The 54,954-nt window shown below is 63.9% G+C and carries 56 protein-coding genes, 1 pseudogene and 1 riboswitch (2 of these 58 running past the window's edge); of the genes and pseudogenes, 27 read left to right on the plus strand and 30 right to left on the minus strand.

Features of this window, described 5'->3' with window-relative positions:
* The 3 genes from ACZ89F_RS36180 to ACZ89F_RS36190 form a co-directional block, all read left to right on the plus strand.
* On the plus strand, nt 1–768 hold the 3' portion of the coding sequence (locus ACZ89F_RS36180; RefSeq protein WP_476097051.1) for a class I SAM-dependent methyltransferase. 21 nt of this gene lie to the left of the window's left edge; 768 of the gene's 789 nt are visible here — the last part of the coding sequence; its start codon lies off the left edge, out of view; its stop codon occupies nt 766–768.
* Between the two features lie 139 nt (nt 769–907).
* Entirely contained in the window at nt 908–2,734 is a 1,827-nt protein-coding gene (locus ACZ89F_RS36185; protein ID WP_476097053.1) for an ABC transporter ATP-binding protein/permease, read from the plus strand.
* Between the two features lie 85 nt (nt 2,735–2,819).
* Nucleotides 2,820–3,617: a DUF1194 domain-containing protein gene (locus ACZ89F_RS36190; RefSeq protein ID WP_476097055.1), complete on the plus strand. Its 798-nt coding sequence runs from the start codon at nt 2,820–2,822 to the stop codon at nt 3,615–3,617.
* Between the two features lie 57 nt (nt 3,618–3,674).
* Here the strand turns inward: ACZ89F_RS36190 and ACZ89F_RS36195 are convergent, their stop codons facing one another.
* A complete protein-coding gene (locus ACZ89F_RS36195; RefSeq protein ID WP_476097056.1) occupies nt 3,675–4,610 on the minus strand; it encodes a glycosyltransferase family 2 protein in 936 nt (311 codons plus the stop codon).
* A gap of 363 nt (nt 4,611–4,973) precedes the next feature.
* Between ACZ89F_RS36195 and ACZ89F_RS36200 the strand changes: the two genes are divergently transcribed.
* Nucleotides 4,974–5,294, plus strand: a complete 321-nt coding sequence (locus ACZ89F_RS36200; protein ID WP_476097058.1) for a DUF1330 domain-containing protein — start codon at nt 4,974–4,976, stop codon at nt 5,292–5,294.
* 10 nt (nt 5,295–5,304) lie between these two features.
* On the opposite strand, the gene metW is transcribed toward ACZ89F_RS36200, so the two are convergent.
* Entirely contained in the window at nt 5,305–5,919 is a 615-nt protein-coding gene (metW, locus tag ACZ89F_RS36205; RefSeq protein ID WP_476097060.1) for a methionine biosynthesis protein MetW, read from the minus strand.
* A gap of 58 nt (nt 5,920–5,977) precedes the next feature.
* Nucleotides 5,978–7,147: a homoserine O-acetyltransferase MetX gene (gene metX, locus ACZ89F_RS36210; RefSeq protein ID WP_476097062.1), complete on the minus strand. Its 1,170-nt coding sequence runs from the start codon at nt 7,145–7,147 to the stop codon at nt 5,978–5,980.
* 115 nt (nt 7,148–7,262) lie between these two features.
* A riboswitch (SAM riboswitch) is annotated at nt 7,263–7,340 on the minus strand.
* A gap of 138 nt (nt 7,341–7,478) precedes the next feature.
* Between metX and hisC the strand changes: the two genes are divergently transcribed.
* The gene (gene hisC / locus ACZ89F_RS36215; RefSeq protein WP_476097063.1) at nt 7,479–8,588 is read left to right on the plus strand and encodes a histidinol-phosphate transaminase; all 1,110 of its coding nucleotides are present in this window, start codon (nt 7,479–7,481) and stop codon (nt 8,586–8,588) included.
* 6 nt (nt 8,589–8,594) lie between these two features.
* On the plus strand, nt 8,595–9,530 hold the full coding sequence (locus ACZ89F_RS36220; RefSeq protein WP_476097065.1) for a prephenate/arogenate dehydrogenase family protein: 936 nt from the start codon (nt 8,595–8,597) through the stop codon (nt 9,528–9,530).
* Nucleotides 9,531–9,536: 6 nt separating this feature from the next.
* Here the strand turns inward: ACZ89F_RS36220 and ACZ89F_RS36225 are convergent, their stop codons facing one another.
* Nucleotides 9,537–10,460 carry a sugar kinase gene (locus tag ACZ89F_RS36225; RefSeq protein ID WP_476097066.1) on the minus strand — a complete coding sequence of 308 codons (924 nt, stop codon included), beginning with the start codon at nt 10,458–10,460 and terminating at the stop codon, nt 9,537–9,539.
* A gap of 7 nt (nt 10,461–10,467) precedes the next feature.
* Nucleotides 10,468–11,469: a DUF2125 domain-containing protein gene (locus ACZ89F_RS36230; RefSeq protein ID WP_476097068.1), complete on the minus strand. Its 1,002-nt coding sequence runs from the start codon at nt 11,467–11,469 to the stop codon at nt 10,468–10,470.
* A gap of 151 nt (nt 11,470–11,620) precedes the next feature.
* Here ACZ89F_RS36230 and ACZ89F_RS36235 point away from each other — a divergent pair, with 151 nt between their 5' ends.
* The 3 genes from ACZ89F_RS36235 to ACZ89F_RS36245 all read left to right on the plus strand — a co-directional run bounded on the left by ACZ89F_RS36235 (nt 11,621) and on the right by ACZ89F_RS36245 (nt 13,930).
* Entirely contained in the window at nt 11,621–12,142 is a 522-nt protein-coding gene (locus ACZ89F_RS36235) for a gamma-glutamylcyclotransferase (RefSeq protein WP_476097070.1), read from the plus strand.
* A 121-nt stretch (nt 12,143–12,263) separates the two neighbouring features.
* Nucleotides 12,264–13,211, plus strand: a complete 948-nt coding sequence (locus ACZ89F_RS36240) for an aldo/keto reductase (protein ID WP_476097071.1) — start codon at nt 12,264–12,266, stop codon at nt 13,209–13,211.
* 92 nt (nt 13,212–13,303) lie between these two features.
* Entirely contained in the window at nt 13,304–13,930 is a 627-nt protein-coding gene (locus ACZ89F_RS36245; RefSeq protein ID WP_476097073.1) for a LysE family translocator, read from the plus strand.
* A gap of 25 nt (nt 13,931–13,955) precedes the next feature.
* Here ACZ89F_RS36245 and ACZ89F_RS36250 read toward each other — a convergent pair whose 3' ends face one another.
* Nucleotides 13,956–14,756, minus strand: a complete 801-nt coding sequence (locus tag ACZ89F_RS36250; protein ID WP_476097075.1) for a lysophospholipid acyltransferase family protein — start codon at nt 14,754–14,756, stop codon at nt 13,956–13,958.
* 124 nt (nt 14,757–14,880) lie between these two features.
* Complete coding sequence (locus ACZ89F_RS36255) at nt 14,881–15,783, minus strand: LysR family transcriptional regulator (RefSeq protein ID WP_476097077.1); 903 nt, start codon at nt 15,781–15,783, stop codon at nt 14,881–14,883.
* Between the two features lie 118 nt (nt 15,784–15,901).
* Here ACZ89F_RS36255 and ACZ89F_RS36260 point away from each other — a divergent pair, with 118 nt between their 5' ends.
* Nucleotides 15,902–16,372, plus strand: a complete 471-nt coding sequence (locus tag ACZ89F_RS36260; RefSeq protein WP_476097079.1) for a nuclear transport factor 2 family protein — start codon at nt 15,902–15,904, stop codon at nt 16,370–16,372.
* Between the two features lie 24 nt (nt 16,373–16,396).
* Nucleotides 16,397–17,047: a pyridoxamine 5'-phosphate oxidase family protein gene (locus tag ACZ89F_RS36265; protein ID WP_476097081.1), complete on the plus strand. Its 651-nt coding sequence runs from the start codon at nt 16,397–16,399 to the stop codon at nt 17,045–17,047.
* A gap of 4 nt (nt 17,048–17,051) precedes the next feature.
* On the opposite strand, the gene ACZ89F_RS36270 is transcribed toward ACZ89F_RS36265, so the two are convergent.
* The 3 genes from ACZ89F_RS36270 to ftsE form a co-directional block, all read right to left on the minus strand.
* Nucleotides 17,052–17,777, minus strand: a complete 726-nt coding sequence (locus tag ACZ89F_RS36270) for a YdcF family protein (protein ID WP_476097083.1) — start codon at nt 17,775–17,777, stop codon at nt 17,052–17,054.
* Between the two features lie 73 nt (nt 17,778–17,850).
* The gene (locus ACZ89F_RS36275; RefSeq protein WP_476097085.1) at nt 17,851–18,846 is read right to left on the minus strand and encodes a cell division protein FtsX; all 996 of its coding nucleotides are present in this window, start codon (nt 18,844–18,846) and stop codon (nt 17,851–17,853) included.
* Nucleotides 18,839–19,498 (minus strand): cell division ATP-binding protein FtsE, encoded by a 660-nt coding sequence (gene ftsE / locus ACZ89F_RS36280; RefSeq protein WP_010911739.1) that lies wholly within the window; start codon nt 19,496–19,498, stop codon nt 18,839–18,841. The genes ACZ89F_RS36275 and ftsE overlap by 8 nt, the downstream gene beginning before the upstream one ends.
* A gap of 192 nt (nt 19,499–19,690) precedes the next feature.
* Here ftsE and ACZ89F_RS36285 point away from each other — a divergent pair, with 192 nt between their 5' ends.
* From ACZ89F_RS36285 to ACZ89F_RS36295, 3 genes are all read left to right on the plus strand, one after another.
* The gene (locus tag ACZ89F_RS36285) at nt 19,691–20,335 is read left to right on the plus strand and encodes a hypothetical protein (protein WP_476097086.1); all 645 of its coding nucleotides are present in this window, start codon (nt 19,691–19,693) and stop codon (nt 20,333–20,335) included.
* A 173-nt stretch (nt 20,336–20,508) separates the two neighbouring features.
* Complete coding sequence (hpt, locus tag ACZ89F_RS36290) at nt 20,509–21,051, plus strand: hypoxanthine phosphoribosyltransferase (protein ID WP_056583612.1); 543 nt, start codon at nt 20,509–20,511, stop codon at nt 21,049–21,051.
* A gap of 74 nt (nt 21,052–21,125) precedes the next feature.
* The gene (locus ACZ89F_RS36295) at nt 21,126–21,497 is read left to right on the plus strand and encodes a response regulator (protein ID WP_168991995.1); all 372 of its coding nucleotides are present in this window, start codon (nt 21,126–21,128) and stop codon (nt 21,495–21,497) included.
* Here the strand turns inward: ACZ89F_RS36295 and ACZ89F_RS36300 are convergent, their stop codons facing one another.
* Nucleotides 21,498–22,445: a DMT family transporter gene (locus ACZ89F_RS36300; protein ID WP_476097087.1), complete on the minus strand. Its 948-nt coding sequence runs from the start codon at nt 22,443–22,445 to the stop codon at nt 21,498–21,500.
* A gap of 224 nt (nt 22,446–22,669) precedes the next feature.
* On the opposite strand from ACZ89F_RS36300, the gene ACZ89F_RS36305 reads away from it, so the two are divergent.
* Complete coding sequence (locus ACZ89F_RS36305) at nt 22,670–23,551, plus strand: LysR family transcriptional regulator (protein WP_476097089.1); 882 nt, start codon at nt 22,670–22,672, stop codon at nt 23,549–23,551.
* Here ACZ89F_RS36305 and ACZ89F_RS36310 read toward each other — a convergent pair.
* The 6 genes from ACZ89F_RS36310 to argH all read right to left on the minus strand — a co-directional run bounded on the left by ACZ89F_RS36310 (nt 23,530) and on the right by argH (nt 30,869).
* Entirely contained in the window at nt 23,530–23,901 is a 372-nt protein-coding gene (locus tag ACZ89F_RS36310; RefSeq protein ID WP_476097091.1) for a glyoxalase superfamily protein, read from the minus strand. The two genes, ACZ89F_RS36305 and ACZ89F_RS36310, sit on opposite strands and share 22 nt — an antisense overlap.
* Nucleotides 23,902–24,014: 113 nt before the next feature.
* A complete protein-coding gene (locus ACZ89F_RS36315) occupies nt 24,015–26,612 on the minus strand; it encodes a TIGR02302 family protein (RefSeq protein WP_476097092.1) in 2,598 nt (865 codons plus the stop codon).
* 213 nt (nt 26,613–26,825) lie between these two features.
* Nucleotides 26,826–27,767, minus strand: a complete 942-nt coding sequence (locus tag ACZ89F_RS36320) for a threonine/serine dehydratase (protein ID WP_476097094.1) — start codon at nt 27,765–27,767, stop codon at nt 26,826–26,828.
* Nucleotides 27,768–27,807: 40 nt separating this feature from the next.
* Complete coding sequence (lysA, locus tag ACZ89F_RS36325; protein ID WP_476097095.1) at nt 27,808–29,076, minus strand: diaminopimelate decarboxylase; 1,269 nt, start codon at nt 29,074–29,076, stop codon at nt 27,808–27,810.
* Between the two features lie 66 nt (nt 29,077–29,142).
* The gene (locus ACZ89F_RS36330; RefSeq protein WP_476097096.1) at nt 29,143–29,349 is read right to left on the minus strand and encodes a hypothetical protein; all 207 of its coding nucleotides are present in this window, start codon (nt 29,347–29,349) and stop codon (nt 29,143–29,145) included.
* A gap of 119 nt (nt 29,350–29,468) precedes the next feature.
* On the minus strand, nt 29,469–30,869 hold the full coding sequence (argH, locus tag ACZ89F_RS36335; protein WP_476097097.1) for an argininosuccinate lyase: 1,401 nt from the start codon (nt 30,867–30,869) through the stop codon (nt 29,469–29,471).
* Between the two features lie 35 nt (nt 30,870–30,904).
* Between argH and tlpA the strand changes: the two genes are divergently transcribed.
* The 6 genes from tlpA to ACZ89F_RS36365 all read left to right on the plus strand — a co-directional run bounded on the left by tlpA (nt 30,905) and on the right by ACZ89F_RS36365 (nt 37,240).
* Nucleotides 30,905–31,594, plus strand: coding sequence for a thiol:disulfide interchange protein TlpA (gene tlpA, locus ACZ89F_RS36340; protein WP_476097098.1), 690 nt, complete (start codon nt 30,905–30,907; stop codon nt 31,592–31,594).
* A 388-nt stretch (nt 31,595–31,982) separates the two neighbouring features.
* Nucleotides 31,983–33,335 carry an extracellular solute-binding protein gene (locus ACZ89F_RS36345; protein WP_476097100.1) on the plus strand — a complete coding sequence of 451 codons (1,353 nt, stop codon included), beginning with the start codon at nt 31,983–31,985 and terminating at the stop codon, nt 33,333–33,335.
* Between the two features lie 106 nt (nt 33,336–33,441).
* Nucleotides 33,442–34,326 (plus strand): carbohydrate ABC transporter permease, encoded by an 885-nt coding sequence (locus ACZ89F_RS36350; protein WP_476097101.1) that lies wholly within the window; start codon nt 33,442–33,444, stop codon nt 34,324–34,326.
* A gap of 7 nt (nt 34,327–34,333) precedes the next feature.
* A complete protein-coding gene (locus tag ACZ89F_RS36355; protein ID WP_136619745.1) occupies nt 34,334–35,248 on the plus strand; it encodes an ABC transporter permease subunit in 915 nt (304 codons plus the stop codon).
* An 18-nt stretch (nt 35,249–35,266) separates the two neighbouring features.
* The gene (locus ACZ89F_RS36360) at nt 35,267–36,367 is read left to right on the plus strand and encodes a sn-glycerol-3-phosphate import ATP-binding protein UgpC (RefSeq protein WP_476097103.1); all 1,101 of its coding nucleotides are present in this window, start codon (nt 35,267–35,269) and stop codon (nt 36,365–36,367) included.
* Between the two features lie 63 nt (nt 36,368–36,430).
* Nucleotides 36,431–37,240 (plus strand): phosphodiesterase, encoded by an 810-nt coding sequence (locus ACZ89F_RS36365; RefSeq protein ID WP_476097105.1) that lies wholly within the window; start codon nt 36,431–36,433, stop codon nt 37,238–37,240.
* Nucleotides 37,241–37,286: 46 nt separating this feature from the next.
* On the opposite strand, the gene ACZ89F_RS36370 is transcribed toward ACZ89F_RS36365, so the two are convergent.
* The 3 genes from ACZ89F_RS36370 to ACZ89F_RS36380 form a co-directional block, all read right to left on the minus strand.
* Nucleotides 37,287–38,369, minus strand: a complete 1,083-nt coding sequence (locus ACZ89F_RS36370; RefSeq protein WP_476097107.1) for an ABC transporter ATP-binding protein — start codon at nt 38,367–38,369, stop codon at nt 37,287–37,289.
* A complete protein-coding gene (locus tag ACZ89F_RS36375; RefSeq protein WP_476097466.1) occupies nt 38,366–39,946 on the minus strand; it encodes an ABC transporter permease in 1,581 nt (526 codons plus the stop codon). Before ACZ89F_RS36375 ends, ACZ89F_RS36370 begins: the two co-directional genes overlap by 4 nt.
* 174 nt (nt 39,947–40,120) lie before the next feature.
* Nucleotides 40,121–41,128 carry an iron ABC transporter substrate-binding protein gene (locus ACZ89F_RS36380; protein WP_476097109.1) on the minus strand — a complete coding sequence of 336 codons (1,008 nt, stop codon included), beginning with the start codon at nt 41,126–41,128 and terminating at the stop codon, nt 40,121–40,123.
* 260 nt (nt 41,129–41,388) lie between these two features.
* On the opposite strand from ACZ89F_RS36380, the gene ACZ89F_RS36385 reads away from it, so the two are divergent.
* From ACZ89F_RS36385 to ACZ89F_RS36395, 3 genes and pseudogenes are all read left to right on the plus strand, one after another.
* Nucleotides 41,389–41,940 (plus strand): sigma-70 family RNA polymerase sigma factor, encoded by a 552-nt coding sequence (locus ACZ89F_RS36385; RefSeq protein WP_109671652.1) that lies wholly within the window; start codon nt 41,389–41,391, stop codon nt 41,938–41,940.
* A gap of 1 nt (nt 41,941) precedes the next feature.
* Nucleotides 41,942–42,581 (plus strand): annotated as a pseudogene (locus ACZ89F_RS36390) (NrsF family protein).
* Between the two features lie 212 nt (nt 42,582–42,793).
* The gene (locus ACZ89F_RS36395) at nt 42,794–44,728 is read left to right on the plus strand and encodes a PAS domain S-box protein (RefSeq protein WP_476097110.1); all 1,935 of its coding nucleotides are present in this window, start codon (nt 42,794–42,796) and stop codon (nt 44,726–44,728) included.
* Nucleotides 44,729–44,762: 34 nt separating this feature from the next.
* Here ACZ89F_RS36395 and ACZ89F_RS36400 read toward each other — a convergent pair whose 3' ends face one another.
* The 7 genes from ACZ89F_RS36400 to ACZ89F_RS36430 form a co-directional block, all read right to left on the minus strand.
* Nucleotides 44,763–45,641 (minus strand): 3-hydroxybutyryl-CoA dehydrogenase, encoded by an 879-nt coding sequence (locus ACZ89F_RS36400; protein WP_013529423.1) that lies wholly within the window; start codon nt 45,639–45,641, stop codon nt 44,763–44,765.
* A 117-nt stretch (nt 45,642–45,758) separates the two neighbouring features.
* On the minus strand, nt 45,759–46,688 hold the full coding sequence (locus tag ACZ89F_RS36405; RefSeq protein ID WP_476097112.1) for an electron transfer flavoprotein subunit alpha/FixB family protein: 930 nt from the start codon (nt 46,686–46,688) through the stop codon (nt 45,759–45,761).
* A 24-nt stretch (nt 46,689–46,712) separates the two neighbouring features.
* Nucleotides 46,713–47,462, minus strand: a complete 750-nt coding sequence (locus ACZ89F_RS36410) for an electron transfer flavoprotein subunit beta/FixA family protein (protein WP_476097114.1) — start codon at nt 47,460–47,462, stop codon at nt 46,713–46,715.
* 198 nt (nt 47,463–47,660) lie between these two features.
* Nucleotides 47,661–48,461 carry a rhomboid family intramembrane serine protease gene (locus ACZ89F_RS36415; RefSeq protein ID WP_476097116.1) on the minus strand — a complete coding sequence of 267 codons (801 nt, stop codon included), beginning with the start codon at nt 48,459–48,461 and terminating at the stop codon, nt 47,661–47,663.
* Between the two features lie 28 nt (nt 48,462–48,489).
* Nucleotides 48,490–49,071, minus strand: coding sequence for a cob(I)yrinic acid a,c-diamide adenosyltransferase (locus ACZ89F_RS36420; protein WP_476097117.1), 582 nt, complete (start codon nt 49,069–49,071; stop codon nt 48,490–48,492).
* A 25-nt stretch (nt 49,072–49,096) separates the two neighbouring features.
* Nucleotides 49,097–49,288, minus strand: coding sequence for a twin transmembrane helix small protein (locus ACZ89F_RS36425; protein ID WP_027038149.1), 192 nt, complete (start codon nt 49,286–49,288; stop codon nt 49,097–49,099).
* A gap of 23 nt (nt 49,289–49,311) precedes the next feature.
* On the minus strand, nt 49,312–50,178 hold the full coding sequence (locus ACZ89F_RS36430; protein ID WP_476097119.1) for an SDR family oxidoreductase: 867 nt from the start codon (nt 50,176–50,178) through the stop codon (nt 49,312–49,314).
* A 58-nt stretch (nt 50,179–50,236) separates the two neighbouring features.
* On the opposite strand from ACZ89F_RS36430, the gene ACZ89F_RS36435 reads away from it, so the two are divergent.
* A complete protein-coding gene (locus ACZ89F_RS36435; protein ID WP_215732028.1) occupies nt 50,237–51,085 on the plus strand; it encodes a YihY/virulence factor BrkB family protein in 849 nt (282 codons plus the stop codon).
* 71 nt (nt 51,086–51,156) lie between these two features.
* Here the strand turns inward: ACZ89F_RS36435 and ACZ89F_RS36440 are convergent, their stop codons facing one another.
* Together ACZ89F_RS36440 and gluQRS are read right to left on the minus strand one after the other, a co-directional pair.
* Nucleotides 51,157–52,050, minus strand: coding sequence for a DMT family transporter (locus tag ACZ89F_RS36440; RefSeq protein ID WP_476097121.1), 894 nt, complete (start codon nt 52,048–52,050; stop codon nt 51,157–51,159).
* Nucleotides 52,051–52,198: 148 nt separating this feature from the next.
* Nucleotides 52,199–53,074, minus strand: a complete 876-nt coding sequence (gene gluQRS / locus ACZ89F_RS36445; protein ID WP_476097467.1) for a tRNA glutamyl-Q(34) synthetase GluQRS — start codon at nt 53,072–53,074, stop codon at nt 52,199–52,201.
* A 73-nt stretch (nt 53,075–53,147) separates the two neighbouring features.
* On the opposite strand from gluQRS, the gene ACZ89F_RS36450 reads away from it, so the two are divergent.
* A complete protein-coding gene (locus ACZ89F_RS36450) occupies nt 53,148–53,789 on the plus strand; it encodes a DNA-3-methyladenine glycosylase family protein (protein ID WP_476097122.1) in 642 nt (213 codons plus the stop codon).
* Between the two features lie 128 nt (nt 53,790–53,917).
* Nucleotides 53,918–54,475: an HNH endonuclease gene (locus ACZ89F_RS36455; protein WP_006328497.1), complete on the plus strand. Its 558-nt coding sequence runs from the start codon at nt 53,918–53,920 to the stop codon at nt 54,473–54,475.
* 146 nt (nt 54,476–54,621) lie between these two features.
* Here the strand turns inward: ACZ89F_RS36455 and ACZ89F_RS36460 are convergent, their stop codons facing one another.
* Nucleotides 54,622–54,954, minus strand: the 3' portion of a protein-coding gene (locus tag ACZ89F_RS36460; protein WP_476097124.1) for a disulfide bond formation protein B. It continues 192 nt past the right edge of the window; only the last 333 of its 525 coding nucleotides appear in the window; the start codon falls outside the window, past its right edge; it ends in the stop codon at nt 54,622–54,624.

The following is a 54,954-nucleotide window of genomic DNA, read 5'->3' on the forward strand; positions in this document are numbered from 1 at the left end:
CTTCGCTCCTTCTATTCGACAACGCTCGGCCGGTTCGCCGAGCGTTCGATCACCATGGCGTTGTCGTCGATATGGGCGGTTGTACCCAACGAGCGGCTGGTTGGTCTGGGTTACACCTTGCCCTGGCTGGAGCGCTTCGGCACCGATGCCGAGCGGGTCTTCGCCTTCATGCCGGCAACGCAAGGCGCCGTGGTGTGGCCGGCGACAGGGCCGACGGCGACGGCACTGGTCTTCGACGAGGAACTGCCGCTGGTCGATTCCTGCATCGACCGCATGCTGCTCGTCCATTCGCTCGAACATGTCGAAAACCCGCGGGAGACGCTGAACGAGATCTGGCGCGTGCTGTCGCCGGCGGGCCGGGTGGTCATCGTCGTGCCCAATCGGCGCGGTGTCTGGGCGCGCTTCGAGCACACGCCGTTCGGCAATGGCCGGCCTTTTTCGCGCGGCCAGCTTACGGAACTGCTGCGCGAGGCGAATTTCACGCCCGCCGCCTGGTCCGATGCACTGTTCTTTCCGCCATCGCGGCGCCGTTTCATGATGCGGTTCCACAATGTGCTGGAACGCGCCGGCCGGCGGCTGTGGCCGATCTTTTCCGGGGTCATCGTCGTCGAGGCACAGAAGCGGCTCTATCAAGGCGTGCCGGTCGCCCAGCGCGCCTCGCGCCGTGTCTTCGTGCCGGTGCTGTCGCCGCATGGCGCCACGCGGCTTGGCCGTCGCAATGAGGCCGGGGACACCAAGCCATCGGTTGCGCGGGTGACTGCTTCGTGATCGCGGCAACAGTGCCAGGCGTCGTTTCCCTGCCTATCTGTCGCAAGTGGACTGACAGCCCATTTGGCTGCCCATTTGAACGACGGATGCCTTCAAGCCTCTCCAACCGGTTTCAGCACTGAACGCAAGGACCTCGGCCATGGCTGATCAACCGGACAATGCCGCCGCCGCTCAACCGGTTGCCGTGGCGGTCGAAGCCAGCAGCCTGAGCGATCAGGTGGCGACGATCAGGCGGGCGCTGGCGGGATCGCCGGTTCGCAAGTGGTTGCTCTGGACATCGGTCGGTATCATGGCCGTGATCATCGCAACGTCGATCGGCCAGGTTCTGCTCAACCGCTGGAACCAGCCTTTCTACGATGCGCTCGCGCGCCGCGACATGACGGCCTTCCTGCACCAGCTTCTCGTCTTTGCGGCCATAGCCGGTGGGCTTCTGCTGCTCAACATCGGCCAGACCTGGCTCAACCAGATGATCAGGCTCAAGCTGCGCGAGGCGCTGACGCTGGACCTGATCGACCAGTGGATGCGGCCGGCGCGCGCCTTCCGGCTGGCCAATGCCGGCGCCATCGGCGTCAATCCCGACCAGCGCATGCAGCAGGACGCCGCGCATCTGTCCGACCTGTCGACCGATCTCGGCGTCGGCCTGCTGCAGTCGTGCATCCTGCTCGCGTCCTTCGTGGGCGTGCTGTGGGAGCTGTCCTCGGGCTTCGTGTTCCACATCGGCGGGACGTCGCTGGCCATACCGGGCTACATGGTCTGGGCCGCCATCCTCTATGCCGGCATCGCCTCCTGGCTGAGCTGGCTGGTCGGACGCCCGCTCATCCGCCTGAACAGCGACCGCTACACACGCGAAGCCGAGCTGCGCTCCTCGATGGTGCGCGTCAACGAGAATGTCGATGCCATTGCGCTGTATCATGGCGAGGCCGATGCCAGGCGGCGGCTTGAACTCGACCTCGGCACGGTGCTGGGCGCCATGCGGCGCATCTACACCGCGCAGATCAACCTGTCCTGGGTGACCGATACCTATGGCTGGATCACCGTCGTGGCACCCATCCTGGTCGCTTCGCCGGTTTATTTCTCCGGCGATATCAGCTTTGGCGGACTGATGATGGCGGTCGGTGCCTTCAACCAGGTCCACTCGTCCCTGCGCTGGTTCATCAACAATATCGGCAGCATCGCCGATTGGCGCGCCACGCTGATGCGTGTCGCCGACTTCCGCATCGCGCTCGATGAAACCGATGTGCTGCACGACACTGAAAAGCGCATCGCGTTCGGCGAAAACGCCAATGGCAGCCTGACTTTCGAGACGCTCGAAGTGGCTTCGCCGGAGGGCTGCACCAAGCTAGCCGACCAGCATGTCGAAATCCGTCCCGGCGAGCGCGTCATGATCACCGGCGACCGGGGCGCCGGCAAGACCTTGTTCTTCCGCGCCATTGCCGGCCTGTGGCCATGGGGAAGCGGGCGGATCGGCCTGCCGGCGGGCGAAACCCCCATCTTCGTTCCGCGCGTCCCCTATTTTCCGGTCGGCACGTTGCGCGAGGTCCTCGACCACCCGAACGGAGTTGCGCCGGCGAGCGATGCCGACATTTCGGCGGTGCTTGCCGAGGTCGGTCTTGAGCGACTGTCGTCGTCGCTCGACCGCGCCGGGCGCTGGGACCACGAGCTGGGCGATGACGAACAGCGCTCGCTGGCCTTCGCCAGGCTCGCCTTGCGGCAGCCGAAATGGGTGATCATCGACGAAGCGCTGGATGCGTTCGACGGCCCGTCGCTAAGGCGCGTGCTGTCGATGCTCGAGAAGCGTTTGCCGGGGACCGCGATCCTCAACATCGGGCGCGGCCTGCACAACAATCAGTTCTTTCCGCGCGCGTTGACGATCGTCAAGGATTCCGGTGCACCGGCGCTGAAGCCCGCCCGCGTCAGAGCCGGCGCGATCGAACCGCCACCAGTCGCCGCTCGCCGCAAGACATAGGCCGATGTCGGCTTGCTGATGCCAAGCTTTATTTTGCCGTGATCGCGAGGGAAGCTGTTCGGGAGAAACAACCTTGGCGACGGCCATGCTTGATGCTCTGCGCCTGCTTGCCTGTCTTGCCTGCGCCCAGGCCGCGCCCGCCGCCTCGCCGACGGATGCGCTGGCTGTGGACGTCGAGCTGGTGCTGGCGGTCGACATCTCGCTGTCGATGGACGAGAAGGAGTTCGCCCTGCAGCGCGCCGGTTATGTCGAGGCGCTGCGGCATCCCGACTTCATCCGGGCCGTCCGCGCCGGCGCCACGGGCCGCATCGCGATCGCCTATTTCGAATGGGCCGGCACGGTGCGCGACGACGCGGTCATCGGCTGGCAGATCATCGACAGCGCCGAGAGCGCCAACAGCTTTGCCGACAAGGTCGCGGCCCGCCCGTTCCGGAGTTTCCGCGGCACCTCGATTTCCGGTGCGCTGGCCTTCGGTACCGAGCTTTTCGATCGCACTTCTTTCGAGGGCGAACGCAGTGTCATCGATATCTCCGGTGACGGTCCAAACAATATCGGGCCGCCGGTCACAGCGACGCGTGATGAGGCAATCGCCAAAGGTATAGTCATCAACGGACTGCCGATCCTGATCAGCCCGTCGCCAACCTTCAGCCATCTCGACCGGTATTATGCGCAATGCGTGACCGGAGGGCCCGGTTCCTTCGTGTTGCCGATCTACGCGGCGGCCGAATTCTCGACGGCCATCCGGCGCAAGTTGATCCTCGAAGTAAGCGGCATCCGGGACAGGATCATTCCCGTCGATGCGGCCGCGCCGATCGATTGTCTGCAAGGCGAGCGGGACAGGCGCTTCTTGTCCGATCCGTATTTCCCGGAACTCGACCGGTGAGCCTTGCCGGACTTGTCGTTGTCCCAAAACCGCCGGACACTTTTGGGCGACATGCAGTTAAGCCGGCCGGGCGCCAAACTTGTCGCGGAATTCATTGTAGAGATCGCGGCGCCAGCGCCGGCCGTGGACATAGCCGTGCATCAGCTCCGGCAGCGAGTAGCCGAGCGTTTTCGACTCGCGATTGGCCATGTAGCCGTTGAATGCCTCCGGTATCCGGCCTCTGAGGATATCGGCGATGATCTGCCGCGAGATCATGTAGGGCGGAATGTGCGGGTAGGCGCGGGCGATGTGCGGGTGTTTGCCCATCAGGTTCGCATAGGCTTCGACATAGCCGTCACGGCGGCCCGAAATCGAGTTTTCCGAATTGTATTTCGTCCAGTCGATGTCCTCGGACAAGCGCGCGCCGTAGCGACGGGCAAGCCGCAGCAGCAACTCCCGATCCTGCATCCGGGTGATGTCGCTGTCATAGCCGCCAATGCCCAGCAAGGCTTCGCGACGGGCTGATATCGCGGAGCCGGCGATGAAGATCGTCTGCGCGACGAGCGTGCGTTCCAGCATTGTCGGGCTCACGAATGCATCGCGATTGACGCAGTTGGTGGCGCGGTTGCCCTTCAGGGAGACAAAAGAGCTGATCAGCACCTGAAGTGCGGGATTGTCATCGAACCAGGCCAGGGTCCGTTCAAGCCGGTGCGGCAGGTAGACGTCGTCCGAATCGAGGAAGGTCACCACCGGCGCCCGCGCACGCTCGATGCCGGCATTGCGTGCGGCATTGGCGCCTCGCCATTTTGCGCCGACATAAATGAGCCGCGGATCCTGGATGCGGGCCAGCGCCGCCTCGGTCCCATCGGTCGACCCATCGTCAACGACAATATGCTCGAGCCTAGGCATGCCCTGGGACAGCACGCTTTCCACGGCGCGCAACACCGTCTCGCGCCGATTGTGGGTCGGCGTTATGACCGTGATGAGAGGTGTGTCTTCGATGATTCCGGCCATGTCGTGTCAGCTGTTTCCCGCGCGGGACTGCGCGTCTATCCAGCACTTTTCGATTTTAAGAACGGTCGAATGGATCGGACTTTTCCTTTCCGGTCATCATCTTCGACGCGAAGCTACAAAAAACAGCTTCCTGTGTCACCCACCGTGCCGGTACTCAACCCGCGCGAGATAACGAATTCCCGTCGTTAGCGTTCCAATTGCAACAGCACTGCCGCGCAGACTCGCGAATCACCATGGAAGCGATTCGCCGTGACAGGATAGCATGCACTCCATTACCTCAGACGTAATCGCTTTGCGCTCGGCATTTGGTCAGATTGCCCTTGCGAGGCCGGCAACTCGGCTTCGATGACAGGGAGTACAGTCATGACTGCCTACGCCGTTGCCCATATGCGCCATGCCACGATGGGTCCGCAGATCATCGAATATCTGCACAGGATCGATGCCACGCTGGAGCCTTTCGGCGGCCGTTTTCTGGTTCATGGCGGCGATGTGGAGGTGATCGAGAACGACTGGCCGGGCCACCTGATCATCATCGAATTTCCCGACCGGCAGCACGTGCATAGCTGGTACAATTCGCCGGCCTACCAGGCGATACTGGCGCTGCGCACGGACAATTCGGAGGCCGATGTGGTGTTCGCCGACGGCGTCGAACATCCGCACAAGGCGACGGATGTCCTGGAATAGCGGGTGGCTACTATCGCTTCAGCAAGAACACTGCCTGCTGGCCGAAGAAATTCCAGAACCACCACGGCATCGACAGGCCGATCTTCTTGCCATTGGCGTCGAGCGCCGTCGCCTTCTCCACGGTCGCGCCGAGTTCGTCGCACAGATTGACGAAATCGCGGATGGTGCAGAAGTGGATATTGGGCGTGTCGTACCAGGAATAGGGCAGGTCCTTGGTCACCGGCATGCGTCCCTGGATGAACAGCGACAGGCGCACCCGCCAATGGCCGAAATTGGGGAAGGAGACGATGGCGCGGTTGCCGATCCTGAGCAGTTCGTCGAGCACCAGCTTCGGGTTGCGGGTGGCCTGCAGCGTCTGCGACAGGACGACGAAGTCAAAACCCTTGTCGGGATAGAATTCGAGATCCTTGTCGGCGTCGCCCTGGATGACCGAGAGGCCGCGCGCCACGCATTCGTTGACGCCGCGCTGCGACAGCTCGAGTCCACGGCCGTCGACCTGCTTGGTGTCCTGCAGCAGTTCGAGCAGCGAGCCGTCGCCCGAACCGACGTCGAGCACGCGCGACTGCGGCGGGATGAGGTTGGCGACGACCTCGAGGTCGACGCGCTGGTCGCGGTTGACACTCATGGCTTCGCCTCCTGCCTGGCGCATGATCCCGATCCGAAAAGTCTGCAATTTTTCGGGGTCATGCGCTGAGCCCTCTCGCCCGTGCGGCCGAGCCGATGAAGCCGTTGATGGCGGCAAACAGTTCCGGCTCATCGAGCAGGAAGGCATCGTGGCCACGGTCGGTCTCGATCTCGACGAAGGATACCGACGCGCCGGCCGCGTTGAGCGCATGCACGATCGAGCGGCTCTCCTCGGTCGGGAACAGCCAGTCCGAGGTGAAGGACACCAGGCAGAAGCGGGTTTTCGTGCCGGCGAAGGCATCGGCCAACCGGCCGCCATGGTCGGCGGCGAGGTCGAAATAGTCCATCGACCGCGTCATGTAGAGGTAGGAATTGGCGTCGAAGCGGTCGACGAAGGTCATGCCCTGGTGGCGCAGATAGCTTTCGATCTGGAAGTCGGCGTCGAAGCCGAACGTCAGGTGGTCGCGGTCCTGCAAATTGCGGCCAAATTTGCGGTGCAAGGCGGCTTCCGACAGATAGGTAATATGGGCGGCCATGCGCGCCACCGCCAGGCCCTTTTCCGGGCGTTTGCCGTGCTCGAAATATTTGCCGCCATGCCAGTCCGGATCGGCCATGACGGCCTGTCGACCGACCTCGTGGAAGGCGATGTTCTGCGAGGAATGGCGCGCGCCGGTGGCGATCGGCAGCGCCGAGAAGACGCGCTCTGGATAGCTCGACGCCCATTCCAGCACCTGCATGCCGCCCATCGAGCCGCCGAGCACGCAAAACAGTTTCTCGATGCCGAAATGGTCGATCAGCATCTGCTGCGCGCGCACCATGTCGCGGATGGTGATGATCGGCAGGTCGAGCCCATAGGGTTTGCCGGTGGCGGGATTGGTGGAGGCCGGTCCGGTGGACCCCAGACAACCGCCGATGACGTTGGAGCAGATGACGAAGAAGCGGTTGGTGTCGATGATCGTGCCGGGGCCGATCAGCACCTCCCACCAGCCCGGCTTGCCGGTCACCGGATTGGTGCTGGCGACGTGCTGGTCGCCCGTCAGTGCGTGGCAGACGAGGATGGCGTTGGAGCGAGCGTCGTTCAGCGTGCCGTAGGTCTGGTAGGCGATCTGGAACGGCGACAGCAGCGTGCCGGCGTCCAGTTTGAGCGGCTTGTCGGAGCCAAAACGCAAAACCGGGCTCGACGGCTGGTCGGCCTCGTTGTTGGTTTTGCGGGCGCGCAGAACGGCCATGACATCCATCTCACACTTTGAATCCACGGCACCGTGCTTTTCGAAAATCGATGCCGATGCGGGTGTCCGGCCGGCGCGGACAACAAAAAACCGGCATTGCAGTCGCAAAGCCGGTTACAGGATGCAAACGGCCCTTTAGCAAGTTGTTTAACGTGGCTGCAAGCCGACCGGCCAAATCACCACGGAAGTTCGCACCCCTTCTAGGGCTGTGGCGCGCCGGCGTCAACGGCCAGCCTTGGTCCAGAGCGGGGTCTCCTCTCGACATTGCGGGCCGTGGCTTGTATTTCCGCTGCGGCTTCCCTCAGGAAGCGTTCTCGACGGATTTTGCGACATGAGCCAGACACCGGACAAGGTACGTCCAACCCCGCGCACGGGCATTATGGACATCGACGCCTATGTGCCGGGCAAGAGCGCGGCGCCTGCCGGCGTCGCCAAGGTCTACAAGCTTTCGGCGAACGAGAATCCGCTTGGTCCCTCGCCAAAGGCGATCGAAGCCGCGCGCGAGATTGCCGGCAAGCTCGACATCTATCCCGACGGCACCGCCAGGCGGCTGCGCGAGGCAATTGCGGAGGTGCATGGCCTCAACCCCGCGAACATCATCTGTTCCAACGGTTCCGACGAGATCCTCGGCCTGCTGGCGCAGACCTATCTGGCGCCCGGCGATGAGGCCGTCATCACCGAACACGCCTTCATGGTCTACAAGATCTACATCCAGTCGGCGGGTGCCGTTCCGGTGACGATCAAGGAAACAGACGAGCGCGCCGATATCGACGCCATCCTGGCAGCCGTCACGCCGCGTACGAAGATCGTGTTCCTGGCCAATCCCAACAACCCGACCGGCACCTATGTGCCGTTCCAGGAGGTGCGCCGGCTGCATGCCGGCCTGCCCAGGCATGTGCTTCTGGTGCTCGACGCGGCCTATGCCGAATATGTCCGCCGCAACGATTACGAAGCCGGCATCGAGCTTGTCGGTGCTGCCCAGAACGTGGTGATGACCCGAACCTTCTCCAAGATCGGCCTCGGCGGCGCGCGGATCGGCTGGATGTATGCGCCGATGCACATCGTCGATGCCATCAACCGCGTGCGGGGACCCTTCAACGTCAATGCGACGGCGATCGAGGCCGGCATCGCCGCGATCCGCGACCGCGCCCATGTCGAGCGCAGCGTGGCGCACAACGAAACCTGGCTGGCCTGGCTGAGTGAACAGATGATCGGGCTTGGTTTGCGGGTGACGCCGAGCGTCGGCAATTTCATCCTCATTCATTTTCCCGAGGACAAGAAACATTCCGCGGCGGCGGCGGACGACTATCTGATGGCGCGCGGCTATATATTGCGGCGCGTTTCCGGCTATGGCTTTCCCAACGCGCTGCGCATGACCGTCGGCACCGAAGAGGCCAATCGCGGCGTTGTCGCCGCTCTCACGACATTCCTGAAAAGCTAGAACACCATGACATCACCGATGTTTGAAAAGATCGCGCTGGTCGGCATCGGCCTGATCGGCTCGTCGCTGGCCCGCGTCATCCGCCGCGAGGGCCTGGCTGGTCACGTCGCCATCTCGACCCGCAGTGCCGCGACGCTGGCGCGGGCCGAGGAGCTTGGGCTGGGTGATTCCTACACCACCGATGCGAAAGAGGCGGTCCGCGATGCGGATCTGGTCATTGTCTCGGTGCCGGTCGGCTCATCCGGCGCGGTGGCCGAGGAAATCGCGCCGGCGCTGAAGCCGGGCGCGATCCTCACCGATGTCGGCTCGACCAAGGCATCGGTGATCGCGCAGATGCAGCCTTATGTGCCAGCCGGCGTCCATTTCATTCCCGGCCACCCGCTGGCCGGCACCGAAAAATCCGGCCCCGATGCCGGTTTCGCCGATCTGTTCGACAATCGCTGGTGCATCTTCACGCCGCTGCCCGACACCGACCCGGACGCGCTGGAACGGCTGTCGGAATTCTGGCGCCGCTGCGGCGCCAACATCGACACCATGGATCCTCAGCATCACGACATGACGCTGGCCATCGTCTCGCATTTGCCGCACATCATCGCCTACAACATCGTCGGCACCGCCGATGATCTGCAGTCGGTGACCAAGTCCGAGGTGATCAAATATTCGGCTTCGGGCTTCCGCGATTTCACCCGTCTTGCCGCTTCCGACCCGACCATGTGGCGGGATGTGTGCCTGCACAACAAGGACGCCATCCTCGAAATGCTGGCGCGGTTCTCGGAAGACCTGGCGTCGCTGCAACGCGCGATCCGCTGGGGCGACGGCGAGAAACTCTTCGACCTGTTCACCCGCACCCGCGCCGTGCGTCGCTCGATCATCGAGGCCGGCCAGGACATCGACGTGCCAGACTTTGGCCGCCAGGCGGTCGAACACCCAGCGAAAACGTAGGCTGTTTCAGACTGGCCAGGTCGCGGCAACCATGGCCAGCGTCTCGGCCCTATCCGGCGCGCCCAGCCTGCCGCCGAAGCGCAGGCATTTGAGCGCGGCGGCCGCACTGGCAAACCGCAAAGCCTGCTCGACCGGCATGGCTTCCGCCAGCCCGACGGCGAAGGCGCCGTGAAAGACATCGCCGGCGGCCAATGTGTCGACCGCTTTGATTCTCGGCGCCGCGACATGGCGCACACAGCCTGCGGAACGGTCGTGCCACCAACTGCCCGCCGCGCCGCCGGTCACCGCGACAAAGGCGTCGGTGCGGCTGGCGAGATCGGCGCAAGCCGTTTCCGGATCGAGCGCCTGGCCGCAGACGATGCGCGTTGCCGGCTCCGAAGCGACGATGTGCGTGGCGAGCGGCAACAGCTGCTCCAGGGCCTCCAGCGGCGCGGTGTCGGCATCGAGGATAGCCGGCCGGCCCATGGTGCGCGCGGCCTTCAGGGCAAGTGCTGCTGCACCCGGCCAGCGGACATCGACCAGTACGGCATCGAATGCCATGAGGTCGGCGACCGGCAAGGCCTCGGGATCGGCCTGCGCAAGCCTGTCATAGAAAGGCACGATGATGCGCTCGCCATGCGCGTCGACCAAGATCGAGGCCAGCGCCGAGCGGGCGCCTCTGACGCGGCGCACAAAGGTGCAATCAACGCCTTCGGCCTCGATGCCGGCGATGAGCTGGTCGGCGACGGCATCGTCGCCGGCACTCGCCCACAGCGACACCTCTGCGCCCAGGCGGTGGGCGGCGCAGGCAGCGCTCGTGGCCATGCCCGAGGCGATCTGGACGCCGTCGGAGGCGATGAACTTGCCCTGATGCAAGGGCAGTGACTCGACACGCAGGATGGTGTCCAGCGTCAGTGCGCCAACACTCAGCAACCTCACGGGTCTTGCCATCGCAGCGCTATTCCACCGGCTTGATCTTGCCCAGCGGAATGAAGCCGAGCGAGGCCTTGCCCTTGACCACCTTCAGCGGCATCGACGGTTCGTTGCCGAGCACCGCCAGGGCAGCAAAGCCCTGCTCAATCTGGCTTTTCTGTTCGGGTATGGCGGCGCCGAGGATGGCCGCCACCGCCTTCGGGTCCTTCAGCCTGATCATCAGATCGGCATTGATAAGGCCTTCGGCATCGACCGACAGCGGGCCCGAAACGGTGATACGCGCCGTGCCTGACGACAGGTCGAGGTTGCGGATTTCGATCGCCTGGCCGCGCAGGCTCTTCACTTGCGCGCCGATCAGCGCGACGCCGTTCTTCAGCGTGACGTCGCCGCTGGCGTCGAGCGCCGGCAGCACGCGCCCGCCGATCGCATCGGGATCGATCTCGAGATCGCCAAAACTGCCGACATAGTCGATATCCCCACCGTTCGGCTGCAACTGACCTGATGCCTTGCCGGCGCTGAACAGTTGCACCGGATCGGTGTCGTCGGCCGGATCGGTCTGGCCGGACAGGCCGTCCGCCTCCAGAGAAATCCGCCGCGGCAACGGCCACCACAATTTGACGTTGGCCTGCAGATTGTCCCAGTCGATCCAGAGCGGCACCATGTCCGGAACGGAGGTCCTGAGCGGACCGCGCAGATTGGCCACCGGTGACAGAGGCTGGATGATCTGGGCGGCCGCGTTGAAGCTGCCGGCCGAAGCGGCGATGTTCCTGGCGTCGTCCTCGTAGGCCAGGTTGTCGCAGGAGACGGTAAAGCTCAGGGGATAGCCGCTGACCTGGAGGTTGGCGCAACCGGCCTCGACGCCAGTCTTGTTTAGCATGGCGACCGCCTTGTCGGCCTCGCTCCTCACCCGGTCAGCCAGATAGAACCAGCCACCGCTGTAGATGGCAAACAGCACGACGATGAACGCTGCGAGCCAGAACAGGCGGCGACGGTTGTTGCTCGGCTGGCGTTCGTCACTTGACGTCATGCTTTGGCTCTCTTTAACGCATGGATGTTGCGGACGGACAGTCGATTCCGCCAACAACAGGTAGACAGAGACGGATAGGTAGACAGAGACGGGCGGAAAAAACACCGATTCCCTGTGGTGCCGCCACTCTTTTGCAATCAGGCGCGGCGATATGGGCGATTTTTGGGTGTTTGGCTATGGGTCGCTGATCTGGCGGCCGGGTTTCGCGCATGTCGAGACGCAGCGCGCCCGCCTGCATGGCTACCGCCGGTCCCTCTGCGTCTATTCCTTCGTGCATCGCGGCACGCGCGAGCGACCGGGACTGGTGCTCGGCCTCGACCGCGGCGGCTCCTGCATCGGCTTGGCGTTCCGCGTTCCCGGCGACTTGCGCGACGAGGTCATCACCTATCTGCGCGAGCGCGAGCTGGTCACATCAGTCTATCTTGAGCGCATGCTCAAAATTCGCCTCGACGGCGGCGGAACGGTCGATGCGGTGGCCTACATCGTAGACCGCCAGCACGAGCAATATGCCGGCGCGCTCGACGCGGCGGATGCGGCGGCCGTGGTGCGCGGCGCGGTCGGCCAGTCCGGCAACAACGAGGACTACGTGCTCAGCACGCTGGAGCATCTCAAGGCGCTGGGCATCCGCGACCACTGGCTGGAGGATGTCGCCAGGCAGGTCGCGCCTTTGTGAAGCTGGCTCTGCGGAAAAAGGCGGCCAGGCCTTTGACCTCGATCAGGCAAGACCTAGGTTAGGCTCCGAACCTCAGCCCGCGGGCGTCCTTCGCCCGCCCCAGTCATCCCGGAGATCCGCCTTGCAGAAACGCCGTCTCGGTCGCACCGACCTGTCCATCGCGCCGCTGGTTCTGGGCGGCAACGTCTTCGGCTGGACCGCCGACGAGAAAACCTCGTTCGACCTGCTCGACCGTTTCGTCGGCGCCGGCCTCAACGCCATCGACACGGCGGACGCTTATTCGCGCTGGGTCTCCGGCCACAAGGGCGGTGAGTCGGAAACCATCATCGGCAAGTGGATGAAAGACCGTGGCAATCGCGACAAGGTCGTGGTGATCACCAAGGTCGGTTCGGATATGGGGCAGGGGCACAAGGACCTGTCTGCCGCATACATCGAAAAGGCCGTCGACGCATCGCTGAAGCGGCTCCGGACCGATGTCATCGACCTCTATCTGTCGCACTGGCCAGACCCGACGACGCCCTATGAGGAAACGCTCGGCGCCTACGAGAAGCTGCTCGCCAAGGGCAAGATCCGCTATGCCGGCTGCTCGAACCTCGACGCCGGTCAGTTGCGTGCCGCGCTCGATGTGGCGAGCCTGCGCAGCCTGCCGCGCTACGAGGTTCTGCAGCCGGAATACAATCTCTACGATCGCTCGTCCTTCGACGGACCGTTGCACGATCTGTGCGTGGCCGAGGGCATCGGCGTCATCACCTATTTCAGCCTGGCCAAGGGTTTTCTCAGCGGCAAATACCGCAGCGAGGCCGATCTCGGTCAAAGCCCGCGTGGCGGCGGGGTGAAGGACTACCTCAATGCGCGCGGCATGCGCATCCTTGCAGCACTCGACGCGGTTTCATCAAGGCATTCGGTCAAGCAGGCCGAGGTGGCGCTTGCCTGGGTTATCGCACGGCCAGGCGTCACTGCGCCGATCGCTAGCGCCACCAAGCCCGAGCAGATGGACAGCCTGATCAAGGCGGCGTCGCTGAAGCTGAGCGCCGCCGACATGGCCGAACTCGACAGAGCGAGCGGCTGACGTTTTCGGCGGCCGCTCCTCGCACGAACGTCCAAGACGATCCTCTCGTCTTGCCATACCGTCCCTTTGCACGGGGCAAGGCAGAGGGTGAGATGACTGAGCCGCTTCTTTCGCAGCCGGACCTTTGGCGTCAGCTGCTCACGCTGGTGCTTGCCTCCGCCGTCGTCATGGGCAGCCCGGGACCGGCAACGATAAGCGTCACCGCCGTTGGGGCGGCCTTCGGTTTGCGCCCCTCGCTGGGCTATGCCTGGGGGATCATCCTGGGCACGATCGCCGTGCTGTTGGTCGTCGCGACCGGGGTCATGGCGGTGCTCACGTCGGTGCCGAAGCTGGCGCCGTTGCTGGCTGTCGCGTCCGCCGCCTACATCCTCTATCTCGCCTTCAAGATCGCCACGGCGCCACCGCTGGCTGCGCGCGCCACCGAAGCTTCGCGTCCAACATGGCTGGCTGGGTTTCTTCTCGCGGTCGCCAATCCAAAGGCCTATGTGGCGATCGCCGCCGTGTTCGCCGGTGCTTCGTCGAAACAGGGCACCGCTGAGCTTGGTCCATGGCTGAAGCTGGCGGTTCTTGCCCTGATGATCGTTGCCATCCACGCTCTTTGGCTTGTCGCCGGGGCAGCTTTCGCGCGCTTCCTGCGCCGACCGGCGGCATCGCGGATCATCAATCTGGTCTTTGCCGCGACGCTGGTGTTGACCACCGCGCTGGCCGTGTTCGACTGAGAGCTGCCGGCCGGAGACTTCCAGTTCAGACTTTGGTTTTTGCGGCGTTGTCCAGTTCTTGCAGCCTTTTCACAGCTGTCGGCGGCAAGGCAGGTGGGTTCGGGCCGCGCGCCGCATCAATCAGGAACTGGTCGCAGGCGGCCTCGGTCTCACCGATCAGCCGGGCCATGAATTCGTCCTTGCCCAGTCCCGGTGGAATCGGCGGCAGGAAGCGCGCCTTGATGGTGCCGGGATAGCGCAGGAATTTGCGGCGCGGCCAATAGAGGCCGGCGACATGGGCCACCGGCACCACCGGTATGCCAAGCTGCGCGTAGATTTCGACGATGCCGTATTTGTAGGCCGGCTCGTCGCCCGGCGCGCGTCTTGTACCTTCGGGGTAGATGATAAGCTGGCGGGGGTTGCGGGCCATCTCCTCCTTGGTCGCGGCGACCACGGCCTTCAGCGCCTTCGAACGGCTGCCGCGATGAACCGGGATCATGCGCATCTTCATGATGTACCAGCCGAAGAACGGGATCCAGGTCAGTTCGCGCTTGAGGATGTAGAGCGGGTCCTGGAGGAAGGGGAAGAAGGCGATCGCGTCCCAGAACGACTGGTGCTTGGGCGCCAGGATGAAGGAGCCTTCGGGCAAGTTTTCCTGTCCGGTGATGTCGTTCCTCGTTCCGGCTATCTTGTCATAGAGCCACATCGAGGTGCGCGACCAGAATTTCGGCACGAACCAGGCGCGGTGACGGGGCGACAGGAAATAATAGGGGGTCCAGAGGATCATCTGGACGATCAGGTTGACGTAGAAGACGAAATTGAACGTCAGCGATCTGAAATAGAGCATTGGGGGGACCCGGTGAGGAGGTGAGCGTTGGTTACACCAAGCGCGGGTAAAAAGGAAATGGCCGCAGGTCGCTCTGATCGGCGAAGACGAGCGATCAGTCGATCGGTGAGCGGCCCCGGTTCCGCTACATCAGTCGCGCCAATCGCTCCTTCAGGCGTGGGGCGGAAAAATCGAGGAATGCGCGCAGCTTGACCGGCAGCAGGCCGTGGCCCGCATGCACCAGGCTTACCGGCCATGGCGCGGGCTCGAACTCCTGCAGCAGGACGCGCAGCGTGCCGGAGCACAGTGCGGCTTCGATCTGGTAGGAGAGCACTTTGGTCAGCCCGACGCCGGCAATCGCCGCATCGATGGCCGCTTCGGCGGTGTTGACCTGAAGCCGTGAGCGGACCTGAACCGGGATTTCGGCCTTGCCCCTGGTGAAGCTCCAGGTGGCGGCGGAAGCAAGTCCCTCGAAGGTGATGCAGCTGTGTGTTTCGAGATCCTCCGGGGTCGTCGGCGTGCCGTGTTCGGCCAGATAGGCGGGGCTGGCGCACACGACGCGGCGGATCGTGCCGACTCCGATGGCGACCAGGCTCGAATCGGGCAACTTGCCGATGCGGATGGCGAGGTCGAAATGATCCTCGACCAGCTGGGTTATACGGTCGGCCAATGTCAGGCGGATGTCCACGTCGGGATAGGCGGCGAGAAAGCCGGTGACGACCGGCAGCACGTGCAGGCGGCCAAAGACGACCGGCGCGGTGATGGCCAGTTCGCCGGTCGGAGCGCTGTATTCGCCGGCTGCCGTGCGTTCGGCCTCACCGACCTCGTCGAGGATGCGGCGGCAGGCGGCAAGATAGGCCTGGCCGGCATCGGTCAGCGTTAGCCGGCGCGTCGAGCGGTTCAGGAGGCGTGTGTTCAGATGGCGCTCGAGGTCGGAAATCTTGCGGCTGACCGTCGCCAGCGGAATGCCGAAACGGCGGCTGGCCGCGGAAAGGCTGCCGGCCTCCACCGCGGCGACAAAGAGCGACATGGCTTCGAGACGATCCATAGCTTCTTCCAGAAAATGGAAGGACAGGTTACGAATATGTCATCTGCATTTGAATGATGGAAGGCTTTATATTGCGTTTGTCGGCCTGCCCGCAGCATGGCCTCGCAAAGGAGTTGCCATGTCCGAAGCCCGTCCGCCGCTGCCGCCGTTCACCGCCGAGGCCGCGGCGCAGAAGGCGCGCATGGCTGAAGATGCCTGGAATTCGCGCGACCCGGCACGGGTCGCGCTTGCCTATACGACGGACAGCCGCTGGCGCAACCGTACCGAATTCCTGCAAGGCCGCGATGCCATCCAGGCTTTCCTGACGCGCAAATGGAGCAGGGAGCTCGACTACCGGCTGATCAAGGAGGTCTGGGCCTTCCACGGCAATCGCATCGCCGTGCGCTTCGCCTATGAATGGCGCGACGATAGCGGTTCCTGGTTTCGCAGCTATGGCAATGAGAACTGGGAATTCGACGAACACGGGCTGATGCGCCTGCGCATCGCCAGCATCAACGATCTACCGATCGGCGAGGCCGACCGCAAATATCACTGGCCGCTTGGCCGGCGGCCGGACGATCATCCGTCACTTTCGGCGCTCGGGCTTTAGCACTTTCCCGCAAGGAGGCTTTCGATGAACGCGCATGCTTTCACCAGCGACGTCGCCTTCACGCCGACTGTCAAGGCGATCCAGGCCCGCAAGGGCTCGCGCCAATCCTATGCCCGCGTCGAGGAGCGTGGCGGCTGGCAAGCTGTCATCACCCCTGACCTTGCCGCCTTCATCGAGATGCAGACCAGCGTCTTCCTGTCGACGGCCAATAGCGATGGCCAGCCCTACATCCAGCATCGCGGCGGGCCAGCCGGCTTCCTCAAGGTGGTGGATGAACACACGATCGGCTTCGCGGATTTTGCCGGCAACCGGCAGTTCATCACGCAGGGCAATCTGGCCGACAACCCGCAAGCCTTCCTCTTCCTCATCGACTATATGCACCGGCAGCGCATCAAGCTCTGGGGCACCGCGCGCGTCGTCGAGAACGATGCCAAGCTGATGGCGAAGCTGATGCCTCAGGATTACAAGGCGCGCCCCGAGCAGGTCATCCTGTTCACGGTCTCGGCCTGGGATGCCAATTGCCCGCAACATATCCCGCAACGGTTCGAGGCCGCCGACGTGGCGGCTGCGCTCGGTGAGCGCGACAAGCGGATCGAGCGCCTCGAACAGGAGATCGCCCACCTCAAGGGGATTTCGGGCACTGCCGCCAGGGCAGGCACCGCCGCGGGAGAATAGTGGTTCAGCCGCCGGCCGCGGTCTCGGCCAGCGCGATGCCGTTGGGCGTCGGCTTGACCGGCACGATACCGCGCGCCAGCGCCAGCAGATATTTGTTGTATTCGGTGAACAGCACCCGCAACGCCCGCGGCTTGGTCAGCCAGCCGCCATTGTCGAGGTTGGAATTGACCACCGGATAGGGCTCGAGCTTGGCGCCGTGCAGCAGCCGGCGCATCTCGAGCAGGCTGCGCGGCATATGATAATTGTTGGTGACGAGGATCACCGTGCCATAGGCGTGGCTCTCCACCCATTTGGCGCTTTCCTCTGCATTGCCGATCGTGTCGAGCGCGGCGCGGTCGATGTCGACGCAGCAGGAGAACAGCCTGACGTCGCCACCGGTCGCCGCCTGCAACTGGCGACGGCTGGCGGAAGGATGCACACCGCTGATCAGCAGCCGCTCGCCCTTGCCGGACGCCAGCAGATCCATCGCCGCATCGAGGCGGGACTGGCCGCCGGTCAGCACGATGATCGCGTCAGCCTTGGCCGGATTGGCAGGCGTCGTCAGATGGCTGACCTTGTTGGCGAACCAGCCGAAGCCGCCGGCAAACAAAGTTGCGAGGATAAGGACGGAGAGAGCGGATATGCGCAACGCGGCCCTCAGACGGCTCACCGTGCGGCGGTCATGCGAACGGGCAACCACCACTGGCATCTGCCCAGCCGTACCGGTCGAATCCCGCGCGTCCATAGCCATATGGTTAGTCCTGAAATGCGGCCTTGGGTAGGTAAAAGACGCACTTTGCGTTACGTGAATTCTCCATCCGTGATCACCCCGCATCCGGTTGGCGGACATCGATGTCGCTGAGATAGGCAACGACGGTGGCGTGGGACGTGGCAGCCGTGAGCCCGCCGATCACCAGCACCATCAAGACGACACCGAGATAGCCCGCCGACCCGATGGCGAAATTGCCGAACAGGGCTGTCGCCTGATCGGCCTGCGGCGTCGCCATGTTGCGCGACGACCACCAGGAAAAGACGATGAAGACGAGCACCGCCGCCGCCCCGCCAGCCGCCGCGCCCTTCATGCCGGTGACCAGGAAATGCCGGCGGAATTCGCGCGCGATGAATTGTGCCTCGGCGCCGACGAAATGCAGCACCTCGATGATGTGGCCGTTGCCGGCCATGGCGCCGCGCGTCGCGAACACCACGGTCAGCACCGTCGCTGACAGCATCAGCGCCAGCACGGCGATGCCGATGGTCACCGTGGTGCGGGCCATGGCCACCAGCCGGTCGACCCAGGTGCGATGGTCGTCGAGCGACGCGCTTGGCAATTTCGGTGTGATCGCGGCACGCATGGCGGCGAAATCGGGGGGGCTGCTCTCGTCGATGGTGACGATGATCAGGCGCGGCACCGGCAGCTCATCGATGTTGAGGCCTGAACCCAGCCATGGCTCCAGGAGCCTCGCGGTCGCCTCGCGATCGATGATGCGGGTTGCCTTGACGCCGGGAAATTCGCCGGCGATCTGCGAGGCCTGGGCAAGGGCTGCCTCCATGTCGAGGCCGTCGACCGGCTTGACCTGGATCGTCGCCTCGCGCGAAATCTGGTTCTCCCAGACGGAAGCCGTGTCGCGCACCAGCGTCACCGCGCCGAAGGTCAGGCAGGACAGGAAGGTCATGATGGCGATGACCAGTACCAGCGCCCGGCCAGCGATGTTCTGCGCCGGCACGATCGGCGCCATCCTGCGCTGGGCGCGCGGCTTTGCCTCGGTCGCCTCGGCGTCCTGTTCTCGTTCCACAAGATGGTCGGCGGACAGATCAGTCATAGATGTCCAGCCTTCCGCCGGCCAGGATCATGCGGCGCGCGTCGACCTGTTCCATCAGACCGAGGTCGTGGGTGGCGATCACCACGGCGGTGCCGAGACGGTTGAGTTCGATGAACAGCCGCAACAGGCGTCGCGCCAGCGGCGGATCGACATTGCCGGTCGGCTCGTCGGCCAGCAGGATTTCCGGCTGCTCGATCAGCGCACGAGCGATTGCCGCGCGCTGCTTCTCGCCACCGGACAGAACCGGCGGCAGCACATGCATGCGCTCGCCCAGTCCGACCCATTTCAACAGCTCGGTGACATCGGTGCGGTAGCTCGCCTCCTCGCGCCCGCGCACGCGCAATGGCAGCGCGACGTTCTCGTAGGTGGTCATGTGGTCGAGCAGGCGAAAATCCTGGAACACCACGCCGATGCGGCGGCGCAGATGCGGCAGTTCGGTACGCGAGATGCGTGAGCGATCCTTGCCGAAGATGGTGATCAGCCCGCGCGTCGGTTTCAGCGACATGAACAGCAGGCGCAGCAAGGTCGTCTTGCCGGCGCCCGAAGGCCCGCTGAGGAACTGGAAGGAGCGCTCCGGGATGTGCAGGGAGATGTCACGGAGGATTTCCGGACCCATGCCATAGCGGAGGCCGACATTTTCGAAACGAATCAATTTCGACGACCTGAATTTCTCGGCGGCAGCGAGCCGACCTGTTCTGGGTAAAGACCATCGGCCGGCATGGTTAACCGGCGGTTAATTCCTGGGCTCTTTCGGCTCGTCACGAGGGCTCCGGTGGGGAAGCGTTAACCATTTGTGTTTACGCAAAAGAAACGAAAAGCGAACACGTGCTGCAATGCTGGGGCCATGATGGCTGACGATCGAACCGCGCGCCCGGTTTCCGGCGAAATCATGACCGATCCGGCGGCAATCGCCGCAGCGGACCGGTTCATGCGTGGTTCCGCCGTCGACGTCGTCGATGCCGACTACGTGGTGATGCCGCGTCTTGTCCCTGCCGTGGAAAGCGTTGCGCCGTTGCCGCGCGCGATCGTCACGCCGCCCATCGAGGGCATGGACATGCTGCGCAAGCCCGAAGCCCCGGCGGAACGGCCACCGGCCTCGCGCGGCGGGCCGATCTTCTGGATCGCCGGCATCAGCGCCGCTTTGGCCGCCTTCTGGGTTTCCGGCGGACATGCGCTGGTGCGCCAGGCGTCGTTCCTGTCTGGTGCGCAGGCGTCGGCGCTCAGCATTTCAGGGATCACGTCACGTGTCGACCCTTCCGGGCCGAACCCCGCGCTGTTCGTCGATGGTGAGGCCGTCAATGACGGGGCGAAACCGGCGCAGCTGCCGCCGCTCGAAATCCGGGTGACCGGCAATGACGGACGCACAACCCGCTATACCTTGGGGACATCCGGCCGCGCGCTGGCATCCGGCGAAAGATTCGGCTTTGCCAGCCGGCTCGACGTGCCTAAGAACGGCGTAAGAACTGTATCGGTCACCTTCGCCCAATAGCGTGTGCTGATATTCAGGTGAGGCTGGCCTGCAAACGGCGGTTTCCGGTGCTCACGTACTTCAAGTACGCTCCGCTCCGGTTCTCGGAAACCACCGTTTTCGACGCAGCCTGACCTGAATCTCAACACACGCCAGGCGTGAAGCGTTCAGGTAAAAATCTCAGGGGGCGAAAAATGCCAATCGTACGCGGCAAGGACATCGAAGTCCTGTTTTCGGCATCGGCCATCGCGCGGCGCAATCTCGAACTCGCCAAGGAGATCGCCGGGCACGACTATCACGATCTGCTGGTGATCTCGGTGCTGAAGGGCTCGTTCATCTTCGCCGCCGATCTCATCCGCGCCATGCACGATGTCGGCCTGTCGCCCGAGGTCGAGTTCATCTTCATCTCCAGCTACGGCGCTGGCACCACCAGCGGCGAGGTGAGGGTGCTGCGCGACATCGACAATGAGGTCGCCGGCCGCGACGTGCTGTTGATCGACGACATTCTCGAATCGGGCAAGACGCTGAGCTTCACCCGCGACCTGATGCTGTCGCGGGGCGCCAAGAGCTGTTCCATCGCCGTGCTGCTCGACAAGCGCATGCGCCGCCAGACCGCACTCAATGCCGACTATGTCGGCTTCGACTGCCCCGACTATTTCGTCGTCGGCTACGGCATGGACGTTGCCCACGCTTTTCGCGAGCTGCCGTTTGTCGGCGTCGTCAAAGGGGATGTCTGAGCGACCTCAAAAATGCTTGGCGGTGCTGCGCGCTTTCAGGAAAAGTCAACTTTTCAGCGCCAAATATGCCGGCCATGGCAAAGCTTCTGATCGTTGAGGACGATGAGTCCGTCCGCACCCTGGCAGCCCGCGCGCTTGAACGCGCCGGGCACACAATCGATATCGCGGCGGACGGCGCGCAAGGGCTTTCGCTGATCCAGGCCGCGCGTGGCGGCTACGATCTTGTCGTCTCCGACATCCGCATGCCGGAGATGGACGGCATCGAGATGGCGATCGCGGCGGCGGCACTCTTCCCGGCGTTGAAGATCATGCTGATGACCGGCTATGCCGACCAGCGCGAGCGCGCCGAGGAGTTGAACGGCATTATCCTCGATGTCGTGCAGAAGCCTTTTACGCTGGCCGAAATCCGCTCGCGCGTCGAGCGCGCCCTGATCTGCTTCGCCTGATCAGGCTGGATCGGTGGCAGCAAGCACCGGCGCAGCGCTCTTGCGCCGTTCGGTGTTGAGCGCCAGCAGGCCGGCGCCGATGATCAAGGCAGCACCGATGATGGTCGTCGACCGTGGTACTTCGGCGAAGAACAGGAAACCCCACAGCGGCGACCACAGGATGCCGGTGTACTCGAAGGTGGCAACCCGGTTGGCCGGCGCCAGCCTGTAGCCCTGGGACAGGAGGATCATGCCTGCTGAGGCGACGAAACCGCAGGCCGCCATCTTGAGGAAATCCGGCAGTTTCGGCCATATCCAAGGCCGCACCAGGAATTCCAGGCTCGGGTGGACGGCATGGGTTATGCCGGCAAGGTGAAACGCGCCGGCCACCACGGCGGCGCCAACCAGATAGGCGCCGTTCTGATAGAAGGCCATGACGGTGGACGATTCGGTGTCGCCGATCTTGCGGGCCATCAGCTGCGAAAAACCATAGAACGCCGCCGAGCCCAGCGACAGCAGCGCCGCCCAGTCGAACAGTCCGGCGCCCGGGCGCAGCATCACGAGGACACCGAACAGCCCGATCAGCACGGTCGCCAGCGTCCGCCAGGATACGCGCTCGCCAAGATACGGTCCGGCCAGCGCCATGATGAACAGCGGCGCCATGAAATAGAGCGCTACCGCATCGGCCAGCGGCAAAGCGGCGATGGCCAGATAGTACACCGTATAGGAGGTGAACTGGATGAAGGCGCGCATCGTCAGCATGCCGAATCGCTTCGACAGGATCGCCTGCAAGCCGACATCGGCATGGACCAGAAAGATCAGGATCGGCAGAGCGACGATCGAGCGGATCGCCATCACCTCGGTCACCGGATAACCGCTCGACACGGCTTTGACGAGCGGATCCTGCAGTGAGAAGATCAGCACACCCAGGCACAGGCTCAGGATGCCGCGCACCATCCGGTTCTGCATAAGGGTTCCAGGCTCCAGTGCCGCGCCCCGCAAGCACGCTTGATGCAAGCTAAAAAGAACCCGCCACCGTTTCGGGCAGCGGGCACGAGTGAGGACTCTTGATTGGTCCGCGGCTGATTTCGCAGCCGCATATCCAATGGGTGAGGTCACTATCATCCTGCGTTTGACATGTTGCAAACGAATTGGAATGATACCAGCGATCAAATTTCCTTATGGCGGATTTCATGCGACCGACCCTCGACAGCGACCTCCTGCGCACCTTCGTGGCGATTGCGGAAACCGGCAATTTCACCAAGGCGGCGGAGCAGGCCGGCCGCACCCAGTCGGCGGTGTCGATGCAGATGAAGAAGCTCGAAGAGCTGATCGGCGACAGCCTGTTCGAGCGCGGTTCGCGCGGCGTCGCGCTGACGCGGCGCGGCGGCGAACTCATCGTCAACGCCCGCCGCATTGTCTCGCTGCTCGACGAGACATCGGCGTCAATGGCGGCAGCGCCGCTTGGCGGGCCGGTGCGCATCGGCATTCCCGAGGAATATGGCCACGCCATCCTGTCGCGCGCGCTCGGCGCCTTTTCGAAGCGTCACACGCAGGTCGAGGTCACCGTGCGCTATGCGCATTCGGGGGCGCAGATAGCGGCGCTTGCCGCCGGCGAACTTGATCTGTGCGTGGTGTTCGAATGGCAGGATCCCGCCGGCGGCGAAGTGCTGATGCACGATCCGACCGTGTGGGTGACGTCAACCCTGCACCACATGCATGAGGAACAGCCGGTGCCGATCGCGCTCTACAACCGGGCCGGCTGGTGCAAGGACTTCGCCATCAAATCATTGGAGCAACGCAATCTTGCCTATCGTGTCGCCTACACCAGCGACACCACCGGCGGCCTCAAGCTCGCCGTCACCTCGGGACTGGCGATCGCGCCGATTTCGCGCAGCAATATTCCTGACGGCTGTCGTGAACTGACGACCGCGGACGGGTTCGGCGCCATCGATTCCTCGAATGTGGTGATGCACCGCAACCCGAATGCGTCTGGCGAAGCGATCGACGGCATGCAGGAGGCTATCCGCGACGCGTTCGTCAACCGGCTGAATCAGCCGGCGGCATCCTCGTAGAAATGCAGCCGGTTGCCGAATGGATCGGCGACCGATACCTCGCGGGTCTTCCACGGCGTCTCTTCCAGGCCCGGCCTGGCAAAGCGGTATTTCTTGCCGATCAGTTCGCCATGCAGTGCGGCGATGTCCTCGACCTTGATGCGCACGGCAATGCCAGGCGCACCATCGCCGTGGTGCTCGCTGAGATGCAGGACGCAGCCGTCGCGGCCGACCGCCATGTAGAGCGGCGCGTTGTCGTCGAAGCGATGCTCCCATTGCACCTCGAAGCCGAGGAAGCCGACATAGAATTCACGCGCCTTGGCAATGTCGAAGATGCGCAGGATGGGCGTGACAGTGCCAAGTTTGGGCATGGTGGTGCAACCGTTCGAGAGGGTTTTCGGGCGGGGTGGAGGCGGGGCGGCAATCCGTGTGTTTTATCGCAATTCCGGACGGAAAACCGCTTCACACTTTTCCTGGAATTGCTCTATTTCAGCTCGAGCAGCCGTTCGAGATAGCTGCGCTCGATGTCGGGGCTCAGCGCATTGCCGAGCCGCTTGCGGATCGCTTCCAGAATCTGGCGGGCGCGCTGCACGTCGATCTCGTCGGGCACCTTCACCGAATCGCCGAAGTCGGGACCCTGGCTGGCGCGCGGCCGGCCGAGCGGGTCACGATCGGCGTTCTGCTGGCGGCCGCCTTCCTCGCTGCCGCCCTGGTCGCCCTGCATGGCCTGCATCTGCTTCATCATGTCCTTGGCGCCCTTGCGCAGCGCTTCCAGCGCCCGGCCCTGATGGCCGACGGCCTCGTCGCCTTCGCCTTCGCCGAGCGCCTGTTCGGCATTGCCCATGGACTTGCCGGCCTCGCCAAATCCTTCGTTGGGCTCCATGCCCATGCCTTCAAGGCCCTTCTTCAGTTGATCGAGGTCGCTTTTCAGCTGGCCCTGGCCCTGCTGCAGCTGCTTCAGCGCGTCGGCGAATTCCTGTGGCGTCATCGGCTTTTGCCGGGCGAGGGGATCTCGGTCCTCGCCGACCCCTGGCTTGTCCTCATCCTGGCCACCGCCTTCGCCGAGCTGCTCGTCGCGGTTCTGTCCGCGCTGGCGCTCGCCGCGCTGCATCTGGTCCATGCGGAAGGTGTCGTTCATCATCTCCTGCTGGCGCCGCAGGATCTCGCCGAGCTTGTCCATCTGCTGGCGCATCTCGCTGTCCTGCTGGCCGCCTTGCTGCTGGCGGCCGGCCTGGAGATTGTTCATCATGTCTTGCAGTTGCGACAGCAATTGCTGGGCCTTGTCGCGATCGCCCGACTTCGCCAGATTCTCGATCTGGTCCATCATGCGGTCGATGTCGCTCTGGCGCAGTTCCTGGCCGTTCTGCTGCATCTGCGGTGCGTTGGGGTTCTGCTTGGCGCGCTCCGCGAATTCCTGCAGGAACTGGTTCATCGCCTCGCGCAGTTCCTTCATCGCCTTCTCGATTTCAGCGTCGCTGGCGCCATTCTTGATGGCGTCCTGCAGAGCCTGCTGCGCCTGACGCAGCCGCTTTTCCGCGGCCGAGAGATTGCCTTCCTCGATGCCGAGCGCGATTTCCCAGAGATAGGCGACCTCGCTGCGCAACTGATCGTCGCTGTCGGCCATTTTCAGCCGGCTGCGGGCGCTCATAATGGCGAGATAGTGGGACATGTTGTCGAACGTGTCTTCCGGCCGCAGCGTGATGGCGTCCATCAGGTCGAGAACGCGGGGCTTGGCGTTGGCGTCGAGCGCCAGCAGGCGGCGCTGCTCGACCACCGCGCGCGCCAGCGGATTGGTGAATGGCCGCTCCGGCATCAGCAGCGTCTTGGTTTCGCTCGATGCAGTGTGCCCGGCATCGTCGGTGGCAACCAGCGTCAGCTTGATGCTGCTGCCGGCCCAGACATGTTCGGTCAGGTCCTTCGAGGTCCTGGCGGCGTTCGACTTGCCACCACGACGCGGCAGCGACAGCGGCATTTCAGGCGGACCATAGAGCGGATGTGCATTGGGCGCCTGCGGATCGGCGAGCGCGAACACCGCCTTGGCGGTGGCGGCACCATAGTCGTCGTCGATCTGGTAGTTGAGTTCGAAGGCGCCGTTGGCGGCGCGCTTCGGCTCGCCGACGAAGCGGATCTGCGGCGGCTTGTCCGATATGACAGCGAAGGCCCAGCGGCCGAGCTGGTCCTCGCCCGACGTCAGCGTCAGCGTGCCGTCGCCGGTCAGCTTGCCGGTGAACTGGCGTACCTTGGACGGCGTCGCCGGGTTTGCCGCCGGCTTGGCCGTCGCGGCAGCCTGCGGCCCGGCCGGGTCGATGGCGCGGGAATTGCCATTCTTGTCGGCATAGCCGAGCGTTTCTTCGCCTGAGCCGCCGGTCACGCGCAGTGAGACGTCGCTGCCTTCGGGAACAGTGAAGGTCGGCGTCGCCTGGTTGGCGTCGGCGGTCAGGAAGATCGGCGGCTTGCCGGTGTAGGCTGGCGGCGTCACCCAGGCGTCGATGCGCGGCGGCACGGCATCGTGCGCGCCATGGGCATTGAAGCCGTCACTGATCCTGCCGCCTGTCGGTCCGAAGGAGAAGGCGAAGGCGGTAACGAGCAAAAGTGCCGCCACCGCGCGCAACCCCCAGGGGTCGCGTTCCGGCACGCGTGTGCGCGGCAGGTCGGCGCCAAGGTTGTCGAGCTTTCCGGCCATGCGCTTCTGGTGTTCGCGCCACAGCGCCTGCGAGAAGCTGCTTTCCTGGCCGCTTGGTCGGTCTGTCTGCACCAACACCGGGCTGTGCAACAATTGATTGGCCGCCTCGATCCGGCGGTCAATTTCGACAGCGCCCGGCAGGCGGAAGAAGCGCAGCGGGTAGAGCGCGGCCAGTGCCGCGATGCCGAATACGGCGACAAGGCCGATGCGCGCCATGTCTGGCAGGCGGGAGAAGAGGCCGAGCCAGGAGACGCTGAGGAACAGGCTGGCGACGATGACGGGCGGAAGCAGCAACGGCCAGCCGCGCTCGACCATCATCGAGACCCGCGTCGCCAGCCGGCTCAAGGCAAGGCGCCCGGCCAGGCCGCGATCGCTGCTGAAGGTGGGTCGTTCCGTCATCGGCCCTTCCTAGAGCCTATTCCATCCCGAAAGAACCGGGATGGGGCTCTATCTCCTTGAGCATGATCTGTTCCGAAAACCAGATTCCACTTTTCGGGATCATGCTGTGGGTTGGACAAAATAGCCCAAGCCTCACGACTCGAAGAATACCAGCAAACACGGCAAAGGCGAGGCAGTTTGAAAAAACGTGAAGCCGGCCCGAATGGTTTCAGGTCAGAACTGCGCGGGATTTGCGTTGGCGCCGCAGACCAGCACGGCAATACGTTCGCCCGAGGACGGTGTGTAGCGGCCGGACATGATCGCCGCGAAGGCGGCGGCACCGCCCGGCTCGGAGATGATGCGCACACGGTCCCACAGCGCTTTTTGCGCGGCGATGATGTCGTCGTCGCTGACCAGGATCGAGCGTTCGACAAAGGCTTCGGCGATCGGGAACATCATCTCGCCGACGCGCTTTGGCGCCAGCGAATCGGCGGCGATGCCCTCGGCCGGCGCGTCGACGGGGTGTCCGGCCTCGAAGGCGCGATGAAGCGTCGGCGCGCCCTCCGGCTCGACGGCGATGATGCGGATGCGGCCGGCAAACCAGGCAGCAATGCCGCCGATCAGGCCGCCACCGCCGACAGCCACCAGCAGCGTGTCGATCTCAGGCAGGTCGCTCTCGATTTCGAGCCCGAGCGTGCCCTGGCCGACCAGCGTTTCTTCCTGGTTGAAGGCGTGGATCTGCAAGGCGCCGGTCTGCTCGGCGAAACGTTCGCTGGCGACCAGCGCCTCGGCATAGCGGGCACCGCCGACAATCAGCTCGGCGCCGTAGCTGCGGATCCGCTCCACCTTGGCCGCCGGGCTCACCTCGGGAACGAAGATGGTCGCCTTGTGGCCCAGCCTCATGGCGGCATAGGCGACGGCCGCGCCATGGTTGCCGCCGGATGCGGCGACGACACCGGCCTTGGGAACCGCACGCTCCAGCAGGTTGGTGAAGGCGCCGCGCACCTTGAACGAGCCGGAATGCTGCAGGCATTCGAGCTTCAGGTCGACCGTCATCGGCGCGCGGTCGAAGTCGGCCATGTCGACGCGCAGCACCGGCGTGTGTCTGATATAGGGGCGGATGCGCGGCTCCATCGCGGCAATGCGCTCGCGTGTGACGGTATTGCCGTTCGTCATGATTTGCTCCCTGTGAGGGGTAGGTGTGTTTCCAGCGCTTCTATGCGAGCCAGTCGGGTAGCGAATCCAGCCCGATCAGGTCGTCATAGGTCAGGCGCGGGCGCACGACGTGGAATCGGTCGCCGTCGACCAGCACTTCCGGCACCAGCAGGCGGGTGTTGTAGGTGCCGGCCTGCACCGCGCCATAGGCGCCGGCGGTGGAGACGGCAATCAGGTCGCCGGCCTTCAGCCTGGGCAGATCGCGATCGAGGCCGATATAGTCGCCGGTCTCGCAGACCGGGCCGACCACATCGACCATCATGCGCGGCGTGTCGGCCGGCGGCTGCACGACCGGACGGATGTCGTGGAAGGCATCGTAGAGCGTCGGCCGGATGAGATCGTTCATGGCGGCGTCGACGACGAGGAAGTTCTTGGCGTCGCCTTCCTTCACGAAGATCACTTCCGAGACGAGGATGCCGGCATTGCCTGATATCAGCCGGCCCGGCTCGAACATCACCTTCAACCCGAGCTTGGTGACATGCTTCCTGACGATCTGGGCATAGGCATCGGGCAGCGGCGGCGGGTTGTTGTCGATGCGGTAGGGAATGCCGAGGCCGCCGCCGAGATCGACATGCTCGATGGCATGGCCGTCGGCACGCAGTGCGCCGACCAGATCGACAAGCAGGGCGAAGGCATCGTCGAAAGGCTGTAGTTCGGTGATCTGGCTGCCGATATGGGTGTCGATGCCGGTGATCTTGATGCCGGGAAGCTTTGCCGCGCGGGCATAGACCTGAAGCGCCTTCTGCCACGGGATGCCGAACTTGTTCTCGGCCTTGCCGGTGGAAATCTTCTTGTGGGTCCTGGCGTCGACGTCGGGATTGATGCGCAGCGAGATCGGCGCCACCTTGCCAAGCGCCACGGCTCGCGCCGACAAAAGCTCGAGTTCGGGCTCGGATTCGACGTTGAAGCAAAGGATGCCGGCGGCAAGGGCAAAGTCCATTTCGCGCGCGGTCTTGCCGACGCCGGAAAACAGGATCTTGCCGGCCGGGATGCCGGCGGCCAGCGCCCGGCGCAATTCACCTTCCGAAACCACGTCGGCGCCGGCGCCGAGCTTCGCCAGCGTGCGCAGAACGGCCTGGTTGGAATTGGCCTTCATGGCGTAGCAGACCAGCGCGTCGAGCTCGGCAAAGGCCTGCGCGAACACCCGGTAGTGCCTGGTCAGTGTGGCCGTCGAATAGCAGTAGAACGGCGTGCCGACCTGTGCGGCGATATCGGGGATCGCCACGTCCTCGGCATAGAGCACGCCGTCGCGGTAGTCGAAATGGTTCACGAGAGTGGTTCCGGGAAGTTGGAGCACGATGAGATCGGGTTTGGACCAAACCCGGTCTCGGCGACTCTAGATCAGCGGGTCGAGGATGAACTTCTTGTCCACGACCGGTTTTTCCGGCTCCGGCGGCACGGGCTGGTGGGCCTTCGAGGCATCCTTGCGCGCTTGCACGGCCGCCTCATAGGGCGTGTCGAGACCGCCCCTCCTGCCGCAGGCCGAAACGGCCGCGATCGCAACCAGCAGCGTCAGCGTCACAAAAATCCTGCTTCCGGTCATCGATCCATCCGTCCGAAACGTTTGCCAGCCGCCGCTTTTAGCCGAGTTCTCAGCGCTTTGCACCCCGGATATTGCGGGTCGCAATATCGCCGGGATATTGCCGGTTGCAGTATCCGGCATCACGCTTTCGCCAGTCGCTTTTTCCAGGCGCGGATCTGCTTCCTCACTTCCGACGGTGCCGTGCCGCCGAAACTGGTGCGGCTCTTGACCGAGTTCTGCACCGCCAGCACCGAAAATATGTCCGCTGTGATACCTGGATTGATCGACTGCAAATCCTCCAGCGAAAGCTTCTCCAGCCCCACCTTCTTGTCTTCGGCCAGCGCCACCGCCCGGCCGGTGACATGATGCGCCTCGCGGAACGGCAGGCCTAGCGTGCGCACCAGCCAGTCGGCGAGGTCGGTCGCTGTCGCGTGGCCGGAGCCGGCGGCCTTCTTCATCGCGGCTGCGTTGATCGTCATGTCCGAGACCATGCCGGTCATCGCCGCCAGCATCAGGTCGAGTGTCTCGGCGGCATCGAACACCGATTCCTTGTCTTCCTGCATGTCCTTGCCATAGGTCAGAGGCATGCCCTTCATCACCGTCAGCAGGCCGACCAGATGGCCGGTGACGCGGCCGGTCTTGCCGCGCACCAGTTCGGCGGCGTCGGGGTTCTTCTTCTGCGGCATGATCGAGGAGCCGGTGGAAAACGAGTCCGATAGCCTGACGAAGCCGAACTGCGGCGTCGACCAGATGATGATCTCTTCGGCCAGCCGCGACAGATGCGTGGCGCAGATCGCCGCCATGCCGAGGAACTCGAGCGCGAAATCGCGATCCGAAACGCTGTCCAGCGAATTGCGCATCGGCTCGCGGAAGCCGAGTGCCTTGGCGGTCTGGTGACGGTCGATCGGGAAGCTCGTGCCGGCAAGGGCCGCGGCACCAAGCGGGCTTTCGTCCATCCGTTCGATCGCATCGCGCACACGCGACAGATCGCGCGAAAACATTTCGACATAGGCCATGCAGTGATGGCCGAAGGTCACCGGCTGCGCCGCCTGCATATGGGTAAAGCCCGGCATCACCGTCGCCGCGTGCTCCTCGGCCCGCTCCAGCAGTGCCTTGATCAGCCCCTTCAACGCCTCGGCGACGCGAAAGCACTCATCCTTGACCCACAGCCTCAAATCGACCGCCACCTGGTCGTTGCGCGAGCGCGCCGTGTGCAGCCGACCGGCCGGCGCGCCGATCAGATCGGCAAGGCGCGCCTCGATGTTCATGTGGATGTCTTCAAGCCGGGTCGAAAACTCGAAGCTGCCGGCCTCGATCTCTTTCAGGATCGTGTTCAGCCCGTGAGCGATTTTTTCTTGATCGGCCGCCGAAATAATGCCCGTTTGCGCCAGCATCTCGCTATGGGCGATCGAGCCTCTGATGTCCTGGGCATAGAGTTTGCGGTCGAACGAGATCGACGCGTTGATGGCTTCCATGATCGCGGCCGGACCCGAGGCAAAACGTCCGCCCCACATCTGGTTGCTGGTCTTCTTGTCGCTCATGGCTATAACCCGTGCTTCGGAGCAGTTTTGAGAAAATGGCAGACGGTAATAGATTCTTCCCGGCCCCGCGCCTGATCCTCGCCGCCTTGGTGGCGGGCGCGCTGGCCGGCGCGGTCGCGGTATATGTCAGCGAGAGCCGGTCTGGCAACAATGCACCGGCACAAGCTGCCGTCGGCGAGAGCAAGGACGACGTCGCCTGCGCCGCCAAGAGCGACCGTGCCAACAAGGTCGCGGCCTCGGCCACGGGTGAGGTCGCCGCGCTTTTGCCGGCCGATCCACCGCAATCCTTGAAGAGCCTCGCCTTCAATGGCCCGGACGGCAGGCCGATGACGCTTGCCGATCATGCCGGCAAGACGGTGCTGCTCAATCTGTGGGCGACATGGTGCGCGCCATGCCGCGCCGAAATGCCTTCGCTCGATGCACTGCAGAAGGAAAAGGGCAGCGACGCCTTTCAGGTGGTCGCCGTCAATGTCGATGCCGGCGATGATGTGAAGCCGAAGAAGTTCCTCAGCGATACCGGCGTCGCGACGCTCGGCTATTTCAGGGATTCGACGATGGCGCTGTTCAACGACCTCAAGACGCGCGGCCTGGCGCTCGGTCTTCCCGTCACCATGCTGATCGACGGCGAAGGCTGCCTGATCGCCCATATGAACGGCCCGGCCGAATGGTCGGGGCCGGATGCCAGGCGTCTGGTCGAGACGGCGCTCAAGCCCGACAGCCTCTAATAGCACGTCGTTGCCCCAAAACCGCCTCGCCCTTTCGGGCGGGCAAGCTCTGTTCAAACCGAGCGCGGGCGCGAAGGCCAGAACGCCCCTGTCGCGCAGGCTGGCGGTTTTGTTGCTGACAGTGGGTGCGACCACACTGGCATTTCATCCCTCCTTTAGCCGGGTAATCATGGCTGTTCTTCAGGGTCTTTACGTCCTCGGCTGCCGCCCTAGCTACCTAGAGCGCCGGCATGACATTTTCATGCCGGCGCAACCGCCGGAGGGGAGGAGAGACGGGCTGTCCACAGGCCTGAGAGGCCACAGCAGAACTGTCACATACCTTCTCTAAGAGAGCGGGCAAGGATTTGCGCAAGACCCTTGTCAACCGCCACCCAAGAGGGAAGAAACCATGACCATCATCAAGCGGGGCCTCACAGCCCTTGCCGCTGGCGCGCTCAGCGCAGCCCTTGCCATGCCTGCCGTCGCAGAGCCGGTAAAATTCGATTTCTGGTTCGGCCTTTCGGGCGACTTGGCCCGCGTCGTCGACACGCTGTGCAAGAACTTCAACGCCTCGCAGACCGACTATGAAGTCGTCTGCACCAGCCAGGGCAATTACGACGCCACGCTGCAGAACACGATCGCCGCCTTCCGCGCCGGCAAGCAGCCCGCCGTCGTCCAGGTCTATGATGTCGGCACCGCCACCATGATGCTGTCGGGCGCCTACAAGCCGGCCGACAAGCTGATGGAAGAAAACGGCTACAAGATCGATTACGCCGACTATTTCCCCGGCATCGCGCGCTACTATGCGACCTCGAAGGGCGAGATGCTGTCCTTCCCGTTCAACTCGTCGACCCCGCTGATGTACTGGAACAAGGACGCCTTCGCCAAGATCGGCAAGACCGAAGCGCCAAAGACCTGGGAAGATGTCGCGGCCGACCTGAAGGCACTGAAAGACGCCGGCTATGAATGCCCGATGGCGATCAACATCTCGGCCAATGAAAGCTGGCAGCTGATGGAGCAGTTCTCGGCTCTCCACAACCAGCCGATCGCCACCAAGAACAACGGCTATGACGGCCTCGACGCGCGTCTGGAAGTCAACAAGACCAAGTTCGTCCAGTACGTCACCGATCTCAAGAAGTGGTATGATGCCGGCCTGATCAAGATCAAGTCGAAGGACCTCGGCCAGGACATGGTCCAGGCCTTCGCTTCCGGCACCTGCCAGGTGATCCTGACCTCGGTCGGCGATCACGGCACTGTCGGCAAGACGCAGAAGGAAGGCATGAACTGGGATGTCGCCGAACTGCCGGTCTATGCCGGCACCGAGCGTAAGAATTCGCTCGTCGGCGGCGCTTCGCTGTGGGTGCTCTCCGGCAAGTCGGATGCGGAGTACAAGGGCGCTGCCGCGTTCCTCAACTTCATCCACGACCCCAAGACCGCATTGTTCTGGTCGACCAACACCGGCTACATCCCGGTGACCAAGTCGGGCTTCGACTACCTGAAGGCCCAGGGTTTCTATGACAAGGCGCCCTACAAGGGCCGTGAAGTTGCGATCGCCAGCCTGACGGCGTCCGAGCCGACCGAGATCACCCGCGGTGTTCGCCTTGGCAATTTCACCCAGATCCGTGCCGAGTTCGGCACCCAGATGCAGGCGATCTTCGCCAACAAGGTCAGCGTCCAGGAAGGCCTCGATACGCTGGTCAAGAATGGCGATGCCATCCTCGACCGCTTCCAGCAGACCTATCCGGGCAAGACCCTGCCCTAATCCCGGATAGTGGAACGGCCGTCCGTCGAGAATCGACGGGCGGCCATTTCACATCTAGTCTTCCGCTGAGAAAGCGGACTGGCGGTTCAACGGTATCGGCGGATCGATGGAAAAACGCGTCACTTTCAGCAGCTGGACGATCGGCATCCTTTTCGCGGTACCGCAGCTCCTCCTGATCTTCACGTTCTTCTACTGGCCCGCCGGCCAGGCCGTGTACTGGTCGCTGACGCTGCAGCAGCCCTGGGGCGGCGGCAACATCTGGGTCGGGCTCGACAATTTCCGCTCGATCCTGTCCAACGCCGACTACTGGAACTCGATCACCGCCAGTCTTGTCTTTGCCGGCATCAGCACTGGGCTTGCGATGTTCGTCGGCCTCGTGCTGGCCGCCTTGACCGATCGGCAACTTACCGGGTCGCGCTTCTACCGCGTGGTGCTGATCTGGCCCTACGGCATCGCGGCGCCGGCGCTGGCCATGGCGTTCCGCTTCATCCTGGCGCCGGAAGCCGGCTTCATGGCCGTCGTCAACCAGGTCTGGCCCGGCTTCTGGGATCCTGGCCTTGACGGCACTGACGCCATGGCCTCGATCATCATCGCCTTTTCCTGGAAATATGTCGGCTATAACTTCATCTTCTTCCTCGCCGCTTTCCAGGCCATCCCGCGTTCGCTGATCGAGGCGGCGGCGATGGACGGTTCCGGCGTCGTCAGACGCTTCTGGGATATCCAGTTCCCGCTGATCACGCCGACGATATTCTTCCTGCTGGTCATCAACATCACCGAGAGCTTCCAGGATTCCTTCGGCATCGTTGACATCATGACTTCGGGCGGACCGGCGAACGCCACCAATCTGATGGTCTACAAGATCTATTCCGATGGCTTCAAAGGCCTCGACTATTCGGGCGCCGCCGCACAGAGCATCATCCTGATGGTGCTCATCGTCGTGCTGACCATCTTCCAGTTCCGCTTCATCGAGCGGCGCGTGCACTACAGGTGAGGCCGACATGGTAGAGCGCACCCCGTTCCTCAATTTCTTCACGCATGTGATCCTGTTCGTCGGTTTCGTGCTTTGCATCGCGCCGTTCGCGGTCGTCGCCATCGCCGCGTCGCACAATCTCAGGGATGTCAACGATGTGCCGATGTCGCTGCTGCCGGGCAGCGACTTCTGGCTCAACATCAAGACGGCATGGACGACGGCAGACCTCGGCCCCAAGCTTCTGAACAGTTTCATCATGGCCGCCGGTGTCGCGGCGGGCAAAGTGATCATCTCGGCGCTCACCGCCTTCTCGATCGTCTATTTCCGCTACCCCGGCCGCACCTTCATCTTCTGGCTGATCTTCGTGACGCTGATGCTGCCGCTAGAGGTGCGCATCGTGCCGACCTACGCGGTCGTCGCCAATGTGCTGTCGCCCTATCAGGCCATCCTCGACGTGACCGGTCTGAGCTGGCTGATCGAGAAAGTCTCGGGCGTCCAGGTTTCGCTCAGCCTCGGGCTGCTCAATTCCTATTCCGGGCTGATCCTGCCGCTGATCGCGACCGCCACCGGCACCTTCCTCTACAGGCAGTTCTTCCTCACCGTTCCGGATGAACTGACCGAGGCCGCGCGCATGGATGGCGCCGGCGCCCTGCGTTTCTTCATCGATATCCTGCTGCCGCTGTCGCGCAACAACATGGCCGCGCTTGGGACCATCATGTTCCTGTGGGCGTGGAACCAGTATCTGTGGCCGCTGCTCATCACCACCGACCAGTCGCATGCCACCGCGGTCACCGAACTCAAGCAGCTCATCCCCAATGTCGGCGGTATCCCGGAATGGAACATCGCCATGGCCGGGACGCTTATCGTCATGCTGCCGCCGCTGATTGTCGTGGTGCTCATGCAACGCTGGTTCGTGCGCGGCCTGATCGCCACCGAAAAGTGACCTGAAAGGAGACGAAAGATGGCCTCCATCACCATTCGCGACGTCAAGAAGAGCTACGCCAAGATGCAGGTCGTGCACGGCGTCGACCTCGACATCGCATCGGGCGAATTCGTGGTCATTCTCGGACCATCGGGCTGCGGCAAGTCCACGCTGCTTCGGATGATCGCCGGGCTTGAAGACATATCCGGCGGCGAGATCGCGATCGACGGCACCGTGGTCAACAAACTGGAGCCGCGCGAGCGCGGCTGCGCCATGGTGTTCCAGAACTACGCGCTCTATCCGCATATGAGCGTGGCGCAGAACATCGGCTATTCGCTCAAGGTGGCAGGTGTTCCCGCCGCCGAGCGCCAGTTGCGCATCCAGGCGGTTGCCCGCACGCTGGAGCTCGAACATCTGCTCGACCGCAAGCCGATGGCGCTGTCGGGTGGCCAAAGGCAGCGTGTCGCCATGGGCCGGGCGATGATCCGCGAGCCCAAGGTGTTCCTGTTCGACGAGCCACTGTCCAACCTCGACGCCAAGCTGCGCGTGCAGATGCGTTCGGAAATCCGCAAGCTGCATCGCCGGCTGAACGCCACCTCGGTCTTCGTCACCCATGACCAGGTCGAGGCGATGACGCTCGCCGACCGGCTGGTGGTGATGAATGGCGGCCGCGTCGAGCAGGTCGGCACGCCGGCCCAGATCTACAGCCGTCCGGCCAGCCGTTTCGTCGCCACCTTCGTCGGCGCGCCGGCCATGAACATCCTTGAAGGCACGGTCGAACTCGACGGGGTCTCGCTGCTCGGCGGCAGCCGACGCCTGACCATGGCACGCGCGGGGCTGCCGGTCGGCTCGAAAGTAGCGATGGGCATCCGGCCGGAAGCCGTCCGGCTGGTGGCGCCGGGCACGGCAGGCGCGCTCAATGCGACCGTCGATCTGGTCGAGGAACTGGGCGCGGGCCGCGTCATCTATGTCGATCTCGACGGTGCGCCGTTTTCGGTGATGACGTCGGAGGCCGTCCACCCCGAGCCCGGCAGTGCGGTCGGCCTGAAGATTTCGCCGGAGGATCTGCATTTTTTCTCGTCGGAGACGGGAAGCCGTCTCGACGTCTTCAAGGCTTCCGTTCCGGAACCGGCACTCTGATTTCTGAAGCCAGCCAATGTCGATGACGAGGCAGGCGCCACCGGCAAATCGAAGAGACGCGCAATGAAAATTCTCCAGGTCACCGATGTGCATCTTGGCCGGCAAGGAGAGCGCCGCTATGGCGCCGACCTGCATCAGCGGCTGGCTTCATGCATCGCTCACATCAATGCGCATCACGCCGATGCCGCACTTTGCGTCTTCACCGGCGACCTGACCGAGACTGGCGCGCCCGAGAGCTATGCCGATCTAAGGACAGCCCTGAGCACGCTGTCGGTGCCTTGGCGGCTGCTGCCGGGAAATCACGACCGGCGGGCCAATCTGGTCGCAGCCTTTCCCGAGATTCCGGTCGATGAGAACGGCTTCGTGCAGTCGGCTCATCAAACGGTCGACGGGGTGCTGCTGTTTCTCGACTGCCTGGCGGAAGGGCGCATCGAAGGCGAATTGTGCGACAGGCGACTAGCCTGGCTCGAAGCCCGGCTCGAAGAAGCAGCCGGCCAGCCGGCTTACGTCTTCATGCATCATCCGCCGGTCGCGCTCGGTCTGCCGCAGCTCGATCCGCTGGCCCTTGAGCAGCCCGAACGGTTGCTCGGCCTGCTGCGGCGCCATGGCAATGTCCGCCACATCTTCTTCGGTCACGTCCATCGCGACATTGCCGGGACGGCCGCTGGCATTCCGTTCTCGGCGCAGCGCGGCCTGCATGCCAGGTTCGAGCTTGCGCTCGACAGATCGAGCCAGATCGTCGAGCAGGCGCCGCCTTCCTACGCGGTCGTCCTCATCGACAGCGCCAACGGGCACGTGGTCGTGCACGGTTGCGATTTTCTCGAACAATGGCCGATCTATTCGGGTGAAACCGGCGAACGCCTCACGGCGTGAACAGCACCGCCGCGTTGAGGCGTGGTGTGTCAGCGCCTTCGATCAATCAGGCGAAGACATGCGCCTTCCCAGATACGGTCAGCCGGACGATCTCGCCGACCGCCGGCGCGTCCATGCCCGGTTTGCGCAGGACCAGCGGCGTGTTGCCGATCGCGGCCGCATCGGGCGGATCGGCGCTGTTCAGTAGCCGCACGGCGATCGTGCACGTCGAGCCGGCGAATTCCGATTCCGTCACCTCGCCGAACAGCATGTCAGGAGTGCCCGACATGCCTTCGCGCGATGTTCTCTTCAAGGCGATCTGCTCCGGCCGCAACATGATGCGGGCAATATCGCGGCTGTCATTGGTGTCGACGGCGATGCGGCCGAGCGGCGAGTTGGCGAAGCCGCCCGATATCTTTGCCGGCAGGATGATGGCGTCGCCGAGGAACTCGGCGATCATCCTGTCCTTCGGCTTGAGATAGAGGTCGCGCGGCGTGCCGACCTGCGAGAACCTGCCGTCGCGCATCACCGCGACCTGGCTGGCGAAGGACAGCGCTTCGGCCTGGTCGTGCGTCACCAGGATGGTGGTGATGCCGGCGGCTTCCAGAAGCTCGGCCACCGCCTTGCGCATCGAGGCGCGCAGGCCGGTATCGAGCGCCGAGAACGGCTCGTCGAGAAGCATCAGCCGGGGCTTCATCGCCATGGCGCGAGCCAGCGCCACACGCTGCTGCTGGCCGCCGGAGAGTTCGTGCGGGCGGCGTTTGAGGATCGCCTTGTCGAGGCCGACGATATAGGCGAGCTCGACGATGCGCTCGGTGCGCTTCTCCTCGCCGCGACCCATGCCGAAACCGATATTGTCGCCAATGTTCAGATGCGGGAACAGCGCACCATCCTGCGCCACCACGCCGATGCCGCGGCGATGCGCTGGTACCGCACTGTCACCGTTGGCCAATATCTCGCCGTCCAGCGTGATGCGGCCCTGGTCCGGGGCCTCGAAGCCGGCGATCAGCCGCAGCAAGGTCGTCTTACCGCAGCCGGACGGACCGACAATCGCCGTGCGGCTGCCGCTGGCGACGTTCAGGTCGACGCCGGCAAGGGCGGCCACCGGGCCGTAATGCTTGTGCAGGCCGCTGATTTCGAGAAAGCTCATCGTCCGGCCATCCGTTTCGACTGGACATAGAGCAGCCAGGTCAAGGGAAGCGACATCGCCACCATGATGAAGGCGTAAGGTGCCGCCGAGGCATAATCAATCTCGCCGCTGTAGGACCAGAACGCCATCGCCAGTGTGCGGGTGCCGTTCGGCGCCAGCATCTGGGTCGCGGTCAGTTCGTTCATGATGCCGAGCGCCACCAGCGCCATGCCGGCAGCGGCACCTGGCGCCGACAGGCGGATCGTCGTCGACCACAGCGCTTGCAGCGGCGGCCGGCCAAGGCTGGAAGCGGCGCGTTCGAGTTCGACCGGCGCCTGTGCGATCGACGCCCGCAGGCTGACCAGCGCGCGCGGCAGGAACATCAGTGCATAGGCAACCAGGATGGTGAACAGGGTCTGGTAGAGCGGCAGCGCGATGCGCACGGTGATGGTGACCAGCGCCAGCGCGATGACGACCCCCGGCAACGAGCCGACAATGTAGTTGCAACCCTCCAGCAGACGCTGCAATGGCCCCGGCGCGCGGATCGAGATCCAGGCCATCGGCATGGCGGCGACCGTGGCGAGCAATGCGCCGGCGAGCGCCAGGAACAGCGTCTGGCCAAGCGCCAGGCCGATCTCGTCGAGGCGCCAGACAGCGGCACCGCCGGCGGCAAGCCAGCCGCCGATGGTGACGAACGGCACGCCGAGCGCCAGCAGCGTGGTGACGACAAGCAAGAGCAGGCTTGGGATGGTGGCGCGCCCGAGGCTTGCGCGCTGCTGATAGCGCGCCGCGCCTGAGCCGACACGGGCATAGCGCTCCTCGCCACGCACCAGCACTTCGAGGCCGAGCAGCACGAAGCAGCAGCTCACCAGCACGCCAGCCAGCATGTTGGCGGCCGGTCCGTTGAAGGTCGACTGGAACTGGTCGACGATTGCCGTAGTGAAGGTGTCGAAGCGGATGAAGACATAGAGGCCGTACTCGGCCAGCAGATGCAGGCCGACCAGCAGCGAGCCGCCGCAGATGGCGAGCCGCAATTGTGGCAGCACGACACGCCAGAACACGCGCCAGGGCCCGAGGCCGAGTGCGGCGGCGGCGTCCTCCAGGGCGGGATCGAGACGGCGCAACGCCGCCGACACCGGCAGATAGAGGAACGGGAAATAGGCGATCACGGAAACCAGCACGCCGGCCCACAGGCCGTGCAGTCCCGGCACCATGGTGATCCAGGCGTAGCTGTGCACGAAAGCCGGTATGGCGAGCGGCGCCACGCACAGCCAGGCCCAGAGCCGGGCCCCCGGCAGGTCGCTGCGCTCGGTCAGCCAGGCCAGCGCAACCGACAGTACGATGGTGATCGGCACGGAGAGCGCGACCAGCAGGACAGTGTTGACCAAAAGCTCGCCGACACGCGGCCGGAAGACCAGCGCCGAGACGGTTTCCCAACCGGTCTGCACCGCGATCCAGATGATGAAGGCAAGTGGCACCAGCGCCAGCAGCGCGACGAAGATGGCGGCGATGACCAGCCAAAGCGGCGCGCGTCGCCGAGCCCTTCGGCCTGTGCCCGAAGGCAGGCCGGAGCGCGCGAGATCGACCGCAGACTGCATCAGGTCAGACGCCGTGCCGTTGCCGTCCAGCGGCAGCAATTGAAGGACCGCGATCGCGGTCGGGAACACAGCGTGTCGTCATCGACGAATGCCATCTCGAAAAACAAAATCACTCCCGCGGAAGGCGAATTCCCGCGGGAGCGTGGTCGGTTGTCCTTTTAGGAGGAATGGCAACTAAAGCAAGCCGGCTGCCGTCATCAGGTCGGTGACCTTCTTGGAGTTCAGCGTCGTGGCGTCGACCTTTGGTGCCTGCAGATCGGCGAGCGGCACCAGCTTCGGGTTGGACTCCGCACCCTTGCCGACCGCGTATTCGAAGGAATCGCCGGTCTTCAGCACGTCCTGGCCGCCCTTGCCGGTCACCCATTTCAGGAAGGCCTGGGCTTCCTTCGGATGCTTGCTCGAGGCCAGCACACCGCCTCCGGAGATCGAAACGAACGCGCCCGGATCCTGGTTCTTGAAATAGTGCAGCTCGACATTCTTGCTGTTTTCACCGGTCTTGGCCTGATCGCCGAAGTAGTAATAGTGGTAGATCACGCCGCCTTCGATTTCGCCGGCATTGACCGCCTTCATCACCGTGCTGTTGCCCTTGTAGGCGGTGAAATTGGTTTTCATCGCCTTCAGCCAGTCCGCCGTGGCGGCCTCGCCCTTGAGCTGCAGCAGCGCGCTGACGATGGCCTGGAAATCGGCGCCCGACGGGGAGGCGGCCCAACGGCCCTTCCAGCTCGGATCGGCGAGGTCAAGCATGGACTTGGGCAGCTGGTCGGCGGTCAGCTTGGTCTTGTTGTAGGCAAAGACCGTGCTGCGCGCGGCGACGCCGACCCATTTGCCGCTGGCCGGCTGATAGTCCTGGGGAACCTGTGCCAGCGTGTCGGCGTCGACCGGCGCGAACAGGCCTGACGTCTCTACCAGCACCATGGCCGGCGAGTTTTCCGTCAAGAAGACGTCGGCCGGCGAAGCGGCGCCCTCGGCGACGATCTGGTTGGAGAAGTCGCTGTCGCCGCCATTGCGCACGGTGACCTTGATGCCGGTTTCCTTGGTGAAGCCTTCGGCCCACGCCTTGGTCAGGTTTTCATGCTGGGCGTTGTAGACAATGATGCCATCATCTTCCGCCATCGCCGGGCCGCCGATCAGGCTGATTGCCAGCGCTGTGGCGCCGACGAGGGTGGAAAGAGCGTATTTCATGGCATTGTCCTCGATCTCGGGGTCTTGCGTCTGTCACGGCTGCACCTATCGATACCTGACAGCAGTAGTCAACATTGTTGATGTGCTTCAATCGGTCGCTGAAGTGCCAAGGTCGGTGCCGAACGGACAATTCCGCGTGATGCTCACGGCTCGGCGGTGCCGCAAACTTTCGTGATTTGCCGATAGTTTGGCTTGGACATTATTTCGCCGGCCACGTAACAAATCAGCGCCGAGACGCGAAAATCGGGGGAGTAACTCTTGTGAGCGGCAAGGATGAGGCCGAGCTTTCCCGGCTGATGCGGGCCGCGATCGCGGGAGACGAAAAGGCCTATGCCGACTTTCTGCACCGGATTGCCGCGCTGGTGCGCGGTTTTGTCCGGCGCAAGATCGTGCAAGGCGGGGTCGATCCCGAGGATGTCGTGCAGGAAACCTTGTTGGCCATTCATGTGAAACGGCATACCTGGCGCCAGGATGCGCCGGTGTTGCCATGGATCTATGCGATTGCCCGCTTCAAGCTCATCGACGCATTCCGGCGGCGCGGACGGCGCATCGAGATCGACGTCGACGATATCGCCGAGACATTCGCCGAGCCGGAAACGGAGACCGTCAGCGAGCGCGACATCAACCGGGCATTGGACGGCCTGTCGCCGGCGCAACGCTCCGTGGTCTCGGCCGTGTCGGTGGAAGGGCGGTCCATCGGTGAGACGGCGGCAAAGTTCGGCATCAGCGAGACGGCGGTGCGCGTGTCGCTGCATCGGGGACTTGCCGCGATAGCCAAGCGATTCGGGCAGGGTCGGTTCGGGCGGGAATGACATGAGGACGGACGATCTCATCAAGGCGCTGGACGCCGATGCAAGCAGCAAGGCGATGCCGCTGCAATCGGCGTGGTGGATGGCCGTCGGTGCGGCAGCGGTGATCGCGGCCATTGTTTTCCTGCTGACCATCGGCCCGCGCCCGGACTTCATGGCGGCCGCGCACACGATGCGCTTCCTCTCCAAATTCGTCTTCACCATCGTGCTTGCCCTCAGCGCCTTTGCCCTGATCCGTGCCTTGTCGACACCCGGGGCTCCGACAGGCCGGGCGATGGCTTGGATGACCGCAGCGCCAGTGCTGGTAGCCGTGGCGGTGCTTCTGGAGCTTTTCATGGTGCCGGAGGCGCTATGGGGCACAAGGCTGGTCGGCAACAACATGATGATCTGCATGGCCTTCATCCCGCTGATCCGGCATTGGCCCGCTTGCCATCTTCCTGTGGATGCTGCGCTACGGCGCACCGACACGGCCGGTGCTTGCAGGTGCTGTGGCGGGTCTGCTCGCCGGCGGGCTGGCGGCGACCTTCTACGCCGCGCACTGCTTCGACGATTCGCCGCTTTTCGTCGCCACCTGGTACACGATAGCCATCGCAGCACTCGCGTTGCTGGGCGCGCTCGGCGGACGGTTTTTCGTGCGCTGGTAGCGTTCCGCCACGATCGCGAGCCTATGCATACCGATCCTTAATCATGCCGGCAATTGTTTGCCGGTTGGCGATGGCGCCGGTATGCCGGACGCAACCTTTCCTTAAAATCGACCCGTCAAGGTTGATGCGAGAACATGCGTTTGCGCACGGGGATGGCACGTATCGTGATGTGGCGAGGGTTGACCGGCCGAAAATCTCTCGGGCATGCAGGCTTGGCGTTGCTCGTGGCCGGCCTGTGCGTCGTGGCGGCCTCGATCCTTGTGTCGCGCCTGGACCTCGGCACCGAAGCCCTGAAACTCTGTCTGCAGATTTCGGTGGCGGTGGCGGCGGGCGCGCTGTTCCTCGCCGCCCTGTTCACCCGCCGGATCAGCGGGGATCGCCGGCAGATCGCGGAGAGCGAGCTGCGCTTCCGCCGTGCCATGGAGGATTCGGCGATCGGTATGGCCGTCGTCAGCGTTGACGGGCGCATTCTCGAGACCAATCCGGCCTTCGCCGCCATGCTTGGCTACAGCAGTGAAGAGATCGAGGCGCTGACCTTCTTCCAGATCACGCATCCCGACGATCTGCAGATCGGGCGGGAAACGATGGACGGTCTGAAAGCGGGCACGGTCAATTCCTTCCATTTCGAGAAGCGCTATCTCAGGAAGGACGGAACGCCCATCTGGGCGCATCTTGCCGGTTCGGTCATTCGCGACGAGAACAACGGCAGCCCGCTTTATCTTGTCTCGCAAATAGAGAACATCGACGCGCGCAAGCAGGCCGAGGCGCGCATTGCCGAAGCGGAAACGCGTTGGAATTTTGCCCTGGCCGGCGCCGGCCAGGGTGTCTGGGACCTCGACATGCGCAAGGGCGGTACGACCTATTCCTCGACCTGGGTCAAGATGCTGGGCTATGCGGATGGTGAGCTCGATGGCGACACCGACCGCTGGCTGACGATGATCCATCCCGACGATCGCGAGATTGTCGCCGAAGCGGATCGCGCCCATCTCGAGGGCAAGACGCCGTTCTTTGAAGCCGAGTTCAGGATGCGCCACAAGGATGGCCACTGGATGTGGATCCTCGACCGCGGCAAGGCCATCGAGCGTGACGAGGACGGACGGCTCATCAGGGCCATCGGCAGCCTGACCGACATCACCCGGCGCAAGGAGGCCGAAGCATGCCTCACCGTGTCGGCGGCAATGCTGGCCGATGAAAAGGAGCGGCTGAGGGTGACCCTGCAGTCGATCGGCGATGCCGTCATCTGCACCGATGCCGCAAACCGCGTCACCTTCATGAATCCGGTCGCCGAAAAACTGACCGGTGTTGCCGGCGGCGAGGCTCTCGGCAAAATGCTTGGCCATGTCTACTGGGCGGTCGATGAGGAGCCGGGGCACCGGATCGGCGTGACCCGACCGGCGATCGGCGGCCAGCCGCCCGCGGACCAGAACAGCCGCGCCGTTCTCATCCGGCGCGACGACACGCGCTGCAGCATCCGTCAGGTCGTGTCGCCGATCATCAACGAACGGAACGAATTCTGCGGGCTGGTCATCGTTTTCCAGGATTTTACCGATGCGCGCGCGCTGCAGCGCCAACTCGCCCATGCCGCCGCGCATGATGCGCTGACCGGCCTTGCCAATCGCTCGAGCTTCATCCGCGCCATGGAGGAGCTGGTCGGTCAGGCGCGCAAGGACGGTACGGCCGACGGAGGCGGCGGACATCAGTTCATGTTCATCGATCTCGACCACTTCAAGCTGGTCAACGATACGGGCGGCCATGCGGCGGGAGACGCGCTGCTGAAGCGGGTTGCCGAGGCCGTTCGCGGCGTGCTTGGTCCAGACGACATCGTCGCTCGGCTGGGCGGCGACGAATTCGCGGTCATTCTGAAATCCGGTTCGGCAGCCGGCGCCAAGATCGCGGCGCGCTCCATCATCGATGCGATCGGCGGCCTGGACTTCACCTGGGACGGTCGTCCTCACGTGATCGGCGCCAGCATCGGGTTGGCTGCGATCAACGCCAATTGCGGCGAGGCCGACGAGATCATCGCCAGGGCCGACGCGGCTTGCTATGCGGCCAAGGCGGCCGGCCGTGGCTGCGTTTGTGTCGCCCCGGACGGCGAGGGCATGGCCGACAGGGAAGAACCGCCCGAGCCACTGGCTGCCGCGTCCTGATCAGAGCCGAGCCTATCAGCTGACTCGGATCTGATCAGCGCGTCGGGACGGGATGCTCGCCGCGATAATCGTAAAAACCACGCCCGGTCTTGCGGCCGAGCCAGCCGGCCTCGACATATTTCACCAGCAGCGGGCAGGGGCGGTATTTCGAGTCCGACAGGCCGTCATGCAGCACCTGCATGATCGACAGGCAGGTATCGAGCCCGATGAAGTCAGCCAACTGCAGCGGCCCCATCGGATGGTTGGCGCCGAGCCGCATGGCGGTGTCGATGGCATCGACCGAGCCGACGCCCTCATAGAGCGTGTAGATCGCCTCGTTGATCATCGGCAGCAGGATGCGGTTGACGATGAAGGCCGGAAAATCCTCCGAGACCGTGATCGTCTTGTCGAGCTGCTTCACGTAGGTCTTGGCTGCCTCGAAGGTCTGGTCCTCGGTGGCGATGCCGCGCACCAGCTCGACCAGCTTCATCAGCGGCACCGGGTTCATGAAATGTATGCCGATGAACCGCTCCGGCCGGTCGGTCTGCGCGGCAAGCCGCGTGATCGAGATCGACGAGGTGTTGGTCGCCAGGATGGCTTCGGGATTGAGCTGGGGGCAGAGCTGGGCGTAGATCTTGCGCTTGACCGTCTCGTCCTCGGTCGCCGCCTCGATCACCAGGTCCGCGCCGGCAAGATCGGCCATCGCCGGGGCGGCCGAAATGCGGCCCATCGCGTCGTTGCGCACCTTTTCGTCGAGCTTGCCGGATCCCACCTGGCGGGCCATGTTGCCGCTGATGGTGGCGATACCCTTCTCGATGCGGTCGGGCGATATGTCGTAGATCAGCACCTTGTAGCCCGAAAGCGCGGAGACATGGGCGATGCCGCCGCCCATCTGGCCCGCGCCGATGATGCCGATCGTCTCGATCTTGCTCATTACACCGATCCCGTCAAAAGGCCTTTGCGGCCTGCTTTTTGTGCGGTGCAAACTAAAAGGGCGGGGCGACTTCGTCTACCCCACCCCTCACTATTTAATACGCTTTGGCAGAAAGCGTCAAAGCGCCTTTTGCAGCTCCGGCAGAATGACGAAGAGATCGCCGACAAGGCCGTAGTCGGCAACCTGGAAAATCGGCGCCTCCTCGTCCTTGTTGATGGCGACGATGACCTTCGAATCCTTCATGCCGGCGAGGTGCTGGATGGCGCCGGAGATGCCCACGGCGATGTAGAGATCGGGCGCCACGACCTTGCCGGTCTGGCCGACCTGCCAGTCGTTCGGCGCATAGCCGGCATCGACCGCGGCGCGGGAGGCGCCGACGGCTGCACCGAGCTTGTCGGCAACCGGCAGGATGACTTCCTGGAACTTCTCCGCCGAACCCAGCGCACGACCACCCGAGATAATGATCTTGGCGGAGGTCAGCTCCGGACGGTCGGTCTCGGACAGCTTGTTCTCGACGAAGGAGGAGAGGCCGGGGTTGGCCGCCGCCTTGACGGTCTCGACGGCCGCCGAGCCGCCCTCGGGGGCTGCCTGGAAGGAGGCCGTGCGGACCGTGATCACCTTCTTGGCGTCGCTCGACTGCACCGTCTGGATAGCGTTGCCGGCATAGATCGGCCGCTTGAAGGTGTCGGGCGATACGACTTCGATGATCTCGGACACCTGCGCGACATCGAGCAGGGCCGCCACACGCGGCGCGACGTTCTTGCCCGACGAAGTTGCTGGCGCGATGATGGTGTCGTAGGCGCCCGCCAGCGATACAACGAGTGCTGCCGTCGGTTCGGCCAGGCGCTCGGCAAGCTCGTCGGCCTCGGCCAACAGCACCTTGCTCACACCCTTCAGCTTGGCGGCGGCATCCGCTGCCGGCCTGGCGCCCTTGCCGGCAACCAGCACATGCACGTCCGAGCCGATCTGCAGCGCCGCCGACAGCGCCTTGGCGGTCTGGTCGGAAAGCGTTGCGTTGTCGTGTTCCGCGATGAGGAGAATAGCCATTTTTCTTGTTCCTTTCCCGATCGCTTACAACACGCCGGCTTCGTTCTTGAGCTTGTCGACCAGCTCAGTGACGCTCTTGACCTTGACGCCTGCCTTGCGGCCACTCGGCTCCTCGGTCTTGATGACCTTCAGCCGCGGCTTGACGTCGGCGCCGTAGTCGGCCGGGGTCTTCTCGTCAAGCTGCTTCTTCTTGGCCTTCATGATGTTGGGCAGCGAGGCGTAGCGCGGCTGATTGAGGCGAAGGTCGGCGGTGACGATCGCCGGCATCTTCAGTTCCACAGTCTGCAGGCCGCCGTCGACTTCGCGCGTCACCTTGGCCTTGTCGCCGTCGAGCACGATCTTGGAGGCGAAGGTGCCCTGCGCCCAGCCGAGCAGTGCCGCCAGCATCTGGCCGGTCTGGTTGGAATCGTCGTCGATCGCCTGCTTGCCGAGGATGACGAGGCCGGGCTGCTCGGCGTCGACGACGCCCTTCAGCACCTTGGCGACGCCGAGCGGCTCGGTCTGTTCGTCGGTCTTGACCAGGATGGCGCGGTCGGCGCCCATGGCGAGCGCGGTGCGCAGGGTTTCCTGCGCCTGCTGCGGGCCAATCGAGACGACGATGATTTCTTCCGCCTTGCCGGCTTCCTTCAGCCGGATCGCTTCTTCCACCGCGATCTCGTCGAACGGATTCATCGCCATCTTGACGTTGGCGAGTTCCACCGCCGAACCATCAGCCTTCACGCGAACCTTGACGTTCGCATCCACAACCCGCTTCACGGGCACAAGGATCTTCATTTGCCTGTCACCTCTTCACGCTAGTTGGGCGCGCTATAACAGCCTGCGCCCGTTCTGAGTTGTCGAAAGCCGACATTCCGGGTGGAAATTCGGGCCGAATGGAAATTCTGGTCTTTGACCGCCTTAAGCCGCAGCGGAGACGTTTCCGTAGTTGCGGCAACCCTGCACGTCAATACGCTGCAAGCCTCTCAAATCGGTTCAGTCCGAACTGGAAGCGTTTCCGCGCCCCCAACGCGGCGTCGCGGCGGGTGGCTCAGGCGCCACTGGTTCAGCAGTGGCCTGCGGCTGGTTGGGAGCGGCGACCGCGGCATCCTCGTCAGCGCCGGCAAAAAGCGGCACGCCGCGGCTGCGCAAGACGAGCACCAGCACGGCGCCGGCGATGATGCCGCCAATGTGGCAGGCCCAGGAAATCTGGTCCTCGCCGCCGGCGGCAAACATCACCACCTGGAACAGCACCCACAGGATGAGCGGGATGAAGGCCGGAATGCGCAGCGGGATGCGGGCAAAGGCCAGCACCCAGACCTTCACCCTGGGATAAAGGATCAGATAGGCGACGACCACGCCGGCGATGGCGCCGGACGCGCCGATCAGCGGCACCTGCGAATCCCAGGCGACAAGGCCCTGGAAGGCGGCTCCCGCAATGGCGCACAACAGGTAGAAAATGAGGTAGCGGATGTGGCCCAGCGCATCCTCGACATTGTCGCCGAACACCCACAGGAACAGCATGTTGCCGCCGAGGTGGAAGATGTCGGCGTGCAGGAAGGAATAGGTGAGGTAGCTCAGGCTTTCGGGGATGACGATAAAACGGGGATCGAGCTCGGCGGTGTCATGGACGACAGACGGAATGAAGCCGAGGCCAAGCACGGCGGCATTGGAGAAATTCTCGCCGCCGAGCGCGGTGGCGAGATAGACCAGGGCGTTGACCACGATCAGCCCGATTGTCACATATTGCAGGCGGATGTGCCGCAGTCTGTTGGTGTCGTAAAGCGGGATGAACATGCCCCAAGCCCTCTTCCGCTTTCGACAATCAGCGGTTCTTGCCGGGAACCCATAGCACGTCGGCGTTTCCGTTGTCATTGACCGCCCGGGCGGCGACAAACAGGAAATCCGAGACGCGGTTGATGTATTTCAGTCCGTCGCGATTGACGTGCTCGTGCGGGTCCTGGGCCAGTGCCACCATCAGCCGTTCGGCTCGCCGCGCCACGGTGCGGGCAAGGTGAAGTGCCGCCGCTGCCGGCGTGCCGCCATTGAGCACGAAGGACTTGAGCGGCTGAAGCTCCTTGTTGAGCAGGTCGATGTCCTTCTCGACCCGGTCGGTCTGCACGGCGATGATGCGCAACGGTTCATAGCCGAGCGGCTTGCCGTCGTCGGGCACCGCAAGATCGGCGCCAAGGTCGAATAGATCGTTCTGGATGCGCGAAAGCATGGCGTCTATCGCCGGGTGGGTCGCGGCCGTGTGGACCCGGGCGATGCCGATGCAGGCATTGGCCTCGTCGACCGTGCCGTAAGCGTCCACCCGCAGATCGGATTTCAGCCGCCGTTCGCCGGTGCCGAGGCCCGTGGTGCCATCATCGCCGGTGCGGGTGTAGATCTTGTTGAGCTTGACCATTTCGCCTCCCCGGCCGTCGATATCCTCACTTGCGGGTGAAATACACCGCCAGCAGGATCAGCACCAGCGCCACGGCCTGCAGCATGACGCGCGCCTGCATCAGCTTGTTCGAGGTGACGCCGGAGCCGCCGCGCATCATGTTGATGAGGCCGCGAACAAGTACGATCACCACGGCGACCATGACCAGAATGGCGAGGATGTTGAAGACGGTTGCCATGGCGTGTTCCCAGTTCGGTTGATTCAGGCGCGTTTGGCAAGGATGCGATAGAGCATCGATGCCGGCAGGATGCGTTTGAGCATCGCTCCGATCCTGGCCGGCACTGTTACCACATAGTGCGGGCGCGGGCGCCGCGACAGAAGTGCATGGCGCAGCGCCGCGTGAACCACTTCCGGCCCCGGCTTCAAGGCCGATTGGCTGCCGCCGGCCCGCAGCCGCTCGAGTTGCGCGGCATAGTCCACGCGGTGCACGGAATTCTCGTGGTCGATATTCCTGAGAAACCAAATGAGGCCATTGCTGGCGATCTTTGACTTCACCGGCCCTGGCTCGATCAGCGAAACATGGACGCCGCTGCCGGCCAGTTCCTGGCGCTGGCAGAGCATCAGGGCCTCCAGGGCGTGCTTCGATGCCGAATAGGCGCCGCGAAAACGCACCGGCGTCAGGCCGAGGATCGACGAGCAATGGACCATGCGGCCGTGACCCTGGCGGCGCATCACCGGCACCAGCCGGCGGGTCAGGTCATGCCAGCCGAAGAAATTCGCCTCGAACTGCTCCTTGAGCGCTGCAACGGGCAGATCCTCGACGGCGCCGGGCTGCGCATAGGCGCCATTGTTGAACAGGGCGTCGAGCCGCCCGCCGGTGCGGTCGAGCACCGCCGTCACCAGCGCGGCGATGGAGTCCGGCTCGCAGTAATCGAGATAGAAAGCCTCGATACCGTCGGCTTCGAGCGCGGCGATGTCCTGCGGCTTGCGCGCCGTTGCGAACACCCGCCAGCCTTCCGCCTTCAAGGCGCGGGCGCAGTACGCGCCTATTCCCGAAGATGCGCCAGTGACGATAATCGAGCACAATTCCTGCGCCGGGCTGTTCGTGGTTTCGCCAAGGGTTGCCATTTGCCGCAAACCCTTCCCATATTCCCGGCGTGGAGACAATTGGAGGGCGCGGTTCTTGATGCGGAAGATCGTAGCCCTCAAGCGGGTCCTCTACGACGCGCTTGGCCATTTCAACACCGATGACGGCTGGGCGATGGCCAGCCATCTGGCGATCACCTCGCTGATGGCGCTGTTCCCGTTCCTGATCTTTGCCACGACGCTGGCGAGCTTTCTCGGCGCGCAGGCGTTCTCCGACACGGCCGTGCACCTGGTCTTCGACACCTGGCCCGAACAGATCGCCAAGCCGATCGCGCGTGAAGTGCTCAATGTGCTGACCGTCAGGCGCACCGACCTTTTGACCTACGGCGTGGTGCTTGCGGCTTATTTTGCCTCGAACGGCATCGAGGCGCTGCGCACGTCGCTCAACCGCGCCTACCGTGTCTCGGAAACGCGCGGCATCATCTACCGCCGGGTGCAGAGCATCATCTTCGTTCTCATCGCCACGGCCGGTTTCCTGGCGATCAGCGTGCTCCTGGTGTTCGCGCCGCTGCTGGCGCGGCTCGCCGAAGCCCATATCGACGGGATCAAGCCCTATATGGGCACGATCACGCTATGGCGTTATGTGATCGCCTCGGCGGTCATTGTCGGCGGATTGTTTGCCGTGCATTTCTGGCTGCCGGCGGGCAAGCGCCGCTTCGTCTCGCTGGTGCCGGGCATCATCTTCACGCTGGCCGCATGGCTCATCGGCTCGACCATCTTCGCCAGCTATCTCGATCACTTCTCGTCCTATGTGACGACCTATGCCGGCCTGGCCTCGATCATGATCGCCGTGGTCTTCCTCTACATGGTCTCGGCGATCTTCATCCTCGGCGGCGAACTCAATGCCGCGATCAGCCGCTATCTGGAGGCCCGCGCGCGGGTCGGATGAGCGGATGCCGGGCAGATAGGGAAGAGGAATTGAAGAACTGGAGAATTGAGGAATTGAGGACCCCGAATTCTTCAATTCTTCAATTCTTCAATTCCTCTGTTCGGCCTCGCCGTCGCCAGGCCAACGCCGAATGTCGTGATGGCCATGCCGACAATCTGCAGCGCATTGAGCTGCTCGTCGAACAAGGCCCAGGCGATGAGGGCCGTCACCGCCGGCACCAGGTAGAACAGCGAGGCCACTTTCGACATCTCGCCGTCGCGGATCATCACCATCAGCAGGAAGATGGCGCCCAGCGACAGCACCAGCACCAGCCAGGCCATGGCGAAGATCAGTTCGCCATTGATGACGACGGTGTGCGTCTCGAAGGCCAGCGCGGCCAGGATCATCACAGCCGCGCCGCCGACATATTGCCACATGGTCGCCGCGACGAGATCGCCGCCGGAGGCGAAGCGCTTCTGCCAGATGGTGCCGGCGCTCATGCCGAGCACCGAGACCAGCGATGCGGTCAGTGTCGCTGCCGTCACGCCGCCGCCGAGCGCGCCGAGCTTAGGCCACAGCACGATGACGATGCCGATGAGGCCGATGCCAAGGCCGGCCCAGTGGCGCGGCAGGATCGCCTCGCCGAGAAACTTGCCGGCTAGCACCGCCGTGATCAGCGGCTGCAGGCCAACGATCAGGGCCGAAAAGCCGGCCGGCATGCCCCTGTGGATGGCCCAGAACACGGCGCCAAGATAGACGCCGTGCATCAGGATGCCCGCGCCGGTGGCATGCAATGCCTCCTCGCGTGTGGCTCTCTTCGAGCCCAGCACAAGCATCAGAACGGCCAGCAGGATGGCGGCGATGACGAACCGTGCGGCGAGGAAGGTGAAAGGCTCCGCCCATGGCATGGCGTAGCGCGCACCGATAAAGCCGGTCGCCCACAGGACGACGAAGGTGGCGGGAATGAACCGCTTGATGCTGTGCATTTTCCGGAGATCGCCGCGCTGGAGGGAGTTGATCGTGGCGCTGCTCTACTGCGCTTCAACCCGGCGCGCAAAACGAAACCATTGATCCATGCATCACCGGAATTCAACGGCGTCAAGTTCGACATGCGTTACCTTGGCCGCGCCGCGCTCAAAGTCCGACCAGTTGCCTGACGTCATCCGGTGATGCGCCGGCATTGCGCAAGGCGGCAAGGCCGGTGTCACTGAAGCTCTTTGACAGCTTTCGTCCATCCGGCCCGAGGACGAGGCGATGATGGAAATAGGCAGGCTGCGGCAGTCCGAGGAGTTCCTGGAGCAGGCGCTGCACGCCGGTGGCGGAAAACAGATCCTGGCCGCGCACGACATGGCTGACGGCTTGCAGCGCATCGTCCATGACGACGGCGAGGTGGTAGCTGGTCGGGATGTCGCGGCGCGCGACGATCACGTCGCCCCAGTCCCGCGGGCGGGCTTCGACCGATCGGGTCGCGGAAAGGCTCTCGTCGACGAATTCGTTCCATGAAAGCTCCTTGCCGACACGCGCCATGGCGGCGTCGACATCCAGCCGCCAGGCGAAGGGCGTATTCTCGGCGATGCGTCGCTTGCGTTCCTTGGCCGGCAGCGCCTTGTCGGCGGAGGGATAGAGCGGCACGCCGTCGGGATCGCGCGGCCAGTCGCGCCCGCGCCCTTCGCTGTCGGTGATGAAGGCGCGGATTTCGCCACGGCTCATGAAGGCGGGATAGACGAGCTCTTCCGCGATCAGCCGCTCGAGCACCGCCTGGTATTCGGCGAAATGCTCGGATTGGCGGCGCACCGGCTCTTCCCAGCCAAGCCCCAGCCATTTCAGGTCGGCAAGCACGCCGGCCTCGAATTGCGGCGTGCAGCGCGTCATGTCGATATCCTCGATGCGCAGCAGCAGGCGACCGTCCGTCTGTGCCGCCAGCTTCTGGTTGAGCAGCGCCGAATAGGCGTGGCCAAGATGCAGGTCGCCGTTGGGGCTGGGGGCGAAGCGGAATGTCAGGAGTGTCATCTCTGAGGCGGCAATCATGTTTTGCGGCGCTTCGCCAATTGCTACCCTGTCGACGGTCGAGGAACAAGAAAGCATGCAGCGTATCGTGACATCAGACGACATTGCCCGGGGGCTCGATGCGCTTTGCGTGATCGACCCGCGCCTGGAAAAGGTGCGCGGCATGGCCGGCGAGGTGCCGCTGCGGCTGTCCGAGCCGGGGTTTCGGAGCCTGGCGTCGATCGTCGTCTCACAGCAAGTGTCCCGCGCCAGCGCCGATGCCATCTTCGGCCGGCTGACCAAGCTCGTCGATCCGCTGACGCCGCAGGCGATCCTTGCCGCCGGCGAGGACATGTTTCGCGAGGCCGGCCTGTCGCGGCCGAAGCAGCGCGGCCTGATTGCCGTTGCCCAGGCCGTGGTCGACGGCCTCGATCTGCATCACCTCTGTTCGCTCGATGCCCAGGAGGCGATCACGACGATGACGGCGGTACCCGGCATCGGTCCCTGGACGGCGGAAGTGTACCTGTTGTTTGCCGCCGGACACCCCGACATCTTCCCCGCACGCGACGTCGCGCTGCAGAGCGCGGTCGGCCACGCGCTCGGCATCGAGCCGCGTCCGCCGGAGAAAACCCTGATCGCCTTGGCCGAATCATGGAGCCCGTGGCGAGGTGTCGCATCACGGCTTTTCTGGTCCTATTATCGCGAAACCAGAGGGCGGGACGCCGTGCCATCGGCCTGAATCCGCAAAAAAGAATAAAAATCATGCATTTTTGGTGCTTCAGCGACGCGACAATCCGCTTCACATCCCTGTCATGTCGGGCTTACAGTATCCGCGCCGTTCGGGTCTAGAACCAAGGAGGTAAACACGTGACGGTTGCCGTATCTCCGGATGGGCTTCCAGCACTGGTGCTGAATGCGGATTACCGTCCGCTCAGCTATTACCCCCTGTCGCTCTGGTCGTGGCAGGATGCCATCAAGGCGGTGTTCCTCGACCGGGTGAACATCGTCGCCGAATACGAGCACGCGGTCTCCTCGCCGACCTTCTCGATGAAGCTGCCGAGCGTGGTCAGCCTGAAGGCCTACGTGAAGCCGTCCAGGCATCCGGCCTTTACCCGCTTCAACGTGTTCCTGCGCGACCGTTTCCAGTGCCAGTATTGCGGCACGCCGGAGGATTTGACCTTCGATCACGTCATCCCCCGCCACCGTGGCGGTGCCACGACGTGGGAGAATGTCGTTGCCGCCTGCTCGCCCTGTAACCTCAGGAAGGGCGGCATGATGCCGGCGCATGCCAAGATGTGGCCGCTGCAGAAGCCTTTCCAGCCGACAGTGCACGATCTGCACAACAATGGCCGCCTGTTCCCGCCCAACCATCTGCATGAGAGCTGGATGGATTATCTCTATTGGGATGTCGAACTGGAACCTTGAGATCGTCCGAGAATTCGGGAGGCTGGCCGCCTGAAGCGATTTTCTGCGCTTCCGGTGCTCACGTACTTCAGTACGCTCCGCTCCGGTTCTCGAAAATCACTTCATCCGACTCAGCCTGCCGAATTCTTGAACGGTCTCGCGTCGGCTCAGTTTTGGTCGCGGGTGAGGGCGCCGCGGAAGGCGATAGCGGCGAGGACCAGGCTGGCGATGGCGTTCCAGCCGGCCAGCGACAGGCCGAGGATGCGCAAAGCGGCCTTGTCGCAGGACGGCGGCACGAATTTGTCGAGCGCGTCGAGCACGCCCTTGCCGCCGGTGTCGACCGGCCCGGCGCCCGCGGTGCAATCGGTCGGGCCGGCCCACCACTGCCATTCGACGCCGGAGTGGTAGACGCCGAGATAGAGGCCGTAGAGCATCAGCAGGCCGCCGACGCCCAGCAGGCCGCGCGTCAGCCAGCTAGGTGCGTGCAGCATCGATGCAAT

This window comes from Mesorhizobium sp. USDA 3734 (assembly GCF_056279665.1).

Excerpts from the sequence above, each read along its gene's own strand:
- ACZ89F_RS36185 (WP_476097053.1), top strand. The coding sequence starts at position 908 with ATGGCTGATCAACCGGACAATGCCGCCGCCGCTCAACCGGTTGCCGTG.
- ACZ89F_RS36190 (WP_476097055.1), top strand. The coding sequence starts at position 2,820 with ATGCTTGATGCTCTGCGCCTGCTTGCCTGTCTTGCCTGCGCCCAGGCC.
- ACZ89F_RS36195 (WP_476097056.1), bottom strand. The coding sequence starts at position 4,610 with ATGGCCGGAATCATCGAAGACACACCTCTCATCACGGTCATAACGCCG.
- ACZ89F_RS36200 (WP_476097058.1), top strand. The coding sequence starts at position 4,974 with ATGACTGCCTACGCCGTTGCCCATATGCGCCATGCCACGATGGGTCCG.
- metW (WP_476097060.1), bottom strand. The coding sequence starts at position 5,919 with ATGAGTGTCAACCGCGACCAGCGCGTCGACCTCGAGGTCGTCGCCAAC.
- metX (WP_476097062.1), bottom strand. The coding sequence starts at position 7,147 with ATGGCCGTTCTGCGCGCCCGCAAAACCAACAACGAGGCCGACCAGCCG.
- hisC (WP_476097063.1), top strand. The coding sequence starts at position 7,479 with ATGAGCCAGACACCGGACAAGGTACGTCCAACCCCGCGCACGGGCATT.
- ACZ89F_RS36220 (WP_476097065.1), top strand. The coding sequence starts at position 8,595 with ATGACATCACCGATGTTTGAAAAGATCGCGCTGGTCGGCATCGGCCTG.
- ACZ89F_RS36225 (WP_476097066.1), bottom strand. The coding sequence starts at position 10,460 with ATGGCAAGACCCGTGAGGTTGCTGAGTGTTGGCGCACTGACGCTGGAC.
- ACZ89F_RS36230 (WP_476097068.1), bottom strand. The coding sequence starts at position 11,469 with ATGACGTCAAGTGACGAACGCCAGCCGAGCAACAACCGTCGCCGCCTG.
- ACZ89F_RS36235 (WP_476097070.1), top strand. The coding sequence starts at position 11,621 with ATGGGCGATTTTTGGGTGTTTGGCTATGGGTCGCTGATCTGGCGGCCG.
- ACZ89F_RS36245 (WP_476097073.1), top strand. The coding sequence starts at position 13,304 with ATGACTGAGCCGCTTCTTTCGCAGCCGGACCTTTGGCGTCAGCTGCTC.
- ACZ89F_RS36250 (WP_476097075.1), bottom strand. The coding sequence starts at position 14,756 with ATGCTCTATTTCAGATCGCTGACGTTCAATTTCGTCTTCTACGTCAAC.
- ACZ89F_RS36255 (WP_476097077.1), bottom strand. The coding sequence starts at position 15,783 with ATGGATCGTCTCGAAGCCATGTCGCTCTTTGTCGCCGCGGTGGAGGCC.
- ACZ89F_RS36260 (WP_476097079.1), top strand. The coding sequence starts at position 15,902 with ATGTCCGAAGCCCGTCCGCCGCTGCCGCCGTTCACCGCCGAGGCCGCG.
- ACZ89F_RS36265 (WP_476097081.1), top strand. The coding sequence starts at position 16,397 with ATGAACGCGCATGCTTTCACCAGCGACGTCGCCTTCACGCCGACTGTC.
- ACZ89F_RS36270 (WP_476097083.1), bottom strand. The coding sequence starts at position 17,777 with ATGGCTATGGACGCGCGGGATTCGACCGGTACGGCTGGGCAGATGCCA.
- ACZ89F_RS36275 (WP_476097085.1), bottom strand. The coding sequence starts at position 18,846 with ATGACTGATCTGTCCGCCGACCATCTTGTGGAACGAGAACAGGACGCC.
- ACZ89F_RS36285 (WP_476097086.1), top strand. The coding sequence starts at position 19,691 with ATGATGGCTGACGATCGAACCGCGCGCCCGGTTTCCGGCGAAATCATG.
- hpt (WP_056583612.1), top strand. The coding sequence starts at position 20,509 with ATGCCAATCGTACGCGGCAAGGACATCGAAGTCCTGTTTTCGGCATCG.
- ACZ89F_RS36295 (WP_168991995.1), top strand. The coding sequence starts at position 21,126 with ATGGCAAAGCTTCTGATCGTTGAGGACGATGAGTCCGTCCGCACCCTG.
- ACZ89F_RS36300 (WP_476097087.1), bottom strand. The coding sequence starts at position 22,445 with ATGCAGAACCGGATGGTGCGCGGCATCCTGAGCCTGTGCCTGGGTGTG.
- ACZ89F_RS36305 (WP_476097089.1), top strand. The coding sequence starts at position 22,670 with ATGCGACCGACCCTCGACAGCGACCTCCTGCGCACCTTCGTGGCGATT.
- ACZ89F_RS36310 (WP_476097091.1), bottom strand. The coding sequence starts at position 23,901 with ATGCCCAAACTTGGCACTGTCACGCCCATCCTGCGCATCTTCGACATT.
- ACZ89F_RS36315 (WP_476097092.1), bottom strand. The coding sequence starts at position 26,612 with ATGACGGAACGACCCACCTTCAGCAGCGATCGCGGCCTGGCCGGGCGC.
- ACZ89F_RS36320 (WP_476097094.1), bottom strand. The coding sequence starts at position 27,767 with ATGACGAACGGCAATACCGTCACACGCGAGCGCATTGCCGCGATGGAG.
- ACZ89F_RS36330 (WP_476097096.1), bottom strand. The coding sequence starts at position 29,349 with ATGACCGGAAGCAGGATTTTTGTGACGCTGACGCTGCTGGTTGCGATC.
- argH (WP_476097097.1), bottom strand. The coding sequence starts at position 30,869 with ATGAGCGACAAGAAGACCAGCAACCAGATGTGGGGCGGACGTTTTGCC.
- tlpA (WP_476097098.1), top strand. The coding sequence starts at position 30,905 with ATGGCAGACGGTAATAGATTCTTCCCGGCCCCGCGCCTGATCCTCGCC.
- ACZ89F_RS36345 (WP_476097100.1), top strand. The coding sequence starts at position 31,983 with ATGACCATCATCAAGCGGGGCCTCACAGCCCTTGCCGCTGGCGCGCTC.
- ACZ89F_RS36350 (WP_476097101.1), top strand. The coding sequence starts at position 33,442 with ATGGAAAAACGCGTCACTTTCAGCAGCTGGACGATCGGCATCCTTTTC.
- ACZ89F_RS36355 (WP_136619745.1), top strand. The coding sequence starts at position 34,334 with ATGGTAGAGCGCACCCCGTTCCTCAATTTCTTCACGCATGTGATCCTG.
- ACZ89F_RS36360 (WP_476097103.1), top strand. The coding sequence starts at position 35,267 with ATGGCCTCCATCACCATTCGCGACGTCAAGAAGAGCTACGCCAAGATG.
- ACZ89F_RS36365 (WP_476097105.1), top strand. The coding sequence starts at position 36,431 with ATGAAAATTCTCCAGGTCACCGATGTGCATCTTGGCCGGCAAGGAGAG.
- ACZ89F_RS36370 (WP_476097107.1), bottom strand. The coding sequence starts at position 38,369 with ATGAGCTTTCTCGAAATCAGCGGCCTGCACAAGCATTACGGCCCGGTG.
- ACZ89F_RS36375 (WP_476097466.1), bottom strand. The coding sequence starts at position 39,946 with ATGCAGTCTGCGGTCGATCTCGCGCGCTCCGGCCTGCCTTCGGGCACA.
- ACZ89F_RS36380 (WP_476097109.1), bottom strand. The coding sequence starts at position 41,128 with ATGAAATACGCTCTTTCCACCCTCGTCGGCGCCACAGCGCTGGCAATC.
- ACZ89F_RS36400 (WP_013529423.1), bottom strand. The coding sequence starts at position 45,641 with ATGAGCAAGATCGAGACGATCGGCATCATCGGCGCGGGCCAGATGGGC.
- ACZ89F_RS36405 (WP_476097112.1), bottom strand. The coding sequence starts at position 46,688 with ATGGCTATTCTCCTCATCGCGGAACACGACAACGCAACGCTTTCCGAC.
- ACZ89F_RS36410 (WP_476097114.1), bottom strand. The coding sequence starts at position 47,462 with ATGAAGATCCTTGTGCCCGTGAAGCGGGTTGTGGATGCGAACGTCAAG.
- ACZ89F_RS36415 (WP_476097116.1), bottom strand. The coding sequence starts at position 48,461 with ATGTTCATCCCGCTTTACGACACCAACAGACTGCGGCACATCCGCCTG.
- ACZ89F_RS36420 (WP_476097117.1), bottom strand. The coding sequence starts at position 49,071 with ATGGTCAAGCTCAACAAGATCTACACCCGCACCGGCGATGATGGCACC.
- ACZ89F_RS36425 (WP_027038149.1), bottom strand. The coding sequence starts at position 49,288 with ATGGCAACCGTCTTCAACATCCTCGCCATTCTGGTCATGGTCGCCGTG.
- ACZ89F_RS36430 (WP_476097119.1), bottom strand. The coding sequence starts at position 50,178 with ATGGCAACCCTTGGCGAAACCACGAACAGCCCGGCGCAGGAATTGTGC.
- ACZ89F_RS36435 (WP_215732028.1), top strand. The coding sequence starts at position 50,237 with ATGCGGAAGATCGTAGCCCTCAAGCGGGTCCTCTACGACGCGCTTGGC.
- ACZ89F_RS36440 (WP_476097121.1), bottom strand. The coding sequence starts at position 52,050 with ATGCACAGCATCAAGCGGTTCATTCCCGCCACCTTCGTCGTCCTGTGG.
- gluQRS (WP_476097467.1), bottom strand. The coding sequence starts at position 53,074 with ATGACACTCCTGACATTCCGCTTCGCCCCCAGCCCCAACGGCGACCTG.
- ACZ89F_RS36450 (WP_476097122.1), top strand. The coding sequence starts at position 53,148 with ATGCAGCGTATCGTGACATCAGACGACATTGCCCGGGGGCTCGATGCG.